Source organism: Streptomyces sp. NPDC002788 (assembly GCF_053592115.1).
On the sequence record NZ_JBSFVB010000005.1, the window covers coordinates 56,743 to 112,855 of the forward strand.

Annotated in this window: 52 protein-coding genes and 3 pseudogenes; 34 read left to right on the forward strand and 21 right to left on the reverse strand. The window is 71.3% G+C overall.

The annotated features are described in order from the left end of the window. Positions 1–5: 5 nt before the first annotated feature. Positions 6–296 carry a hypothetical protein gene (locus ACWD1U_RS11270; RefSeq protein WP_451106525.1) on the reverse strand — a complete coding sequence of 97 codons (291 nt, stop codon included), beginning with the start codon at positions 294–296 and terminating at the stop codon, positions 6–8. A 288-nt stretch (positions 297–584) separates the two neighbouring features. Between ACWD1U_RS11270 and ACWD1U_RS11275 the strand changes: the two genes are divergently transcribed. The 9 genes and pseudogenes from ACWD1U_RS11275 to ACWD1U_RS11315 all read left to right on the forward strand — a co-directional run. Further along, the gene (locus tag ACWD1U_RS11275; RefSeq protein WP_451106527.1) at positions 585–2,768 is read left to right on the forward strand and encodes an ABC transporter family substrate-binding protein; all 2,184 of its coding nucleotides are present in this window, start codon (positions 585–587) and stop codon (positions 2,766–2,768) included. Between the two features lie 113 nt (positions 2,769–2,881). Further along, the gene (locus tag ACWD1U_RS11280) at positions 2,882–3,508 is read left to right on the forward strand and encodes a hypothetical protein (RefSeq protein ID WP_451106529.1); all 627 of its coding nucleotides are present in this window, start codon (positions 2,882–2,884) and stop codon (positions 3,506–3,508) included. 208 nt (positions 3,509–3,716) lie between these two features. Further along, positions 3,717–5,624 (forward strand): translational GTPase TypA, encoded by a 1,908-nt coding sequence (gene typA, locus ACWD1U_RS11285; protein WP_451106531.1) that lies wholly within the window; start codon positions 3,717–3,719, stop codon positions 5,622–5,624. Positions 5,625–6,238: 614 nt separating this feature from the next. After that, positions 6,239–7,852 carry a peptide ABC transporter substrate-binding protein gene (locus ACWD1U_RS11290; protein ID WP_451106532.1) on the forward strand — a complete coding sequence of 538 codons (1,614 nt, stop codon included), beginning with the start codon at positions 6,239–6,241 and terminating at the stop codon, positions 7,850–7,852. Between the two features lie 133 nt (positions 7,853–7,985). Continuing rightward, a complete protein-coding gene (locus ACWD1U_RS11295; RefSeq protein ID WP_451106534.1) occupies positions 7,986–8,915 on the forward strand; it encodes an ABC transporter permease in 930 nt (309 codons plus the stop codon). Then, positions 8,908–9,870, forward strand: coding sequence for an ABC transporter permease (locus ACWD1U_RS11300; protein WP_451106535.1), 963 nt, complete (start codon positions 8,908–8,910; stop codon positions 9,868–9,870). The genes ACWD1U_RS11295 and ACWD1U_RS11300 overlap by 8 nt, the downstream gene beginning before the upstream one ends. Before the next feature lie 11 nt (positions 9,871–9,881). Next, entirely contained in the window at positions 9,882–10,940 is a 1,059-nt protein-coding gene (locus ACWD1U_RS11305) for an ABC transporter ATP-binding protein (protein ID WP_451106537.1), read from the forward strand. Next, positions 10,933–12,081: an ABC transporter ATP-binding protein gene (locus tag ACWD1U_RS11310; RefSeq protein ID WP_451106539.1), complete on the forward strand. Its 1,149-nt coding sequence runs from the start codon at positions 10,933–10,935 to the stop codon at positions 12,079–12,081. Before ACWD1U_RS11305 ends, ACWD1U_RS11310 begins: the two co-directional genes overlap by 8 nt. 60 nt (positions 12,082–12,141) lie before the next feature. Then, positions 12,142–12,264, forward strand: a pseudogene (locus tag ACWD1U_RS11315) (VOC family protein); the annotation flags it as partial. 124 nt (positions 12,265–12,388) lie between these two features. Here ACWD1U_RS11315 and ACWD1U_RS11320 read toward each other — a convergent pair. Beyond that, positions 12,389–14,512, reverse strand: a complete 2,124-nt coding sequence (locus tag ACWD1U_RS11320) for a prolyl oligopeptidase family serine peptidase (protein WP_451106541.1) — start codon at positions 14,510–14,512, stop codon at positions 12,389–12,391. A gap of 177 nt (positions 14,513–14,689) precedes the next feature. On the opposite strand from ACWD1U_RS11320, the gene ACWD1U_RS11325 reads away from it, so the two are divergent. The 6 genes and pseudogenes from ACWD1U_RS11325 to ACWD1U_RS11350 all read left to right on the forward strand — a co-directional run. Then, positions 14,690–14,884: a hypothetical protein gene (locus ACWD1U_RS11325; RefSeq protein ID WP_425946547.1), complete on the forward strand. Its 195-nt coding sequence runs from the start codon at positions 14,690–14,692 to the stop codon at positions 14,882–14,884. A 61-nt stretch (positions 14,885–14,945) separates the two neighbouring features. Further along, positions 14,946–15,806 (forward strand): N-acetyl-1-D-myo-inositol-2-amino-2-deoxy-alpha-D-glucopyranoside deacetylase, encoded by an 861-nt coding sequence (gene mshB, locus ACWD1U_RS11330; RefSeq protein WP_451106542.1) that lies wholly within the window; start codon positions 14,946–14,948, stop codon positions 15,804–15,806. After that, a complete protein-coding gene (locus tag ACWD1U_RS11335) occupies positions 15,803–16,213 on the forward strand; it encodes a DUF6113 family protein (protein ID WP_451106544.1) in 411 nt (136 codons plus the stop codon). The genes mshB and ACWD1U_RS11335 overlap by 4 nt, the downstream gene beginning before the upstream one ends. A 156-nt stretch (positions 16,214–16,369) precedes the next feature. Further along, positions 16,370–18,925: a hypothetical protein gene (locus ACWD1U_RS11340; RefSeq protein WP_451106545.1), complete on the forward strand. Its 2,556-nt coding sequence runs from the start codon at positions 16,370–16,372 to the stop codon at positions 18,923–18,925. Between the two features lie 143 nt (positions 18,926–19,068). After that, on the forward strand, positions 19,069–19,980 hold the full coding sequence (locus ACWD1U_RS11345) for an ABC transporter ATP-binding protein (protein WP_451106546.1): 912 nt from the start codon (positions 19,069–19,071) through the stop codon (positions 19,978–19,980). After that, positions 19,977–20,360: pseudogene (locus ACWD1U_RS11350) on the forward strand (ABC transporter permease); the annotation flags it as partial. The gene ACWD1U_RS11345 and the pseudogene ACWD1U_RS11350, both read left to right, overlap by 4 nt. Before the next feature lie 122 nt (positions 20,361–20,482). Here the strand turns inward: ACWD1U_RS11350 and ACWD1U_RS11355 are convergent. Together ACWD1U_RS11355 and ACWD1U_RS11360 are read right to left on the reverse strand one after the other, a co-directional pair. Then, entirely contained in the window at positions 20,483–21,334 is an 852-nt protein-coding gene (locus tag ACWD1U_RS11355; protein WP_451106548.1) for a transglutaminase family protein, read from the reverse strand. Between the two features lie 17 nt (positions 21,335–21,351). Continuing rightward, positions 21,352–22,395 (reverse strand): GNAT family N-acetyltransferase, encoded by a 1,044-nt coding sequence (locus tag ACWD1U_RS11360; RefSeq protein WP_451106550.1) that lies wholly within the window; start codon positions 22,393–22,395, stop codon positions 21,352–21,354. Between the two features lie 140 nt (positions 22,396–22,535). Between ACWD1U_RS11360 and fdxA the strand changes: the two genes are divergently transcribed. Both fdxA and ACWD1U_RS11370 read left to right on the forward strand, forming a co-directional pair. Then, positions 22,536–22,856, forward strand: coding sequence for a ferredoxin (gene fdxA / locus ACWD1U_RS11365; protein WP_030929316.1), 321 nt, complete (start codon positions 22,536–22,538; stop codon positions 22,854–22,856). Between the two features lie 127 nt (positions 22,857–22,983). After that, positions 22,984–24,075, forward strand: a complete 1,092-nt coding sequence (locus ACWD1U_RS11370) for a bifunctional succinyldiaminopimelate transaminase/glutamate-prephenate aminotransferase (RefSeq protein WP_451106552.1) — start codon at positions 22,984–22,986, stop codon at positions 24,073–24,075. Positions 24,076–24,146: 71 nt separating this feature from the next. On the opposite strand, the gene ACWD1U_RS11375 is transcribed toward ACWD1U_RS11370, so the two are convergent. After that, positions 24,147–24,593, reverse strand: coding sequence for an ATP-binding protein (locus tag ACWD1U_RS11375; RefSeq protein ID WP_451106553.1), 447 nt, complete (start codon positions 24,591–24,593; stop codon positions 24,147–24,149). Positions 24,594–24,939: 346 nt separating this feature from the next. Then, on the reverse strand, positions 24,940–25,920 hold the full coding sequence (locus tag ACWD1U_RS11380; RefSeq protein ID WP_451106554.1) for a heavy metal transporter: 981 nt from the start codon (positions 25,918–25,920) through the stop codon (positions 24,940–24,942). A gap of 85 nt (positions 25,921–26,005) precedes the next feature. Here ACWD1U_RS11380 and dapE point away from each other — a divergent pair, with 85 nt between their 5' ends. Further along, positions 26,006–27,085: a succinyl-diaminopimelate desuccinylase gene (gene dapE / locus ACWD1U_RS11385; protein WP_451106556.1), complete on the forward strand. Its 1,080-nt coding sequence runs from the start codon at positions 26,006–26,008 to the stop codon at positions 27,083–27,085. Between the two features lie 119 nt (positions 27,086–27,204). Beyond that, complete coding sequence (locus ACWD1U_RS11390; RefSeq protein WP_451106557.1) at positions 27,205–27,963, forward strand: LOG family protein; 759 nt, start codon at positions 27,205–27,207, stop codon at positions 27,961–27,963. Between the two features lie 99 nt (positions 27,964–28,062). Here ACWD1U_RS11390 and folP read toward each other — a convergent pair whose 3' ends face one another. After that, complete coding sequence (gene folP / locus ACWD1U_RS11395) at positions 28,063–28,923, reverse strand: dihydropteroate synthase (protein WP_451106559.1); 861 nt, start codon at positions 28,921–28,923, stop codon at positions 28,063–28,065. A 134-nt stretch (positions 28,924–29,057) separates the two neighbouring features. On the opposite strand from folP, the gene ACWD1U_RS11400 reads away from it, so the two are divergent. Both ACWD1U_RS11400 and ACWD1U_RS11405 read left to right on the forward strand, forming a co-directional pair. Next, positions 29,058–29,447 carry a DivIVA domain-containing protein gene (locus ACWD1U_RS11400; RefSeq protein ID WP_451106561.1) on the forward strand — a complete coding sequence of 130 codons (390 nt, stop codon included), beginning with the start codon at positions 29,058–29,060 and terminating at the stop codon, positions 29,445–29,447. After that, positions 29,444–30,031 (forward strand): DNA-3-methyladenine glycosylase I, encoded by a 588-nt coding sequence (locus ACWD1U_RS11405; RefSeq protein WP_451106563.1) that lies wholly within the window; start codon positions 29,444–29,446, stop codon positions 30,029–30,031. The genes ACWD1U_RS11400 and ACWD1U_RS11405 overlap by 4 nt, the downstream gene beginning before the upstream one ends. 93 nt (positions 30,032–30,124) lie before the next feature. On the opposite strand, the gene chcB is transcribed toward ACWD1U_RS11405, so the two are convergent. Then, positions 30,125–30,928 carry a 2-cyclohexenylcarbonyl CoA isomerase gene (chcB, locus tag ACWD1U_RS11410; RefSeq protein ID WP_451106564.1) on the reverse strand — a complete coding sequence of 268 codons (804 nt, stop codon included), beginning with the start codon at positions 30,926–30,928 and terminating at the stop codon, positions 30,125–30,127. Positions 30,929–31,306: 378 nt separating this feature from the next. Here chcB and ACWD1U_RS11415 point away from each other — a divergent pair, with 378 nt between their 5' ends. After that, the gene (locus tag ACWD1U_RS11415; protein ID WP_003966491.1) at positions 31,307–31,474 is read left to right on the forward strand and encodes a DUF3117 domain-containing protein; all 168 of its coding nucleotides are present in this window, start codon (positions 31,307–31,309) and stop codon (positions 31,472–31,474) included. A 145-nt stretch (positions 31,475–31,619) separates the two neighbouring features. Here ACWD1U_RS11415 and ACWD1U_RS11420 read toward each other — a convergent pair whose 3' ends face one another. Then, a complete protein-coding gene (locus ACWD1U_RS11420) occupies positions 31,620–32,318 on the reverse strand; it encodes an O-methyltransferase (RefSeq protein ID WP_451106996.1) in 699 nt (232 codons plus the stop codon). A gap of 162 nt (positions 32,319–32,480) precedes the next feature. Here ACWD1U_RS11420 and sigE point away from each other — a divergent pair, with 162 nt between their 5' ends. From sigE to ACWD1U_RS11445, 5 genes are all read left to right on the forward strand, one after another. Further along, the gene (sigE, locus tag ACWD1U_RS11425; RefSeq protein ID WP_451106565.1) at positions 32,481–33,254 is read left to right on the forward strand and encodes an RNA polymerase sigma factor SigE; all 774 of its coding nucleotides are present in this window, start codon (positions 32,481–32,483) and stop codon (positions 33,252–33,254) included. 71 nt (positions 33,255–33,325) lie between these two features. Continuing rightward, a complete protein-coding gene (locus ACWD1U_RS11430) occupies positions 33,326–34,300 on the forward strand; it encodes a zf-HC2 domain-containing protein (protein WP_451106998.1) in 975 nt (324 codons plus the stop codon). Positions 34,301–34,541: 241 nt separating this feature from the next. Next, positions 34,542–36,551 carry a trypsin-like peptidase domain-containing protein gene (locus tag ACWD1U_RS11435; protein WP_451106566.1) on the forward strand — a complete coding sequence of 670 codons (2,010 nt, stop codon included), beginning with the start codon at positions 34,542–34,544 and terminating at the stop codon, positions 36,549–36,551. A 215-nt stretch (positions 36,552–36,766) separates the two neighbouring features. Then, positions 36,767–37,210, forward strand: coding sequence for a sec-independent translocase (locus ACWD1U_RS11440; protein ID WP_451106568.1), 444 nt, complete (start codon positions 36,767–36,769; stop codon positions 37,208–37,210). Positions 37,211–37,444: 234 nt separating this feature from the next. Continuing rightward, complete coding sequence (locus ACWD1U_RS11445) at positions 37,445–38,116, forward strand: hypothetical protein (RefSeq protein ID WP_451106570.1); 672 nt, start codon at positions 37,445–37,447, stop codon at positions 38,114–38,116. 156 nt (positions 38,117–38,272) lie between these two features. Here the strand turns inward: ACWD1U_RS11445 and ACWD1U_RS11450 are convergent, their stop codons facing one another. From ACWD1U_RS11450 to ACWD1U_RS11460, 3 genes are read right to left on the reverse strand one after another with little or no spacing between them, the layout of a single operon-like run. After that, positions 38,273–39,406 carry an Mrp/NBP35 family ATP-binding protein gene (locus tag ACWD1U_RS11450; protein ID WP_451106572.1) on the reverse strand — a complete coding sequence of 378 codons (1,134 nt, stop codon included), beginning with the start codon at positions 39,404–39,406 and terminating at the stop codon, positions 38,273–38,275. Between the two features lie 43 nt (positions 39,407–39,449). Then, the gene (locus tag ACWD1U_RS11455; protein WP_451106574.1) at positions 39,450–40,049 is read right to left on the reverse strand and encodes a DUF1003 domain-containing protein; all 600 of its coding nucleotides are present in this window, start codon (positions 40,047–40,049) and stop codon (positions 39,450–39,452) included. After that, complete coding sequence (locus ACWD1U_RS11460) at positions 40,039–41,325, reverse strand: magnesium transporter MgtE N-terminal domain-containing protein (RefSeq protein WP_451106576.1); 1,287 nt, start codon at positions 41,323–41,325, stop codon at positions 40,039–40,041. Before ACWD1U_RS11460 ends, ACWD1U_RS11455 begins: the two co-directional genes overlap by 11 nt. A gap of 225 nt (positions 41,326–41,550) precedes the next feature. Here ACWD1U_RS11460 and ACWD1U_RS11465 point away from each other — a divergent pair, with 225 nt between their 5' ends. Beyond that, positions 41,551–42,306: a hypothetical protein gene (locus ACWD1U_RS11465; protein WP_451106577.1), complete on the forward strand. Its 756-nt coding sequence runs from the start codon at positions 41,551–41,553 to the stop codon at positions 42,304–42,306. 4 nt (positions 42,307–42,310) lie between these two features. Here the strand turns inward: ACWD1U_RS11465 and ACWD1U_RS11470 are convergent, their stop codons facing one another. Together ACWD1U_RS11470 and ACWD1U_RS11475 are read right to left on the reverse strand one after the other, a co-directional pair. Beyond that, complete coding sequence (locus ACWD1U_RS11470) at positions 42,311–42,823, reverse strand: hypothetical protein (RefSeq protein ID WP_451106579.1); 513 nt, start codon at positions 42,821–42,823, stop codon at positions 42,311–42,313. Between the two features lie 22 nt (positions 42,824–42,845). Next, entirely contained in the window at positions 42,846–43,964 is a 1,119-nt protein-coding gene (locus ACWD1U_RS11475) for a magnesium and cobalt transport protein CorA (RefSeq protein ID WP_451106581.1), read from the reverse strand. Between the two features lie 459 nt (positions 43,965–44,423). Here ACWD1U_RS11475 and ACWD1U_RS11480 point away from each other — a divergent pair, with 459 nt between their 5' ends. After that, complete coding sequence (locus ACWD1U_RS11480) at positions 44,424–45,008, forward strand: suppressor of fused domain protein (protein ID WP_451106583.1); 585 nt, start codon at positions 44,424–44,426, stop codon at positions 45,006–45,008. A gap of 30 nt (positions 45,009–45,038) precedes the next feature. On the opposite strand, the pseudogene ACWD1U_RS11485 reads toward ACWD1U_RS11480, so the two are convergent. Further along, positions 45,039–45,303 (reverse strand): annotated as a pseudogene (locus ACWD1U_RS11485) (MFS transporter); the annotation flags it as partial. Positions 45,304–45,577: 274 nt separating this feature from the next. On the opposite strand from ACWD1U_RS11485, the gene ACWD1U_RS11490 reads away from it, so the two are divergent. The 3 genes from ACWD1U_RS11490 to ACWD1U_RS11500 all read left to right on the forward strand — a co-directional run bounded on the left by ACWD1U_RS11490 (position 45,578) and on the right by ACWD1U_RS11500 (position 48,027). Further along, positions 45,578–46,219 (forward strand): DUF6758 family protein, encoded by a 642-nt coding sequence (locus ACWD1U_RS11490; protein WP_451106585.1) that lies wholly within the window; start codon positions 45,578–45,580, stop codon positions 46,217–46,219. 164 nt (positions 46,220–46,383) lie between these two features. Next, complete coding sequence (locus ACWD1U_RS11495) at positions 46,384–47,244, forward strand: PHP domain-containing protein (protein WP_451106586.1); 861 nt, start codon at positions 46,384–46,386, stop codon at positions 47,242–47,244. A 177-nt stretch (positions 47,245–47,421) separates the two neighbouring features. Next, entirely contained in the window at positions 47,422–48,027 is a 606-nt protein-coding gene (locus ACWD1U_RS11500) for a MarC family protein (RefSeq protein ID WP_451106587.1), read from the forward strand. 187 nt (positions 48,028–48,214) lie between these two features. Here ACWD1U_RS11500 and ACWD1U_RS11505 read toward each other — a convergent pair whose 3' ends face one another. Continuing rightward, the gene (locus ACWD1U_RS11505; RefSeq protein WP_451107025.1) at positions 48,215–48,391 is read right to left on the reverse strand and encodes a hypothetical protein; all 177 of its coding nucleotides are present in this window, start codon (positions 48,389–48,391) and stop codon (positions 48,215–48,217) included. A 204-nt stretch (positions 48,392–48,595) separates the two neighbouring features. Here ACWD1U_RS11505 and ACWD1U_RS11510 point away from each other — a divergent pair, with 204 nt between their 5' ends. Beyond that, positions 48,596–49,489: an NYN domain-containing protein gene (locus tag ACWD1U_RS11510; RefSeq protein WP_451107000.1), complete on the forward strand. Its 894-nt coding sequence runs from the start codon at positions 48,596–48,598 to the stop codon at positions 49,487–49,489. Positions 49,490–49,587: 98 nt separating this feature from the next. On the opposite strand, the gene ACWD1U_RS11515 is transcribed toward ACWD1U_RS11510, so the two are convergent. Both ACWD1U_RS11515 and ACWD1U_RS11520 read right to left on the reverse strand, forming a co-directional pair. Beyond that, positions 49,588–50,460 carry an alpha/beta fold hydrolase gene (locus ACWD1U_RS11515; protein WP_451106589.1) on the reverse strand — a complete coding sequence of 291 codons (873 nt, stop codon included), beginning with the start codon at positions 50,458–50,460 and terminating at the stop codon, positions 49,588–49,590. A 99-nt stretch (positions 50,461–50,559) separates the two neighbouring features. Next, a complete protein-coding gene (locus ACWD1U_RS11520) occupies positions 50,560–53,292 on the reverse strand; it encodes a DEAD/DEAH box helicase (protein WP_451106591.1) in 2,733 nt (910 codons plus the stop codon). A gap of 477 nt (positions 53,293–53,769) precedes the next feature. Here ACWD1U_RS11520 and ACWD1U_RS11525 point away from each other — a divergent pair, with 477 nt between their 5' ends. Beyond that, on the forward strand, positions 53,770–54,516 hold the full coding sequence (locus tag ACWD1U_RS11525; RefSeq protein WP_451106592.1) for a ferritin-like fold-containing protein: 747 nt from the start codon (positions 53,770–53,772) through the stop codon (positions 54,514–54,516). An 84-nt stretch (positions 54,517–54,600) separates the two neighbouring features. Here the strand turns inward: ACWD1U_RS11525 and ACWD1U_RS11530 are convergent, their stop codons facing one another. The 3 genes from ACWD1U_RS11530 to ACWD1U_RS11540 all read right to left on the reverse strand — a co-directional run bounded on the left by ACWD1U_RS11530 (position 54,601) and on the right by ACWD1U_RS11540 (position 56,087). Beyond that, positions 54,601–54,870 (reverse strand): hypothetical protein, encoded by a 270-nt coding sequence (locus tag ACWD1U_RS11530; protein WP_451106594.1) that lies wholly within the window; start codon positions 54,868–54,870, stop codon positions 54,601–54,603. Between the two features lie 206 nt (positions 54,871–55,076). Continuing rightward, the gene (locus tag ACWD1U_RS11535) at positions 55,077–55,304 is read right to left on the reverse strand and encodes a DUF3107 domain-containing protein (protein WP_086844348.1); all 228 of its coding nucleotides are present in this window, start codon (positions 55,302–55,304) and stop codon (positions 55,077–55,079) included. A gap of 135 nt (positions 55,305–55,439) precedes the next feature. After that, positions 55,440–56,087, reverse strand: a complete 648-nt coding sequence (locus ACWD1U_RS11540; RefSeq protein ID WP_190049469.1) for a TetR/AcrR family transcriptional regulator — start codon at positions 56,085–56,087, stop codon at positions 55,440–55,442. Positions 56,088–56,113: the final 26 nt, after the last annotated feature.

Sequence of the window (56,113 nt, forward strand, 5' to 3'; positions counted from 1 at the left end):
CCCGGTCAGGGAGCGCGCCGGTCCCGGGCGCCGAGCCCCTCGTCGTCCGAGTCGACCCACAGCGACGGGTCGTACGGCGCGTCCGAGATGGTGACGAGCTCCGGGCGCTTCGGTGCGGCCGACGAGGCGGCGGCGTCGCGCAGCAGGGCGACGCTCTCGCGCAGGTGGTTGGCGTCGGCCCGGACGCGGCGCATCTCCAGGCCGCCGGTGCCGAGCTGCTTCTCCAGGCGTCCCAGCGATCGGAACACTTCGTCGAGACTGCGCTGGACTGACGTCAGTTCGTCGTGAACGGACATGACTTGCCCTCACTTCCACGGGTCCTTCGCGGCCCAAGGCGGCAACGTTCATGCGCCTGCGAGTGTTGCGCGTCACACCTTGTGCTGTGAAGGGATGTGCATCGATTGGCCGAGGCGTGTGGGTGCACCGTGCGGTGCGCTGCTCCGCGCGGGTGACTTCCCGCCTGTGGCCGCCGTGTCGCCCTGTGTTGCTGAACCCTTTCCTCTTCAGTGGCCGCATACATCAGACAAGCTCCAAATACCGCCAAAAGTGATCGTAACGCCCGCGGCTTCCCGGAGGTAGCACAGATGTCCCAGCACGGCGTCGGCCCGCGCGCGGTCGCGCGCTCGGTCGCTTTCCTCACCGCGGGCGTCCTCGCGGTACCCGCGCTCGCCGGATGCGGCGCCGAGGACCCGGCCGGCAAGCCGCTCGCGGGGCAGGACATCCAGCCCGCGGCCCGTGACCGGATCGCCGACGGCGGCACCCTGCGCTGGGCCGTGGACTCCGTGCCCGACACCCTGAACACCTTCCAGTCGGACGCAGACGCCACCACCGCCCGCGTCGCCCAGGCCGTCCTGCCCTCGATGTTCCGGATGAACGCCTCCGGCCGCCCCGAGCGCAACCCGGACCACCTGGAGTCCGCCAAGGTCGTCGAGACCGAGCCCAAGCAGGTCGTCCTGTACAAGCTCAACCAGCAGGCCGTCTGGAGCGACGGCCGGGAGATCGGCGCCGCCGACTTCGCCGCCCAGTGGCGCGCCCTGTCCGGCAAGGACACCGCCTACTGGACCGCCCGCAACGCCGGCTACGAGCGCATCCAGAAGGTCGAGCGCGGGGACAGCGCCCTGGAGGTCCGGGTCACCTTCGACCGCCCCTACGCCGACTGGCGCTCGCTGTTCTCGCCGCTGTACCCGAAGGACGTCATGGGCTCCCCGGACTCCTTCAACGACGGCGCCCGCAAGAAGCTCAAGGTCAGTGCCGGTCCCTTCACCGTGAAGAAGGTCGACGGCAAGGACGAGGAGATCACCCTCGCCCGCAACCCGCGCTGGTGGGGCGAGCCGGCCAAGCTCTCCGAGATCGTGCTGCGCACCGTCCCGCACGACAAGAGGGCCTCCGAGCTGGCCGCCGGCACCCTCGACCTGGCCGAGATCGACCCCACCGCGGCCCGCCGCATCACCGTCGCCGCCCGCCCGCACAGCTCCAGCAGCCCGCTGATGGGCCCGGGCGCCGACCGGTCCGCCGCGGACGCCCTGCAGTCCTGGGCCGTCGTGAACGGCTCCGACGAGGACGCCGCCGACGAGGAGACCGTCGCCCGCAAGAAGCTGCGCAAGGCCGCCGCCAAGTACGCTCGGCAGCAGCGATCCCTCAGCGGCTTCGAGGTGCGCAAGTCACTGGAGCCGGCCTTCACCCAGCTCGCCCTGAACGGAGCCGAGGGCCCGCTCGCCGACGAGCGCGTCCGCAGGGCCGTCGCCCGCGCCCTGAACCGCAGCGAACTGGCCGAGGCCGTCCTGAAGCCCCTCGGCCTGCCCGCCGTACCGGTCGGCAGCCACCTGGCCCTGTCCGGCCAGGCCCACTACGCCGACAACAGCGGCGCCCTCGGCGGCCAGGACACCAAGGAGGCCCAGGCGCTGCTCGCCGACGCCGGCTGGGTGCGCGGCGGTCCGGTCAAGGAGCAGAAGAAGGAGAAGGCGGCCGGCTCCGAGGGCGAGAATGCCTCGGGCTCCTCCGGGAGCGAGTCGGACGACGACGGCACGTACATCGTCGGCGAGGACGACAAGGCCCACCGCGGGCCGGACCCCGCCGGCCACCTCGCCCAGGACAGCCATCGGTACAAGCACCCTCAGCAGGGCGGCGCTCCCGGCGCCTACGCCCCCAAGGGCACCGCGGCCCCCGCCAACCAGGAGGCCGCCCGGCTCGCCAAGAACGGCAAGCCGCTCACCCTGCGCTTCGTGCTCCCCTCCGGGCCCGGCTCCCAGACGCTGCGCACCGTCGCCGACCGCGTCTCCCGCATGCTGGAGCGCGTCGGCATCGGCACGGAGATCTCCAAGGTCTCCGACGAGTCCTACTTCAAGGACCACATCGCCTCCGGCCAGTACGACCTCGCTCTCTACTCCTGGCCCGCCACCGCCTACCCCGCCACCGACGCCCGCCCCGTCTACGCCAAGCCCGTCCCGGCCGCCGACGGCTCCTTGAACGTCGAGCAGAACTACACCCGCGTCGGCACCGACCAGGTCGACCAGCTCTTCGACCAGGCCGTCGCCACCCTCGACGAGGGCGAGTCCCGCTCCCTGATCCGCAAGGCCGACTCCCGCATCTGGGCGGCGGCCGGCTCCATCCCCCTCTTCCAGCGCCCCCAGCTCATCGCGGCCCGCAAGAACCTCGTCAACACCGGAGCCTTCGGCTTCGGCACGCCGGTCTACGAGGACATGGGCTTCCTGAAGAAGGGCGCGAAGCCGGCGTCGGGCCCGTCGGCGAAGGGCTCGGCCGCCCCGTAGCTCTGGGAAGGCTCAAACGCCTTGCCGCCCCCGCCCGGTGCCCGCACCATGAGATCTGCAGTGATCACGGTGCGGACGGGGGCGTTCGTACACGGGGGACGAGGAGCCGGCGTATGCACGGCATGGCACGGCGTTACCGCGCAGCGGGACTGATCACCGCGGCCCTGGTGACGGGGCTGACGGCTTGCACGGGGGACTCGGACGAGCGCGGCGCCGGCAAGGCCGCGGCGTGCACGAACGGCACCTACGCCTGGTCCGGCGTCCAGCGGACGCACAAGCTGACCGCGATGAGCGACCCGATCACGTTCGAAAAGCGGACCGCCTCCTACTCGGCCAAGCTCAAGCCCGTGGGTGATTGGAGCTACCGGCCCTCGGTGACCGGCGCGCCCCGGGGTGTCGGCGCGGCCGCCGTGATCACGGCACTGGGCACGCATCTGGCGGTCGAGGAACCGCTCGCGGATCCATCCGAGCCGGAGGTGCCGGAGGACGACCACTACTTCGAGGTGGCGACCGGTGACCTCGAGGGTGCGTACTACGCCTGGGGTTACGTCAGGCTGGTCGAGGCCGGTTTCACCTACACCTGCGGAAGCGGCGAGCCCGTCAAGGGACAGGTACGGACGTGGGAGGGCACCGGCAGCGGCTTCATGCCCTGTTCCGAGCCGCCCGCCGACATCGCCGGCCGTGCGGCGGCAGGCGAACTGTGCCCGGCGGACTCCCGGGCCGCGAGGGCAGCGGTCTGAGCCGAGCCGTCCCCCAGCGGCCCGGCGAGGCCCGCCCCAGGTGAAGGGTGCCGTGGACCCCCCGCCACCTGCGTTGACGTATCCATGCGCAGCCAGCGGCAGGGCACCCGTACCATGGGGTGAGGCCGTGGCATGTTCAGCCCGGCAGGGCCCGCGCACCGCAGACGTCCGCGCAGGGCAATCCTCAACTCCGGGAGTACGCCAAACCATGGCCACGCGCCACGACATCCGCAACGTCGCCATCGTCGCCCACGTCGACCACGGCAAGACCACCATCGTCGACGGCATGCTGAAGCAGGCCGGTGCCTTCGCCGCCCACCAGCTCGACTCGGTCGACGACCGCATGATGGACTCGAACGACCTGGAGCGTGAGAAGGGCATCACGATCCTCGCCAAGAACACGGCGGTGAAGTATCACCCCAAGGACGGCGGGGACCCGATCACGATCAACATCATCGACACCCCGGGCCACGCCGACTTCGGTGGTGAGGTCGAACGCGGTCTGTCGATGGTCGACGGTGTCGTCCTGCTCGTCGACGCCTCCGAGGGCCCGCTGCCGCAGACCCGCTTCGTGCTGCGCAAGGCGCTCCAGGCCCGGCTGCCCGTCATCCTGTGCATCAACAAGACGGACCGCCCCGACGCCCGGATCGACGAGGTCGTCAACGAGACCTACGACCTCTTCCTCGACCTGGACGCCGACGAGGAGCAGATCGAGTTCCCGATCGTCTACGCCTGCGGCCGCGACGGCATCGCTTCGCTGACCAAGCCGGACAACGGCACGGTCCCGGCCGACTCCACCAGCCTGGAGCCGTTCTTCTCCACGATCCTGGAGCACATCCCGGCCCCGGTCTACGACGAGGCCGCCCCGCTCCAGGCGCACGTCACCAACCTGGACGCCGACAACTTCCTCGGCCGTATCGCGCTGCTCCGCGTCGAGCAGGGCGAGCTGCGCAAGGGCCAGACGGTCGCGTGGATGAAGCGCGACGGGTCCGTCAGCAACGTGCGGATCTCCGAGCTGATGATGACCGAGGCGCTCACCCGCAAGCCGGCGGAGATGGCCGGCCCGGGTGACATCTGCGCCGTGGCCGGTATCCCGGACATCATGATCGGCGAGACCCTGGCCGACCCGGAGAACCCGGTCGCGCTGCCGCTGATCACGGTCGACGAGCCGGCGATCTCCATGGTCATCGGCACCAACACCTCCCCGCTGGTCGGCCGTGGCGCCACCGGCAAGGGCGCCGACAACAAGGCGGCCGTCAAGGACCGCAAGGTCACTGCCCGCCAGGTCAAGGACCGCCTCGACCGCGAGCTGATCGGTAACGTCAGCCTCCGCGTGCTGGACACCGAGCGGCCGGACGCCTGGGAGGTGCAGGGCCGCGGTGAGCTGGCGCTGGCCATCCTGGTCGAGACGATGCGCCGCGAGGGCTTCGAGCTGACCATCGGCAAGCCGCAGGTCGTCACCAAGGAGGTCGACGGCAAGGTCTACGAGCCGGTCGAGCGCATGACGATCGACGTGCCCGAGGAGCACATGGGCGCCGTCACGCAGCTCATGGGCGTGCGCAAGGGCCGCATGGACAACATGTCCAACCACGGTTCCGGCTGGGTCCGCATGGAGTTCGTCGTGCCCTCGCGCGGCCTCATCGGCTTCCGGACCGAGTTCCTGACCCAGACCCGCGGCACCGGTATCGGCCACTCCATCCACGAGGGCTTCGAGCCCTGGTTCGGCACGCTCCAGACCCGTAACAACGGCTCCCTGGTCGCCGACCGTGCCGGTGCGGTCACCGCGTTCGCGATGACCAACCTGCAGGAGCGCGGCGTGCTGTTCGTGGAGCCGGGCACCGAGGTGTACGAGGGCATGATCGTCGGCGAGAACTCCCGCGCCGACGACATGGACGTCAACATCACCAAGGAGAAGAAGCTCACCAACATGCGCTCCTCGACGGCCGACGTGACCGAGTCGATCGTCCCGCCGCGCAAGCTGTCGCTGGAGCAGTCCCTGGAGTTCTGCCGTGACGACGAGTGCGTCGAGGTCACCCCGGAGGCCGTGCGCATCCGCAAGGTGAACCTGGACGCCCGCGAGCGTGCCCGCGCCGCGAGCCGCGCCAAGCACGGCTGACCGTCCCACCACAGCGCCGGGCACCCCGCGTGGGCGGGGTGCCCGGCGCTGTTCGTTGAACGCGCTTCGTTAAAGGGGAGGGAACGCAAAGGAAAGGGGTAGGGAAAACCCTTGATTTGCGGGCGACAGCCGTCAGGGGCGGTCCGCTCCCACTACCCTGCTGCGGAAGTGCCGTGCCCCCGACTGCGGGGATCGCGCAACGGCCGTGCCGCACACGTTTCTTGAGCGGCGACACCCACGGGTGGCTCCTTGCACGGGGGCCACGGTAGTCGCAAGCGGTTTTTCTCACCCTCGCGTCCGGAATGCGGACAGCTGCCACCGATAGATGTGTAACAAGTCCGTTTCGCAGGGATCTCTCACCAAACCCTTTGTCCGGATTTTGGAAGATGTATACGCGAGCTGTGATCGAACCGAGACCTCGAGACTGTGGTTCGGTCCTGGCGTTTGGCAGATAGTTAGGCGCGTAGAGCTCGGATGAACGGGTCACTCGCCGACAGCGGCGCCGACTCACGAGCGCGGGGGCACCTGACGATTTCCGGCACCGGCGACGGGCGGTGGCGGTGGTCTGTCTGTGCTCCCTTTGCGGTGAACCAATGACTTCATAGGAGGAACCCATGCGCGGTGCCAAGAGCGCCAAGTGGGTCGCGGGGGCGATAGTCGTCGCCCTGGCCGCCACCGCCTGCGGCGGTGACAGTGACGGCGAGGGGAACAACAAGGGTTCCGGACCGGCCGGATACGTCTCGATCGACGTCGGCGAGCCGCAGAAGCCGCTGATCCCGGCGGACACCAACGAGACCAACGGTTCGTACGTCATCCAGTCCCTGTTCACGCAGTTGCTGGACTTCGACGCCAAGGGCGACATCGTCTACACGAACGCCGAGTCGGTCTCCTCGGACGACTCCAAGACGTGGACGGTCAAGCTCAAGAAGGGCTGGAAGTTCCACAACGGCGAAGAAGTCACCTCCAAGTCGTACATCGACGCTTGGAACTGGTACGCCAACATCAAGAACAACCAGCAGAACTCCTTCTGGTTCCAGGACATCAAGGGCTACGACGATGTCCACCCGGAGAAGGGCGAGCCGAAGGCCGAGACCATGTCCGGCCTGAAGGCCGTGGACGACCACACCTTCACCATCGAGCTGAAGTACACGATGCCGTACTTCAACTACAAGCTGGGCTACACCACGTGGGCCCCGCTGCCCAAGGTCTTCTACGACGACCCGAAGGCCTTCGGCCAGAAGCCGGTCGGCAACGGTCCCTACACGTTCGAGAAGTGGGACCACAAGAAGCTCATCCAGGTCAAGGCCTGGGATGACTACAAGGGCCCGAACAAGGCGAAGAACAAGGGCGTCCAGTTCAAGAACTACACGACGGTCGAAGCCGCGTACAAGGACGTCGTCTCCGGCAACCTGGACATGATCCGCCAGGTCGGCCCGACGGACCTGCCGAAGTACAAGCAGGACCTGGGCGCAGGCGCCATCGAGCAGCCGTACGCGGCCCTGCAGACGCTGACCCCGGCGTTCTACTCCAAGACCTTCAAGGACATCGACCCGAAGGTCCTGCAGGGTCTGTCGATGGCGATCGACCGTGACACGATCACCGAGACGGTTCTGAACAAGACCCGTACGCCGGCAAAGGGCTTCACGCCGCCGGGCGTCAAGGGCTACCAGGACCTGGACACCGACGTGTTCACGTACAACCCGGCGAAGGCCAAGAAGCTCGTCCAGGAGGGCGGCGGCGTTCCGGGTAACAAGTTCACCATCCAGTACAACGCCGACGGTGGACACAAGGAGTGGGTGACCGCGGTCTGCGAGTCCATCCGCAAGGCCACCGGCGTCGACTGCGCCGGCGACCCCAAGCCGGACTTCGCCACGGACCTCGAGGCCCGTGACAACGACCAGGTGAAGGGCATGTACCGCGGTGGCTGGGTCGCCGACTACCCGGTCAACGCCAACTTCATGAAGGAGCTGTACCACACCACCGCCGAGGCCAACAACGGCCGCTTCTCCAACAAGGAGATCGACGGGCTGATGAACAAGGCGGACAACGCCAAGTCCCTCGAAGAGTCGGTGAAGGCCTTCCAGGAGGTCGAGAAGAAGCTGGTCGAGCACATGCCGGCCATCCCGCTCTGGTACTACCGCATCAACGGCGGCCACGGTAAGAACGTCGACAACGTCAACGTCGACTTCCACGGTGACCTCGAAGTGTGGGCCGTCACCACCAAGTAAGAGGAGCCTCGCGGGCTCTTCCCACTCGGCCGTAAGCCCACCGCCGATTCAGGCGGCGGTGGGAGGTGCGTGGGGCCGTCTCGTCACCAGGAGGCGGCCCCCGCGCCTGCGTTAACCCCTCACGGAGGCACCTATGGGGCGCTATGTCGCACGACGACTGCTCCAGATGATCCCGGTGTTCATCGGGTCGACCTTGCTCATCTTCTGCATGATGTACGCCCTGCCCGGCGATCCCGTCCGGGCGATGATGGGGGATCAGGCGTACGACCCGGCGGTGGTCGCGAGCATCAAGAAGGAACTCGGCCTCGATCAGCCGCTCCTTCACCAGTATGTGAACTACATGACCGGGCTGTTGCAGGGCGACTTCGGTACCCAGATCGCCAGTCAGCGGCCCATCAAGGACATCATCCTCGACGCGTTCCCGGTGACGATCAGGCTGACGCTCTTCGCCTTCGCCTTCGTCTCGCTCGTGGGCATCGGCCTCGGTGTCGTCGCCGGCCTGCGCCCCGACACGCTGCGGGACCGCGGACTGCTGACGCTGACGCTGTTCCTCGTCTCGATGCCGTCCTTCGTACTGGGCTTCCTGCTGCAGTACCAGTTCGCGTTCAAGTGGCAGGTCACCACGCCCACGGTGACCGACTCGACGAACTTCTCACAACTCCTGCTTCCCGCGATCGTGCTGGCGTCGCTCTCACTGGCCTACGTCGCCCGGCTGACCCGCACCTCGATCGCGGAGAACCTGCGGTCCGACTACATGCGCACCGCCGTGGCGAAGGGGCTGCCGCGCCGCCGCGTCATCGGCGTCCACCTGATGCGCAACTCGCTGATTCCCGTGGTCACCTTCCTCGGCATCGAGGTCGGCAACCTGATGACCGGTGCCATCGTGACCGAGGGCATCTTCAACGTGCGGGGTGTCGGCTTCGAGGTCTACGAGGCGCTCATCCGGCGCGAGGGCGCCACGGTCGTGGGCATCGCCTCGCTGATGGTGCTCATCTACCTCGCCGCCAGCCTGATCGTCGACCTGCTTTACGCGGTCCTGGACCCGAGGATCCGGTATGCCTGACAAAACCGTTGAGAAGAAGGTCGAAGCCCTTCCCGGTGACACCGTGAGCACCGCGGGCGTCGTCGTGGCCGACGCGGGCCCGGCTCCCGAGAAGGGGCGCAGCCTGTGGTCCGACGCCTGGCACGACCTGCGGCGCAACCCGCTGTTCCTCATCTCGTCCGTGCTGATCGTCTTCCTCCTGGTGATGTCGGTCTGGCCGGGACTGTTCACCAGCGCCTCGCCGCGCGACGCCGATCTGGCCAAGCACTATCTGGGGAAGCCGAACTGGGGCCACGTCTTCGCCGCGGACTGGCTCGGCTATGACGTCCAGGGCCGTTCGATCTACGCGCGTGTCGTCTACGGTGCCCGCGCCTCGATCAGCGTCGGTGTGGGCGTCACCGTCGCCGTCACCGTCATCGGCACGGTCGTCGGCATGCTCGCCGGCTACTTCGGCGGATGGACCGACACCCTGCTCTCGCGGATGACCGACATCTTCCTCGGCATCCCGTTCCTGCTCGGCGCCCTGGTGGTGCTCAACTCCTTCGACGAGCGCACCGTCTGGGTCGTCATCATGGCCCTGGCCTTCCTGGGCTGGACCCAGATCGCCCGTGTCGCCCGCGGCGCCGTGATCACCATCAAGCAGGCGGACTACGTGGTGGCCGCCAGAGCCCTCGGTGCCTCGACGTCCCGGATCCTGTTCCGGCACATCCTGCCCAACGCGCTCGCGCCCATCATCGTCGTGGCGACCATCGCGCTCGGCGGCTACATCGCCGTCGAAGCCACCCTGTCCTTCCTGGGCGTGGGTCTCGGTGACGCGGCGGTATCCTGGGGCGGCGACGTGGCGCGAGGACGTGAGCAGCTCCGTATCGCCCCCCACACCCTGATCATCCCGTCGGTGATGGTCTCGATCACGGTGCTCTCGTTCCTTATGTTCGGCGATGCGGTACGCAACGCCCTCGACCCCAAGCTGCGCTGAGGGAGGCGTACGTGACCATCATCGATGAAGTGGCCGGGAGTCCCGCGCCGGACGGCTCAAAGGACACAGGCCGCCCGTTGCTCGAAGTTCGCGACCTGCACGTGGAGTTCCACACCCGCGACGGGGTCGCCAAGGCCGTCAACGGCGTCAACTACTCCGTCGCCGCGGGCGAGACGCTGGCGGTGCTCGGCGAGTCCGGCTCCGGCAAGTCCGTCACCGCGCAGGCGATCATGGGCATTCTCGACATGCCGCCCGGCCGCATCTCCAAGGGGGAGATCCTCTTCCGCGGCCAGGACATGCTGAGGATGTCCAACGATGAGCGCCGGAAGATCCGCGGCAACAAGATTGCGATGATCTTCCAGGACGCGCTGTCCTCGCTGAACCCTGTGCTCTCCGTGGGCTACCAGCTCGGCGAGATGTTCCGCGTGCACCAGGGCATGTCCAAGAAGGACGCCAAGGCCAAGGCGATCGAGCTGATGGACCGGGTGAAGATCCCGGCCGCCAAGGAGCGCGTCAACGACTACCCGCACCAGTTCTCCGGCGGTATGCGCCAGCGCATCATGATCGCGATGGCGCTCGCCCTGGAGCCGGACCTGATCATCGCCGACGAGCCCACCACGGCCCTCGACGTGACCGTCCAGGCCCAGGTCATGGACCTGCTCGCGGAGTTGCAGCGCGAGTACAACATGGGTCTCATCCTGATCACCCACGACCTCGGCGTGGTCGCCGACGTCGCGGACAAGATCGCGGTGATGTACGCGGGACGCATCGTGGAGCGCGCCCCGGTCCACGAGCTGTACAAGCGCCCGGCGCACCCGTACACCAAGGGCCTGTTGCACTCGATCCCACGCCTGGACCAGAAGGGCCAGGAGCTGTACGCGATCAAGGGCCTGCCGCCCAACCTGACGCGTATCCCGTCCGGCTGCGCCTTCAACCCGCGGTGCACGCAGGCGCAGGACATCTGCCGTACGGACATCCCGCCGCTGCACCCCGTCACCGAGCGGGACGGTGGCGAGCTGGTCGGCCGCAGCAGCGCGTGCCACTTCTGGAAGGAGACGATCCATGGCTGAGCTCAGCAAGACCGACGAGCCGCAGGACGCCACGCCGAACGTCTCCGAGGTCGAGGTCGTCGACGCCCACTCCGAGTCTGAGGCGGTCGCCGCGATCGAGGCGCCGATCGAGCGGGGCGAGCCGATCCTGCAGGTGCGCAACCTGGTGAAGCACTTCCCGCTCACCCAGGGCGTCCTCTTCAAGAAGCAGGTCGGGGCGGTCAAGGCGGTCGACGGTATCTCCTTCGACCTCTACCAGGGCGAGACGCTCGGCATCGTGGGCGAGTCCGGCTGTGGCAAGTCCACGGTCGCCAAGCTGCTGATGATGCTCGAGAAGGCGACCGCGGGCGAAGTCTTCTACAAGGGCCAGGACATCACCAAGCTGTCCGGGCGCGCGCTGAAGGCGGTCCGCCGCAACATCCAGATGGTGTTCCAGGACCCGTACACCTCGCTCAACCCGCGTATGACGGTGGGCGACATCATCGGGGAGCCCTTCGACATCCACCCCGAGGTGGCCCCGAAGGGCGACCGGCGCCGCAAGGTGCAGGAACTGCTGGACGTGGTCGGCCTCAACCCCGAATACATCAACCGCTATCCGCATCAGTTCTCGGGCGGTCAGCGCCAGCGCATCGGCATCGCCCGCGGCCTCGCGCTCAACCCTGAGATCATCATCTGCGACGAGCCGGTCTCCGCGCTGGACGTGTCCGTCCAGGCGCAGGTCATCAACTTGATGGAGAAGCTGCAGGACGAGTTCAACCTCTCCTACCTCTTCATCGCGCACGACCTGTCGATCGTCCGGCACATCTCCGACCGCGTGGGTGTGATGTACCTCGGCAAGATGGCCGAGATCGGCACGGACACGGAGATCTACGACCACCCGACGCACCCCTACACCCAGGCGCTGCTGTCGGCCGTCCCGGTCCCCGACCCGGAGTCGCGCGAGGGCCGCGAGCGGATCATCCTCACCGGTGACGTCCCCTCCCCGGCCAATCCGCCCTCGGGCTGCCGCTTCCGCACCCGCTGCTGGAAGGCCCAGGACAAGTGCGCCGAGGAGATCCCTCTTCTGGCCATCCCGGAGCGCTTCCAGGGCTCCGACTCCCCGGCGGCCCACGAGTCGGCCTGCCACTTCGCTGAGGAGAAGGACGTGGTCCACGCGGCCTGACCTCGCCGTCCCGGTTCCCGGCATCCCGCAGGGGTGCCGGGAACCGGTGTTCGAGGTTCTCGGTACCCGCACGCCGGCGGTCCGGGGCACTACGCCGCCTACCTCGCGAGCACCGACGGCTTCGAGGTGGAACTCGTGGCGTCCGAGCCGCACAGCCCGGCAAAACCCCGCGAACTTCGTTAACACACAGGCAACTTCGCGGACCCGATTCCGATATACGGACGCGTCAGGCTGTACAGCGTACGGCCGTGCGGGTGCCGTAAACGGGCCGGGGCAGGCCATGTCGCCCCGGCCCGTTGCCGCGCGCTCAGGCGGCGGTGATGCCCAGCGAGCGCTTCAGGAAGTCCACCTGGAGGAGCAGCAGGTTCTCCGCCACCTGTTCCTGTGGGGTCATGTGTGTGACGCCCGAGAGCGGCAGCACCTCGTGGGGGCGGCCGGCGGCCAGGAGGGCCGAGGAGAGGCGCAGGGCGTGCGCGACCACGACGTTGTCGTCGGCCAGGCCGTGCACGATCATCAGGGGGCGGTGCCGTTCGGCGGGGGCGGAGAGGCCGTCGGCGGTGATCAGGGAGCTCTTCGCGTACGACTCCGGGTGCTCCGCCGGCGTGCCCAGGTAGCGCTCGGTGTAGTGAGTGTCGTACAGGGCCCAGTCCGTCACCGGGGCGCCCGCGATGCCCGCGCGGAAGACATCCGGGCGGCGCAGGACCGCCAGGCCCGCCAGCCAGCCGCCGTAGGACCAGCCGCGGATCGCCACCCGGGACAGGTCCAGGGGGTGGCGCTCGGCGAGGTCCTCCAGCGCCTCCACCTGGTCGTCCAGCGACAGCGTGAAGTCGTGGTGGATCGCCTTCTCCCAGGCGGGCGAGCGTCCCGGGGTGCCGCGTCCGTCCGCGACCACGACCGCGAAGCCCTGGTCCGCGAACCACTGCGAGGTGAGGTGCGCGTTGTGCGCGGCGACCACCCGCTGGCCGTGCGGGCCGCCGTACGGGTCCATGAGCACCGGCAGGGGGGTGTCACCGTCGTAGTCCCGAGGCATAAGCACGGCGCACGGGACACGGCGTGCGCCCCCCTCGGTGAGCGTCACGCGGGGGGACATACCGGGATCTTCGGCATGTGAGGGGACAGCTGTGGTCGGTTTTCCGTCGCGTAGTACCCGCACCCGTGAACCCGGCCGATCCAGCGTCGCCGAGACCAGGACCGTCACACCCCCGGCCCGCACCGCCGAGTGCACGCCCGGCTCTTGCGACAGGCGCTCCACGCCCAGCTCGTTCACCCGGTACACGTGCACCTGGCCCGTCTCCGCCTCGGCGGCCTCCTCGCCGGCCGACGCCGAGACCAGCACGTCGTCGTCGGAGACGTCCAGCACGGCGCGCACATGCAACTGCGCTCCCGTGAGCGGCCGGTCCCCGACCGCAAGCACCCGCGCACCGCCCTCGTCCGCGATCCGGACCAGCTGCCCGGACGGGCTCCAGCAGGGCACCCCAGGGAAAAGATCAAGCCATGTTGCGTCTTCGTCGGCGTGCACCATCCGCGTCGCGCCCGAATCCTGGTCCACCGCCAGGATCAGCTGGCTGCGCTGGTCGCGCGCCTGTACGAGCAGCAGCGGCGCGCCCGCCTCTGACCAGTGGACATGCGCCAGATACGGGTACCGCGCCCGGTCCCAGGAGACCTCCGTGCGCACCCCGTCCAGGTCGATCACGAACAGCCGCACGTCCGCGTTCCCGGTGCCGGCCGCCGGATACGCCACCCGCTGCGGCTCCCGTTCCGGATGCGCCGGATCGGAGATCCACCACCGCCGCACCGGCGTGTCGTCCACGCGCGCCACGAGCAGCCGGTCCGACTCCGGAGCCCACCAGAAGCCCCGCGAACGCCCCATCTCCTCGGCCGCGATGAACTCGGCGAGCCCATAGGAGACATTCTCCGACTCCGGCTCGGCGAGCGCCCGGTCGCCCGCCCCCTCCGCGTCGACCACGCGAAGGGAGCCCCGGGCGGCGTAGGCGACGAACCGCCCGTCGGGTGACGGGCGCGGGTCGATCACCGGCCCGGGCGTGGGCATTTCACGCGCCGTCCCGGCCCGCAGCTCGGCCGTGAAGAGCCGCCCTGACAAGGCGAAGGAGGCCAGCTCGACGGCTGCGTCGGTGGCGTACCCGACGATGCCGGCCCCGCCCTCACGACTGCGTTCCCGCCGGGCCCGCTCCTCCGGGGAGAGATCCTCCGCACCACCGCCCAGCAGGGCGCGCGGGTCGGCGGCCACGCGCTCCCCGCCGGCCTCCGGGTCGAGGACCCACAGCGCATTCGCCCGGTCCGTACCGGAACTCGAGCGCAGGAACACGACACGTGAACCATCGGGCGCCACGGTGAACGAACGCGGCGCGCCGAGCGTGAACCGCTGGGTACGGGCGTGCCGTCGGGGAAAGGAGTCAGGCTCGGTCGTCATGCCCTGACCATATTGGCCATGCGCCCCCTTGTGCGGCCGTGCGCCGATCGATGCGCACGGAGGGATAGTTATGATCAATGGCGCATAGTGGGTATCAACCTGCTGGCTGCTGTACGGATTTACTGCCCCCATAGTCCGACCCCCCGCGCCCTCGTGGATCTTTGGAGGTGAACCGCCGTGGCACTCTCGATTTCGGCGGTGGTGCTGCTGGCGATCATCGTCTTCTTGTTGATCAAGAAGTCGGGACTGAAGGCGGGGCATGCGATCGTCTGCATGCTGCTCGGCTTCTACCTCGCCTCCTCGACCATCGCTCCCACGATCAGCGAGCTGACGACGAACATCGCGGGCATGATCGGCAGCATCAAGTTCTGACCGCCCGGGCCCCGTGTACGGCCGCGCGGGGCGGGGTCCCGGGACCTCGTAGGGTGGTCCCATGACGGAACTGCCCGACCGGCGTCTGCTACTGGTGCACGCGCACCCGGACGACGAGTCGATCAACAACGGCGCGACCATGGCCAGGTACGCGGCCGAGGGTGCCCACGTCACCCTGGTCACCTGCACCCTGGGCGAGCGCGGCGAGGTCATCCCGCCCGAGCTCGCGCACCTGACCGGTGCCGCCCTGGGCCAGCACCGCCGCCGCGAGCTCACCGCCGCCATGGCCGAGCTCGGCGTGACGGACTTCCGCCTGCTCGGCGGCGCCGGACGCTACAGCGACTCCGGGATGATGGGCCTGCCCGACAACGACGACCCCGCCTGCTTCTGGCAGGCCGACGTCGACGAGGCCGCCGCGCACCTCGTCGAGGTGATCCGCGAGGTAAGGCCCCAGGTCCTCGTCACCTACGACGACAACGGCGGTTACGGCCACCCCGACCACATCCAGGCCCACCGCGCCGCCATGCGCGCCGCCGAACTGTCCGCCGACGCCGGCCGGCCGATCCCCAAGATCTACTGGAACCGGGTCCCCCGGCCCGTGGTGGAGGAGTCCTTCGCGCGGCTCCGGGAGGAACTGCCCGGCACCCCCTTCACCAAGACGGCCGAGGTCGACGACGTGCCGGGTGTCGTGGCCGAGGAGCGGATCACCGCCGTGATCGACGGCACCGCGCACGCCGCCGCCAAGGCCGCCGCGATGCGCGCCCACGCCACGCAGATCACCGTGGCCGAGCCGTACTTCGTGCTGTCCAACGAACTCGCCCAGCCGATCCTCACGACCGAGTACTACGAGCTGGTGCGCGGCGGGCAGGGGCCCGGCGGTCGGGAGACGGACCTGTTCGCCGGTGTCGAGGAGGGCTCATGAGCGACCGGACGCCGATGCTCGCCCAGCCGATGCGGCCGCCCTCCGCCGGACGGATCGGCGCCTGCCTGGGGTTCTTCGTGCTGGGAGCCGTCGTCGGCGTGGCCGGGGCGCTGGTGCAGCCCGGGTGGTTCCCGGGCGGGCTGCTCCTCGCCCTCGCCGGTGAGGCCGGTGCCGTCCTGGGCGGCGCGCGCGTCACCCGGGGCCGGGCCGGGGGCGTCGCGGCCGCGGCCGGCTGGATGCTCGCCGTCGTCCTGCTCACCGCCAGCCGCCCCGAGGGCGACTTCCTCTTCGCCGCGGGAAGCGGCTCCTATCTCTTCCTGCTCGGGGGCATCGGTGTGGCTGTGATGTGCGCCACCCTCGCCCCGGGGCGGCAACCGGACGGCGACCCCGTCCGACTTGGCAAGTGACGTACCACTTCGCCAGGACGCGCCCGTGGGGGTCCGGTGTGAGTTTCCCCAGCGGTCCTGGGATACGGGCGAGAAGTGGCCAGTATGGTGGTGCGCGCCGCCGAGCTGCCCGCGTGAGGTTGTGTCGGGCGGCGGAGCCAACCGGGAGAACCTGCCTTGAGTCGTGAAACTGACACTCCGTCCTCCGGGCCCAACGGGCGCGGCGGAGCCGCCTACCCGTCGGGTACGCCGCCGTACGGGACCCCGACGGTGTCCGACGGCGGTACGGACGCGGGCCGTTCGGCCACGCGGCCGGAGGAACGCAAGACCGAGACCACGCTGACGACCCGGATCCGGATCAACATCCCAGGGTCGCGGCCCATTCCGCCGGTGGTGGTGCGCAAGCCCGTCGCCGAGGCGGAGGGCCCGGACGACACCGACACGCGCGGTGACGCGTCGACGGCGCCGGGTGCGGCCACGTCCCGCGAGACGGGCACGGCCGAGCCTCCCGCCGACCCCGCACAGCCGCCGGCCGACGGCAAGCCGGCCAGTGACTGGTTCGCGCCCCGCAAGTCCGGCCCCGCCAAGGGCGGTCAGGGCAGCGGCTCGACGAACGGGGCCGGGCTGCCGGGCGGTTCGGCTCCGCTGGTGGGCGGTTCCGGTACGGGCGCTCCGGGTTCGGGTGCCGGTGTGGCCGGCGGGGTACGACCGGGTGCCGGGCGGCCCGGAGGCGTGGTCGGCTCCATGAGCGCGCCGGGCGGCTCCCGGTCCGGCGGTACGAACGGTGCCGGGCTCCCGGGCGGCGCGACCGGCGGCCCGGTCGCACCCGGGCACGGCGGCGGCACGGGCTCCTTCGACGTCACGGAGGCACTGGCGGCGGGCCCGCTGGGCAACGGCTCGCGTCCCGCCCCGGGCACCGGCGGCGAGCAGCACCGCGACGACCTCCCGTACTTCTCGGACAATGGCAACGGCAACGGCGGCCCGAGCGCGTCCAACGGCTTCGGCGAGCCGGGCGGGCCCGGCGGTACCGGAACCCGGGGCCCGGCCGGGCCGACGGGTGGTCCGGTCACCGGGGACGGCCCGCTGCTGCCGCCGGCCGGTGCGCCTGGCGGTTTCGCCGGGCAGGGCGGTCCCGGGCGACCGGTCGGCGCGGGTGCGTTCCACGAGCCCGGCGGCCCAGGTAGGCATGGCGGCTTCGACGTGCCCGGTGGCCCCGGCGCCTCCGGTGGCCCGGGCGGCTTCGGCGAGCCGGGCAGGCCCGGCGGGCCCGAGGACTTCAACGAGCCCGGCACCCCCGGCCGCCCCGGTGGCCCCGGCGCCTTCAACGCCCCCGGCCGACCGGGAGCCCCTGCCGGTCCCGGCGCCCCCGTCGGCCCCGGAGCCATAGGCGGCGGCCCCGGTGGCCCGAGCGGCCCCGGCGCCCCCGCCGGTCCGGCCGGCCCCGGATCCCCCGGCACCCCCGGCCCCCTGGTGGGCGCCCCCGGCAGCACCGCGACTCCCACCGGTCCCGGCGCCGCAGGCCCCGGCCCCGGCGGCGGCATGAGCGACGACACAGCGATCCTCACCCCGCAGAAGCCGGCCCCCGAACCACCGGACGGCCAGGGCTACGGCCACCGGCACGACAACGTCTCCGGGCACACCGTCACCAGCGGCATCCCGGTCGTCCCGCCCGGCGCGGCCTCCCCGTTCGGCCCGGGCACGCCCGGTGACGGCCCGGTGCCGCACACGGCGCCGAAGCTGCCCGAGCCGGTCTCCCCGCCCCCGGCGAGCTCCTCGAAGGCGCCCAAGAAGAAGGGGCGCAGCAAGCTCGTGCTGCTCGCCGCCGGCGTGATCGTCCTGGCCGGTGGCGTCTACGGCGCCGGCCTGCTGATGAACCGCACGGACGTGCCGAAGGGCACCACCGTGCTCGGCGTCGACATCGGCGGCACCACCCGCGACGGCGCGGTCAAGAAGCTCGACGCCGCCTTCGACGACCGGGTCGGCAAGGAGCTGAAGCTGTCGGTGGGCGGCAAGACCGTCGCCCTCGACCCGGACAACGCCGGCCTCCAGTTCGACATGGACGCCACGGCCGACGCGGCGGCGAAGAGCGACTACAACCCGGTCTCCGTGATCGGCTCGCTGTTCGGCAAGCACCGTGTCGTCACACCCGTCATGCCCGTCGACGAGGAGAAACTGCACGCCGCCCTGGAGAACGCCGCGGGCGGCTCCGCCTCGGCGACCGACGGCACGATCGAGTTCAAGGGCGGCAAGGCCGTCCCCGTGTACGGCAAGCCGGGCAAGGGCGTCGACCTCGCCAAGTCGACGACGGCGGTGGAGGAGGCGTACCGCGCCCAGGTGGAGACCGGCTCGGCCGGCACGGTGAACCTCCCGACCACCACCCGGCAGCCGACGGTCTCGAACGCCGAGGTCGACCGGGTGCTGAAGGACTTCGCCCAGCCCGCGATGTCGGCCAAGGCCATCGTGCAGACCGACGCGGCGCACAGCATCCCGTTCGGCGCCTTGTCGCTGCCGAAGATCCTCAGCTTCAAGGCCGTCGACGGCAAGCTCGTGGACACCTACAACCTCAAGGCGCTCCAGGAGGCCTACGGCACGACCTTCGACGGCGTGCAGATCGAGGGTGCGAGCGGCAAGCGCGATGTCACACCGCAGGACGTCGTCACGGCGCTGCGCAAGGCCCTGCGCGGCAAGACGCCCGCCGAGCGCGTCGGAGTCATCGACACCAAGCCGAACTGACCTCCGGTAACCCGCCGTACGAGAGCCCCTGCCCGGTGAGGGCGGGGGCTCTCGTCGTCACCCCGCAGGCATGACACCTGTCATGCGGTACCCCGGACGCCCGGCACTGCCCCCGCCCGCACCCCCGAAGCCACGATGGCCGTATGACAACGACGGCCTCGGTGGTCGCGTTCGACCAGGTGAGCAAGGCATACGGCGCCGTCCGGGCCGTGGACGGGCTGACCCTCGACCTCAGCCCGGGTCAGACCGTGGCGCTGCTCGGCCCCAACGGCGCCGGCAAGTCGACCACCCTCGACCTGCTCCTCGGCCTCAAGAAGCCCGACAGCGGCACGGTCCGCCTCTTCGGCACCAGCCCCCGGGAGGCCATCGTCGCCGGACGCGTGGGCGCCATGCTGCAGAGCGGCGGCCTCATGGACGAGGTCACGGTCGCCGAACTCGTCCGGCTCGCCTGCGACCTGCACCCGAAGCCGTACCGGCCCTCCGAGGTCCTGGCCGGTGCGGGCATCGCGCAGATCGCCGACCGCAAGGTCGACAAGCTTTCCGGCGGCCAGGCCCAGCGCGTCCGCTTCGCCCTGGCCACCGCCGGCGACAGTGACCTCATCGTCCTGGACGAGCCGACCACCGGCATGGACGTCACCACCCGCCAGGCCTTCTGGGCCACCATGCGCGGGCAGGCCGACCGGGGCCGGACCGTCCTCTTCGCCACCCACTACCTCGAAGAGGCCGACGCCGTCGCCGACCGGGTCCTGGTCCTGCACCGCGGCCGGCTCCTCGCCGACGGCACGGCCGCCGAGATCAAGGCCAAGGCGGGCGCCCGCCGGGTCTCCTTCGACCTGGAGGGCGTCATCGACGAACGCGCCCTGCGCGGCCTGCCGTTCCTGACCGCGCTCGACGTCTCCGGCCGAACCGTGCGCATCCAGTCCTCCGACGCCGACGCCACCGTCCACGCCCCGTACGGCCTCGGCGTCCTCCCACGCAACCTCGAAGTCGCCGGGCTCGGCCTGGAGCAGGCCTTCGTCGCCATCACCACCGCCGAGGAGGCGAAGTCGAAGTGAACAGCCTGATCAAGCTGGAACTGGCCCGCGCCCTGCGCAACCGCAAGTTCCTGTTCTTCTCCGTGATCTACCCGTCGGTGCTGTTCCTGATCATCGCGGGCAACACCGACAGCACCACGAAGGTCCCCGGCAGCGGCCTGACCCTCCCGACCTTCATGATGGTCTCCATGGCGTCCTTCGGCGCCCTCACGGCCGTCCTCATGGGCAACAGCGAGCGCATCGCCAAGGAACGCGAGGGTGGCTGGGTGCGGCAACTGCGCCTGACCACGCTGCCGGGCCGCGGCTACGTCCTCGCCAAGACGGCGAGCGCCGCCGTCGTCAGCCTGCCGTCCATCGTCATCGTCTTCGCCGTCGCCGCGGCCGTGAAAGGCGTTCGCGTGGCTGTGAAACCGACCCGTCCGGCGGCGCGGGGCTGTGCCGGCATGTGACTCCGCCGCGTGAGCGCGACCGGCCACAGACGACCCGCACACGCCCGCCACACGACCTCGAGGGCGAGAAGGCGTCAGTTGAGCATCGCCCGAGCCGCCAGAGCCTCCGCCCGCACCCGCTCCGCGGCCCCCTCGTCCACCGCCCCCACCACCTCCGCATACGCCTCCAACTCCAAGGCACCACCGAGGAACTCGCCCCGCTGGACGAGCAACCGGGCCCGCTCGTACCGCAACCGCGCCGGATGAGACGGCAGCAGCAGCGACAACTCGACGGCCCACAACGCCACATCCGACCGCTCGGGGCGAGCCGCGGCCCACGCCCGCACGTTGTTCAGAATCCGCAGCACCACATCCAGCGGATCCGCGGGCCGCAGCATCGCCGCGTCCAGCCGCGCCCCCGCCGCCCCGGCCACCAGCAGCTCCGCATCCGCCCCGCTCAGCACCCGCCCCCCGTCGAACGGATCGGCGAGCACCTGCCCCTCCTCGGGCCCGAACCCGACCACGAAGTGCCCCGGCAGGGCCACCCCGTACACCGGCGCCCCGGCCCGCCGCGCCACCTCCATCCACACCACGGACAGCAGGATCGGCAGCCCCCTGTGCCGCACCAGCACCGCATGCAACAGTGAGGACTCCAGCCGCCGGTAGTCGGCCGGTGTGCCGTGGAACCCCAGCCGCTCACCGAGCAGCTCCCGCAGGGCGACCGCCCACGCCCGCGGCCCGCCGGGCCGGTACGGCAGCAGCCCGGCGAGCCGGTCCAGCTCGACCTGCGCGGCGTCCAGGCCCGCCTCGTCCAGCTCCCCGTCCGCCTCCGCGCCCACCAGCAGGCACAGCGTCGAGAGATCGGGCCGCTCGGAGCGGGCCTCTTGGGCGAACCGCCGCCGCAGCTCGGCGGAACGCTCCGGGGGCGGGGGATACGGGGGACGCATGACTGGTTCGTGCCCTCTCACGACGATGGGTCACCGGCCGCCTGGCCGGCCGCTGCGCCGTCGGCGTCCGGCGCCCGGTAGTGGTGGTAGGCGTGGTGCGCGACGAACCCCATCCCGGCGTACAGCGCCCGCGCTCCCGCGTTCTCGGCCTCGACCTGGAGCCACGCGGCCGACGCGCCCTCGTCGAGCGCCTGCCGGGCCAGCGCGGCCATCACGGCCGTACCGAGGCCCTGGCGCCGCAGCGCCGGATCGACCTCGACGGCGGCGAACCCGGCCCACCGCCCGTCGACCACACACCGCCCGATGGCGGCCGGAGGCGCCCCCTCGGCCGAACCCGGCACGGTCGCGAACCACACGGACGGCCCGCTCCGGAGCACCCGCAGCGCCACCTCGCTCATGCCCTTGCGCTGATACCGGGCCAGCCACCCCTCGTCGGCCTCCCGGGACAGCGCGACCCCCACCGGGTCGCCCCCGTCGGCGATCGGCGCCAGCGGCCCGACCCACAGCTCGGCGGTCACCTCCCGCGCCCAGCCCCGTTCCTCCAGCTGGGCGCAGAGCAGCTCCTGCGTGCCCTCGGCGCCGGTCGCGGTCTGCACGTACGCCGGCAGTCCGCGCTCGCCGTACCACCGCCGTACGACGCCGAGCGCCGCGTCGAGCGGCAGGCCCGGGTCACCCAGCGGCAGCACCGAATTGGCCCGCCGTGTGAACCCGGAGGCGGACCGCAGCTCCCACTCCCCGAGCCACTCGCTCTCCACGGGCCGCCATGCCCCTGCGGCGACCCGGGCCAGCTCCGCGTAGGAGGCGGCCGGAGCGCGCCGACGCGCCGGAGCGGCCGGCACGACCTTGCCCGCGACCAGCATGGACTCCGCGATACGGACGCTCTCTCCGCCCTTCCGTGTGATCAGCAGCACACCGTTGTCCCATGATGTGAGAACACCGACCGTGTCGGTGAACTTCTCACCCGGAGCCGGATATTCCCTCAAGCTCCGCACCGAGACCCGTTTGCCCACGTCAGCAGCGGTGATACGGACCTCGAGTCGCCCGGCGGCAGAGATTTCCACAGGTCAGTTCACCCCTCCTGTTCGGATCATGCCCAGGAACGGAGATACTAGGGGCGGGCATCGACGACGCCGCGCTCCCGCGCGCCAGGCGGCGGAGCCTGAGGAGGCCCGCCAGCGCCCTATCGAGGAGGAACGACAGCGTGACCTACGTCATCGCGCAGCCTTGTGTCGACGTCAAGGACAAGGCGTGCATCGAGGAGTGCCCGGTCGACTGCATCTACGAGGGCCAGCGGTCCTTGTACATCCACCCGGACGAATGCGTCGACTGTGGGGCCTGCGAGCCGGTCTGCCCGGTGGAGGCCATCTTCTACGAGGACGACACTCCCGAGGAGTGGAAGGACTACTACAAGGCGAACGTCGAGTTCTTCGACGAGCTCGGCTCGCCCGGCGGGGCCAGCAAGCTGGGGCTGATCGAGCGCGACCACCCGTTCATCGCCGCGCTGCCGCCGCAGGCCGAATAATCCCGTAAGCGGCCCGCACTCGTGCCGCCTCGGTCCCGTACGGCCCGATCACCGCGCTGATCGCCGTACGGGGCCGAGGCGTTTGCCGTGACCCGGCTCGTACGTACCAGAAAGTGAGCCAGATCCCGTGTCCGCAGTCTCCGACCGTCTCCCCACTTTCCCCTGGGACAAGCTGACGCCGTACAAGGCCACGGCCGCCGCCCATCCGGACGGCATCGTCGACCTGTCCGTCGGCACCCCGGTGGACCCGGTGCCCGAGCTGATCCAGAAAGCGCTGGTGGCGGCGGCGGACTCGCCGGGCTATCCGACCGTCTGGGGCACGCCCGAACTGCGCGACGCGATCACCGGCTGGGTCGAGCGCCGCCTCGGCGCCCGGGGGGTCACCCACCGCCACGTGCTGCCGATCGTCGGCTCCAAGGAACTCGTCGCCTGGCTCCCGACGCAGCTGGGCCTCGGCCCCGGCGACCGGGTGGCGTTCCCGCGCCTGGCCTACCCGACGTACGAGGTGGGCGCCCGCCTGGCCCGCGCCGGGTACGAGGCCTACGACGACCCGACGGAGCTGGACCCCGAGGGCCTGAAGCTCCTCTGGCTGAACTCCCCGTCCAACCCCACGGGCAAGGTCCTCTCCAAGGAGGAGCTGACCCGGATCGTCGCCTGGGCCCGCTCGCACGGCATCCTGGTCTTCTCGGACGAGTGCTACCTGGAGCTGGGCTGGGAGGCCGACCCGGTCTCGGTGCTGCACCCGGAGGTCAACGGCGGCTCGTACGACGGCATCGTCTCCGTCCACTCCCTCTCCAAGCGCTCGAACCTCGCGGGTTACCGCGCCGCCTTCCTGGCCGGCGACCCGGCGGTCCTCGGCCCGCTCCTGGAGATCCGCAAGCACGGCGGCATGATGACGTCGGCACCGACCCAGGCGGCCGTGGTGGCGGCCCTGGGGGACGACGAGCACGTCCGCGTCCAGCGCGAGCGCTACGCCGCCCGCCGCGCGCTCCTGCGCGAAGCGCTCCTCGGCCACGGCTTCCGCATCGAGCACAGCGAGGCGAGCCTCTATCTGTGGGCGACGAGGGGAGAGTCCTGCTGGGACACCGTGGCCCACCTGGCGGAACGGGGCATCCTGGTGGCTCCGGGCGACTTCTACGGCCCCGCGGGCGCGGAGTTCGTCCGCGTGGCGCTGACGGCGACGGACGAGCGGGTGGCGGCGGCCGTACGGCGTCTGTGACCGCTACCGCGCCCAGCACATGCCGAAGGGGTCCGGGGAATCCCTGGACCCCTTCGGCTGGAGACCCGGCGTCAGCCGACCGGCAGGCCCTTCGCAGGCAGCGAGTCCGCGGACGGCACCCCGCCCTTCGTCAGGGAGTCCGTGGGCACACCGCCCTGGGGCGAGCCGGCCGCGTCACCGGCGAGCTGCCCGGCGGAACCCGCCGCGTCACCGGCCGCCTCCTGTGCGACGGGCGTGGTCTTCTTGACCACCTTGCCACCGGTCTTGCCCGCGGCCGGCACCTCCTTCTTGACGGTCTTGCTGCCGCTGTCACCCGCGGACTTGGTGACGTTCTGCGCCGCACCGTCGACCGTGTGGCCGGCGTTCGCCCCGTCCAGGGCGGTCAGCCCGCCGAGGTTCGGGGTGGCCGGCAGCTCGGGGGCTGCGCTGGCGGAGCCGGCCGCACCGACCCCGGCAGCCGCTCCCGCAGCGACGATCAGCGCGGCACGGGCGATCCGGCGGGTCAGGGGGAGGGACATGGTGCTCCTTCGACGGGAGAGAACAGTGAGGTTCGTGAAGTGTCCGACCGGGTCCGGGAGTTGACCGACTGGCTGTCGATCGCCCCGGCTCGGACGCAGTGACTACCGCTCGAAGCCCGCGAAGGTTGCGGCGCCGCAACGTAAAGAGTTGGTAATGCGTCGCATAATCGGCTTCGCATAAAACCGGGCAAAAAGGCTCCTGCGGGAAAGCGTGCCGAATCCTTCCAGCCCGGTGCTCCCAAGGGTCCTGACGGTTTTCCGGATGAGGGTGCGAAACCTGCGCACACCGCCGCCGGCAATCCCCCGGGGTAATCCCCAGGGGTGATTTCCCGCACCCCTGCGCGATCTACCGCATCGTGACGATACGGACCGCGTCCGCGTCCCGCTCCGCCCCCGCGGTGCCCTTCGGCGAGGCGTCCCGCCACTCACTGGCGGTGTTCCCCGCGACCCACTCCCGCCCCGCGTAGGTGACCCGCGCGATGTGCAGCTCGGAGGAATTGGCCACGGCCCAGTGCGCCAGTTGCCAGCCGCGTTGGTCCAGGCTCCGTCCGCCCGCCGCACTCGTGTCGGCGGTCACCGGCAGCGTCACGGTCCGCCCACCGGATGCCCCCGTACCGCTCGGGGACGGTGCCGGCGTGACCGCAGAGGAGCGGCCCACCTGCGCACCGGCCGGCTCCAGCACATCCCGTCCGAAGTCCCGGACGAGCGCGGCACGCACCCCGTCCGGGCCCGACGCCCGGGTCGCGGCCGGGCGGCCCTCGCAGGTCAGCGTGGCCGCGGACTGCCCCGTCAGGGCCGCGGCGAGCAGCGCGGCGTCCGGCTCGTGCTTGGCGTAGGCCTGCGGGAAGCCGCTGCGCTGCACGCGCTGGGCGGCGACGGTGAGCGGCAGCCGCGTGTAGCCGGGCACCTTGACCAGGTGGTCATAGAACTCGCCCGCCGCGTACGACGGGTCCATGATCTCCTTCGGAGCGCCCCAGCCCTGCGAGGGCCGCTGCTGGAACAGGCCGAGGGAGTCCCGGTCACCGTGGCTGATGTTGCGCAGGGCCGACTCCTGCAGCGCGGTCGCCAGCGCGATGGTCACGGCCCGCTCCGGCAGGCCGCGCGCGGTGCCCACGGCGGTGATCGTCGCAGCGTTCACCGCCTGCTCGGGCGTGAACTCGTACGACGCCCCGTCGCCCTTGCCGGAGACGACCTTGCAGCCCGGTCCGCCCGAGCCGCCGGTGACGTACTGCACGACGAGGTAACCGGCGACCGCGAGCAGGATCACGAAGGCGGACCCGCATCGGAAGAGGCGGCCACGACGCTTGGGAGTAGACGGCTCTGGCACGCCGTACAAGGTACTGGAGAGTACGGAGTGCCATGAGCCGGGTGTGGACAGTGGGGACACGACCTGGCGCGTTAGGGTCGACGACATGGCCGACACCTCGCTTGACCTCACGCTGGACGCCGCGGAGCTCACCGCCCGGCTCGTCGACTTCCGCTCCGAGAGCGGCACCGAGAAGCCCCTCGCGGACGCGATCGAGACCGCGCTGCGCGCGCTGCCCCACTTGACGGTCGACCGGTACGGCAACAACGTCGTGGCCCGCACGAACCTGGGCCGCTCGGAGCGGGTGATCCTGGCCGGCCACATCGACACCGTCCCGATCGCGGACAACGTCCCCTCCCGGCTCGACGAGGACGGCGTGCTGTGGGGCTGCGGCACCTGCGACATGAAGTCGGGCGTCGCCGTGCAGCTGCGCATCGCGGCCACGGCCCCGTCCCCGAACCGCGACCTGACCTTCGTCTTCTACGACAACGAGGAGGTCGCCGCCGAGCTCAACGGCCTCAAGCACGTCGCCGAGACGCACCCCGAGTGGCTGGAGGGCGACTTCGCGGTCCTTCTGGAGCCGTCGGACGGCCAGGTCGAGGGCGGCTGCCAGGGCACGCTGCGGGTGCTGCTGAAAACCACGGGCGAGCGGGCCCACTCGGCGCGCGGCTGGATGGGCTCCAACGCGATCCACGCGGCGGCCCCGATCCTCGCCCGCCTGGCCTCGTACGAGCCGCGGTGGCCGGTCATCGACGGCCTGGAGTACCGCGAGGGCCTGAACGCGGTCGGCATCACCGGGGGAGTGGCCGGCAACGTCATCCCCGACGCGTGCGTCGTCACGGTCAACTTCCGCTACGCGCCCGACCGCACCCCCGAGGAGGCCGTCGCGCACGTCCGGGAGGTCTTCGCGGACTGCTCAGTGGCGGAGTTCGAGGTCGTCGACCACAGCCCGGCGGCGATGCCCGGCCTGTCCCACCCGGCGGCGAAGGCGTTCATCGAGGCGGTGGGCGGCACCCCGATGCCGAAGTACGGCTGGACCGACGTCTCCCGCTTCTCCGCCCTGGGCGTACCGGCGGTCAACTACGGCCCGGGCAACCCCCACCTGGCGCACAAGCGGGACGAGCGCGTGGAGATCGCGAAGATCCTCGCGGGCGAGGAGCGCCTGCGGAACTGGCTGACCGCCTGACCCGTCAGGGACGCCATCGTGTTTACGCCGCTCCATCGCGGACATGCTCACGTCCCTCGTTCGTAACCCGCGTAGATCTACGCTGAGGTGGAAAGACAGGCACGACGGAGGGAGCGCACATGGCGACCGGCAACCCCGAGGGGAAGAAGCAGCCGCCGGAGGAAAAGCGCCTGGGCCCGGTCCTCCGGCGGCGGGATCAGGTGCAGGCCAGCACGACCGACCAGCGGCTGCTGGACGCCGGCGGTCCCTCCGACTGGGTGCACACCGACCCCTGGCGCGTGCTGCGCATCCAGTCGGAGTTCATCGAGGGCTTCGGCACGCTCGCCGAGCTCCCTCCGGCGATCAGCGTGTTCGGCTCCGCCCGGACTCCGGCGGACTCACCCGAGTACGAGGCGGGTGTCCGGCTGGGCCGGGGCCTGGTGGAGGCGGGTTTCGCGGTCATCACGGGCGGCGGCCCGGGCGCGATGGAGGCGGCCAACCAGGGCGCCCTGGAGGCCAAGGGCCTCTCGGTCGGCCTCGGCATCGAGCTGCCGTTCGAGCAGGGGCTGAACCCGTACGTCGACATCGGGCTCAACTTCCGCTACTTCTTCGTCCGGAAGATGATGTTCGTCAAGTACGCCCAGGGCTTCGTCGTCCTGCCCGGCGGCCTCGGCACCCTCGACGAACTCTTCGAGGCCCTCACTCTCGTCCAGACCCAGAAGGTCACTCGCTTCCCGATCGTCCTCTTCGGCACCGAGTACTGGGGCGGCCTGGTGAACTGGCTCCGCGACACGGTGATCGCGCAGGGCAAGGCGGCGGAGAAGGACCTGCTGCTGTTCCACGTGACGGACGACGTGGACGAGGCGGTGGCCCTGGTGTCGAAGGAAGCGGGCCGGTAGGGGGCTTGCCGAGCCGGGCTTCCTGTCCGAGCGAGTCGGGTGGCGGGTGGCACAGGCCGGGGATCCAGGGGGCGGAGCCCCCTGGGGCTCTGCCTCGGCTCAGGCCAGCCCCCGCCGGGCAACGGACGGCACCCGGTGCCCCGCGATCGCCGCCACCATGTCCAGGACCTGCCGCGTCTCGCCGACCTCGTGCACCCGGTACACCTGCGCCCCCAGCCACGCGGACACGGCCGTAGTCGCCAACGTACCGATCACCCGCTCCTTCACGGGACGATCCAACGACTCCCCGACGAAGTCCTTGTTGGACAGAGACACCAGCACGGGCCACCCCGTGGCGACCATCTCGTCGAGCCTGCGGGTCGCCTCCAGACTGTGCCGCGTGTTCTTCCCGAAGTCGTGCCCGGGGTCGATCAGAATCGACTCCCTCGGCACTCCCAGCGCTGCCGCCCGCTCGGCCAGCCCGAGGGTCACCTCCAGAATGTCGGCCATGACATCGCCGTACTCGACCCGATGCGGCCGAGTCCGCGGCTCCGCACCCCCGGCGTGCGTACACACCAGCCCCACCCCGTACCGCGCGGCCACCTCCGCGAGCCCCGGGTCGACCCCGCCCCACGCGTCGTTCAGCAGATCGGCCCCGGCCTCGCACACGGCCTGGCCGACCTCGGCCCGCCACGTGTCCACGCTGATGATCACGTCCGGGAACCGCCGCCGCACCTCCGCCACGAACCCGACCGTCCGCCGGACCTCCTCCTCGGCCGTGACCTCCTCGCCCGGCCCGGCCTTGACCCCGCCGATGTCGACGATCGCGGCCCCCTCGGCCACGGCCTGCTCCACACGCGCGAGGGCAGGCTCGTCGCGGAAGGTGGCGCCCTGGTCGTAGAAGGAGTCCGGGGTCCGGTTCACGATCGCCATGATCACCGGCTCGTGCGGTCCGAAATCCCGCCTGCCCAGCCTGAGCATCCCCTGTGACCTTTCCTGGTACGTCCCCGTCTTCCGCCGCCTGCGACCCTAACCGTCGGACTCGCATGGCACGATCGGACCCTGACAACATGCGTTTCCGAAGACTTTGATCCATGCGACCGTGGGGGCCCGCGATGGTTATGTTCCTGTTCCTGGTCGTCGCGCTCGCCGTGGTGGTCGCCGCGGTGACCCTCGCCGTGGTGGGCGGCGGCGAGAACGGCCCGCTGCCCGACGCCGCTCCCGAGCGGCTGCGGGACCCGCTGCCCCCGGACCGCCCGGTCGACCGCGCGGACGTGGAGGGCCTCCGCTTCCCGCTCGCCGCCCGTGGCTACCGGATGGCCGACGTGGACGACGCCCTCAGCCGCCTGGGCGCGGAGCTCGCCGAGCGCGACGCCCGGATCGCCGACCTGGAGTCGGCCCTGGCGGGCGCCCGGTCGGCCTCCGCCCACGGCCCGGCGCACGCGTCCGGGGAGCGCCACGTGCCCATGGACAAGCCCGCCCCCGGGCAGGAGGACCGGCCGTGAGCGACGGCGCCGCCCTGGCCGGCCCGGACGGCGCGCTGCGCTGCCCCTGGGCCCTGTCCGCCCCGGAGTACGTGACGTACCACGACGAGGAGTGGGGTCGCCCGGTCCGCGGCGACGACGCGCTCTTCGAGCGTCTGAGCCTGGAGGCCTTCCAGTCCGGCCTGTCCTGGATCACCATCCTGCGCCGCCGCCCCGGCTTCCGCGCCGCCTTCGCCGACTTCGAGATCGCCTCGGTGGCCGTCTTCACCGATGAGGACCGCGAGCGCCTGCTGGCCGACGCCGGCATCATCCGCAACCGCGCCAAGATCGACGCGACCATCGCCAACGCGCGCGTGCTGGCCGAGTGGTCCCCGGGCGAACTGGACGAACTGATCTGGTCCCACGCACCCGACCCCACCACCCGCCCGGTCCCGAGGACCCTCTCGGACGTCCCTCCGGTCACTCCCGAGTCGACGGCCCTGTCCAAGGCGTTGAAGAAGCGGGGCCTGCGCTTCGTCGGCCCGACGACGGCGTACGCGCTGATGCAGGCGTGTGGCCTCGTCGACGATCATCTGCAGGCGTGCGTCGCCAGGAGCACTCCCTGAGGGGAGCGGGGCGCCGACGATCTGCAGTGTCGCCGCGTGGGCTCGCTCAGCCCCCGCGCACCCGCAGCCCCCGACGGCGCGACCGCCCCGAGGTCACCGGCCCAGATACTTCGGCTTCTCCTTGTTGACGAAGGCCTGGACCGCGATCGCATGGTCCTCGGAGGACCCCGCCCGCGTCTGCATCTCGTCCTCCTTCTCCAGGGCCTCCTCCAAGGAGTGCGTCAGCCCATAGGCCACCGACTCCTTCAGCGCCGCGTACGCCACCGTCGGCCCCTCGGCCAGCGCCCGCGCCACCTTCTCGGCCTCCGCCCGCAGCTCACCGGCCGGCACGAGCCGGTTGGCGATGCCGAGCTCGTACGCCTCCTGCGCGCTGATGCTCCGCGGGAAGAGCAGCAGGTCGGCGGCCCGCCCGGGGCCGATCACCCGCGGCAGTGTCCAGGAGATCCCCGAGTCGGCGGTCAGCGCCACCCCGGCGAACGAGGTGTTGAAGGCGGCCGTGTCCGCCACGATCCGGTAGTCCGCCGCGAGTGCGAAACCGAAGCCCGCCCCGGCCGCCACCCCGTTCACGGCGGCGACGACCGGCTTCGGCGCCCCGGCCAGTGCCCGCACGATCGGGTTGTAGTGCTCGCGCACGGTGCTCATCGTCTGCCCCGACCCGGCCGCCCGGTCCGCGGCCAGCAGACCGATGTGCTCCTTGAGGTCCTGCCCGACGCAGAAGGCCCGGTCACCGGCGGCGGTCAGCAGCACCGCCCGCACGGCGGTGTCCTCGGCCGCCGACCGGACCACCTCCCGCAGGGCGACCTTCGTCTCCACGTTCAGCGCGTTCATCGCCTCGGGGCGGTTCAGCGTGATCGTCGCGAGTCCGTCGCTCACCTCGTAGAGCACGGCGTCGGCCATGGGTGTCCCCTCCGTGTCGCTCAGGGACGTACCGGCCGGTACGTCCCGGGTCTGCAGGACAGCATGACGGAGATCACCGACGGAAGACCGGCCCGGACGTGTGACCTGCGTCAAAGAATTCCCGCCCGGATCCGTACGGTGGATGTGTGTGCGGTGGCGGAGTATCGCAGTCTCATCGCCGAATTGAGTGGTTTTGCTCGTGGGCGTTGCCCAAGCGATGCCGACTGATGTTGGTCATCGGGTCCTGGGATGCGGGATAATGGCTGGGAAGCAATGTGTTCGATGCCGGTGTCGCGTGTCCTGCCAGGGCCGCAGGTGTGCCCTTTCTCAGGGCCGTCGGCTTTGACGATGAGCTGGGTTTCAGGAAGGGGAACGAGCATGGCGGCCATGAAGCCGCGGACGGGTGATGGCCCGCTCGAGGTGACCAAGGAGGGGCGGGGCATCGTCATGCGCGTTCCGCTCGAAGGCGGCGGTCGGCTCGTCGTCGAGCTGACCCCGGACGAGGCCGACGCCCTCGGCGACGCCCTCAAGAAGGTCGTCGGCTGACGCGCAAGCGACCATACCCTTTCAGCTGCCCCGGCATCACATGAGGTGCCGGGGCGGCTGTTTTCTCACCGTGGCGTTCGCCTGCCCCGGCTTTCGCCGCACTAACCTGCCATCCGGCGACCACTGCACCGCCACCGCCGCACTGCTACCGCTTCACCGCGCACAGCAGTCCGTCGCCCACGGGCAGCAGCGACGGCACCAGCTCCTGGCTCTCGCGCACCGCGCGCAGCAGTTCCCGCAGCCGCAGCACCTCCGTGGGCTGTGGGCCGGAGTCCACCGTCCGGCCGTTCGCGAAGGCGCCCTCGAAGACGACGAGCCCGCCGGGGCGCAGCAGCCGCAACGATTCAGCGAGGTAGTCCATGACCTCCAGGCGGTCACCGTCGCAGAAGACCAGGTCATAGCCGGAGTCCGCGAGGCGGGGCAGCACGTCCAGGGCGCGGCCCGGGATGAAACGGGCCCGGTTGCTGGCGAAACCGCAGGCGCGGAAGGCCTGGCGGGCGAACTGCTGGTGCTCCGGCTCGGAATCCACGGTCGTCAGGACGCCGTCGGGCCGCATACCGTGCAGCAGGTGGATCCCGGAGACACCGCAGCCGGTGCCGATCTCGGCGACGGCTTTCGCGTCGACGGAGGCGGCCAGCAACCGCAGCGCGGCGCCCGTGCCGGGCGACACCGAGCGCAGCCCAGCCTCACGGGCCCGGTCACGGGCCCAGTGCAGCGCTTCGTCCTCGGCGACATAGGCGTCGGCGAACGCCCAGCTCGTCTGCCGGTTGCCGGTAATGACCCTCTCCTGTCCCCGTGAATGCCTGGGCGTGACTGTATCCGTTGGGCCCGGGAACCCGCAGATGGGACCGGCCGTTTATAGGGGTGAGCGAGCGGCTGGGCCGTGGACGGGGGGCAGGCGGTGGAGCAGGGCGGCGAGCCAGGGCCGACGCAGCAGTACGAGGCGTATCAGCACAGATCAAATTCTCGTAAAACCGCTTATCCGGTCCTAACGGGCGAGGTGGCTATGGTAGGGGCTCCACTGGACACCACCAGAGCTGACAGGGGAGGTGCGGCTGCGTCTGTGGATCGCGGAGGAGCGCTTCGGCGCTTCCTCGGATCGGCGGGCAGGCCGACATCCGTGAACGACACCGCTGCTGACCACAGTCACGCCGCTGACTTCGCCCAGACCGCGACCTTCTCCACCGACGCGGACGGGCAGGCGTGGACTCCGCCCACCTGGGAGGAGATCGTCAGCACGCACAGCGGCCGGGTCTACCGGCTCGCCTACCGTCTGACCGGCAACCAGCACGACGCGGAGGACCTCACGCAGGAGGTCTTCGTCCGCGTCTTCCGCTCCCTGTCCACCTACACGCCGGGGACCTTCGAAGGCTGGCTGCACCGCATCACGACGAACCTGTTCCTGGACATGGTCCGCCGCAAGCAGCGCATCCGCTTCGACGCCCTCGGCGAGGACGCGGCCGAGCGGCTGCCCAGCAGAGAGCCCTCGCCCCAGCAGGTCTTCAACGACGCGCACTTCGACGCGGACGTCCAGCAGGCCCTCGACACCCTGGCCCCCGAGTTCCGCGCCGCGGTCGTCCTGTGCGACATCGAAGGACTGTCGTACGAGGAGATCGCCGCGACCCTCGGCGTCAAGCTCGGCACGGTCCGCTCGCGGATCCACCGCGGCCGCTCCCAACTGCGCAAGGCCCTCGCGCATCGCTCCCCGGAGGCGCGTGCCGAGCGCCGCTCCTTCGTGCCCCGTGTTCCCGCATGGGGAGGAGGGGGCGCGAGCGCGTGAGCGGATCACGGCCGAAAGCTTCCGAGGGACACCTCGCAGAGCAGCACCTGGGAGACCGGCTTTCCGCCCTGGTGGACGGAGAGCTCGGTCATGACGCGCGCGAGCGCGTACTGGCGCACGTGGCCACCTGCCCGAAGTGCAAGGCGGAGGTGGACGCCCAGCGCCGGCTGAAGAACGTCTTCGCGGCGGCCGCCCCGCCGCCCCCTTCCGAGAGCTTCCTGGCCCGCCTGCAGGGACTACCCGCGGGCGGCGGCCCGGACGGTGATGCGACGCCGCTGGGCGGAGGAGGGCTGCCCGACGGGCTGTCCGGGCGGTTCGGACCGTCCGGGGCCTTCGGCGTGAAGCGTGGCGAGCGGTTCGAGTTCGGGTACGCCCCGTCCCGTCCGCACCTCCCCGTGCTGCCGTCCTCCTCGGGCAACGGGCGTCTTCCGGCCGGCGACAGCGGCCTGCCCTCCGCCCACCGCGGCCTTCCGCCCGCAGGCCGGGGCTTCCGTATCCACGAGGTGGGCCGGCCCGACACCGACAGATCCTCCTCGCGGCTGCGGTTCGCCTTCGTGGCCGCCGGGGCCGTGTCCCTGGCCGCGATCGCCCTCGGCGGTGTCACCACCGGCACCCCGACCGACTCGGAGGCTCGCGGCGGCTCGGGGGCTGGGAGCAACGTGACGCCGATGCGCACACAGGGCACGGGAGCCGCGATGACGCCCGAGTCCCAGCGGCGCCGCGGCACCGGACCGCTGCTCGGGCAGGCGTACGGCCAGAACCTGCTCGGCCACACCCCGCTCGCCCCGACCGAGGTGTCCGCGCCGCTGCTGCCCGGAGTGCCGCCCCCCGCCGTCCGGCACCAGGCCATGCACGCCCTGACCGCTCCGGTGGTGGCCGGTGCCGCCGTCATGTCCCCGCTGATACGTCCGCTCGAGGCGGCCACGCCGGCCGCTCTGACCTCGTGGTCCGCGGTCCCCGAGATCACGGCGCCCCTGCTCGCCGTGCCTCGCCCGGATCCGGCCTCGTCCCCCTCCGCGTCCTCCTCCTCGCGCACGGCCCGCTGACCGGCCTCTGCGCACCGGCCCGGGAACCTGATTGAATCCGGGGGTTGTCGCCCGGGGCCGAGGTGTGGCCGGGCGCCGATTCGACGAACTGCGGCCACCGCGACGAGCCGTGCCGCGGCTGTGGGGAGAGCATGAACGAGGGGAAGCCCACGAAAGCGAGAAGTGGTGGAGCCGTCCACGGCCGCAGGGCCCTTCGGATGGGCCGGAGGACACAGGGCAGGCGCAGGGGCCGGGGGCGGGGATGACGGGGCAGGAGAGGCACGAGAGCACGGCCCGGACCCCGGGGGCGGAGCCGGCCGAGGCCTGTGGGCCGGAGGCGAGTTCGGCGGCTGCCGTCGGCACCGACGGGGACTTCGAACTGGCACGGCCCGCGGTGCGGCAGGAGCACGACGGGGGCGACTACGAATTGAAGCGTCCTGAGGTGCGGGCCGCCGAGGACGAGCCGGTCGGGGCGCCTGCCGGGAGTGCCGTTGAGGCTGCCGCGTTTGGCCCTGCCGTCGGCGACGCCGGGGAAGGCGTTGCCGCCACGGCCGCCGTGCCCACCGGGACCACCCCGGGTGAGGCCCCTGCCGAGCCTGTCATGGAGGCCGCCGCGGCGGTCGCCGCTGCACGCGACGCCGGACAGGGCGTCCCTGTCGGGGCCGACCCGTCCGCCGTTCCGCCCGAGGGTGGGCGCAAGCCGCTGCATGACCCCGATCCGTACAGCACGCCGCCCTACGGCGAACCGGGCCCCTGGGCACCCGCGCCGCCCGTCCAGCACCCTGCGGCGACACCGGCGCAGGGCGTGGTCGTACCGGGGCAGCCGACCATGCCGGGCACGCCCGTCCCTCCGGCGCACGGCACCCCGCCCCCGCCGGCTCCGAGCGGCCCTGCGCCCGCCGCGCCCGCTCCGTCGGTACACGGCACCCCGCCCCCGCACGGCACCCCGCCCCCGCACGGCCCCGGGCCGGTCGCGCCGGTGCCGGCCCAGGTGCCGCCCCCCGGCGCGGCTGCGCCCCTGTCGGCTGCTCCCGGTTACGCCGACGCCCCGGCCCCCGCCCCGGCCCCTGACCCCTGGCAGCGCTATGACCCCTGGGCAGCTACCGGCGGCCACGGCCCGCTCCAGCAGAACGGCGCCGCCGTACTGAGCACGGAGCAGCGGCGTAGCCGGGGCAGGAAGTCGCTGACGATCGGGGCCTTGGTGCTCGCGCTCGTGTCCGGGGGCATCGGCGGTGCCGTGGGGACGTATCTGGAGCGGAACGGCGGCGTCGGGGCCGTGGAGTTGCCGCAGGCGCGGAAGGAGGCCGCCGGGCGGGACGCCGACAGCGTGGCCGGGATCGCCGGACGGGCCCTGCCCAGCGTGGTCACCCTGCATGTGAGCGGCGCCGGCGAGCAGGGCACCGGCACCGGCTTCGTGCTCGACACCCGCGGCCACATCCTCACCAACAACCACGTCGTGCAGCCCGGCGGATCCGATGGCGAGATCACCGTGACCTTCGACGGTGGGGAGACCGCCCGGGCCGAGGTCATCGGCCGGGACAGCGGCTACGACCTCGCCGTCGTGAAGGTGAAGGGCGTGCGCGGGCTCACCCCCCTGCCCCTCGGCAACTCGGACAACGTGCAGGTCGGCGACCCGGTCGTGGCCATCGGCGCGCCCTTCGACCTGGCCGGCACGGTCACCTCCGGCATCATCAGCGCCAAGCAGCGGCCCATCACGGCCGGTGGCGAGAAGGGCGACGGCAGCGACGTTTCGTACGTCGACGCGCTGCAGACCGACGCGCCCATCAACCCCGGCAACTCCGGCGGGCCCCTGCTCGACACCAAGGCCCAGGTCATCGGCATCAACTCGGCCATCCGCTCGGCGGAGAGCGGCTCCGCCCCGGAGAGCGGGCGGGCCGGCTCGATAGGCCTCGGGTTCGCCATCCCCATCAACCAGGGCAAGCGCGTCGCCGAGGAGCTGATCAACACCGGGAAGGCGACCCACCCCGTCATCGGTATCACCCTCGACATGGACTACACGGGCAACGGCGCCCGGGTCGCCACCGAGGGAAGCGAGGGCGGACCGCCGGTCACCCAGGGCGGCCCGGGAGCCAAGGCCGGCCTCAAGGCGGGCGACGTCATCACCGAGGTCGACGGCCGACGCGTCCACTCCGGGGAGGAACTGATCGTCAAGACCCGGGCGCACCGCCCCGGCGACCGTCTGGAGCTGACCCTGGAGCGCGGCGGCAAGGAGCGGACGGTCTCGCTCGTCCTCGGATCGTCCGGTGGCTGAGGCGTGATGTCCGGAACTCGCAGACCTCTCATCGGGCCCCATAAGGGACCGACAAGGCAAACAATCGGGAAAGCGCTCCCACTCCCCGCACGCGGAGGTCCCGGGACGGTACCGGTCGGACAGGATCGCCGGGTACCGTGGATCCGGCCCGGACCACGGCAAGACCCGCACCGACCACGAGGGCCGAGGACCGAGGACATCGCAAGGAGCTTCAGGTGTTCAATGACATAGGACCACTCGAGCTGGTGACGCTCATCGTCCTCGCCGTGCTCGTCTTCGGTCCGGACAAGCTCCCCAAGGTCATCCAGGACGTGACACGCACGATCCGGAAGATCCGTGAGTTCTCGGAGAGCGCCAAGAACGACATCCGGGAGGAACTCGGCCCGGAGTTCAAGGACTTCGAGTTCGAGGATCTCAACCCCAAGACGTTCATCCGCAAGCAGCTGGACAACGAGGACCTGGGGCTCAAGGAGATCCGCAACGGCTTCGACCTGAAGAAGGAGATGGCCGAGGTCACCGACGCCGTCCACAGCCGTGACTCCGACACGTCCTCCTCGTCGTCGTCCGCCGGCTCCTCCGGCGGACGGATCGACATGACCAAGAAGCCCGAGACGCCCGACCGGGACGACCGTCCGCCTTTCGACGCGGACGCCACCTGAGCGACCCGTCCCCGGGTGTGAGCCCCGGGGCGCGTGACGCGTCTCATACTCCGGTCGGGCTGTGTGCGGCCTGATCCAGGCGCCCGTGCGGCCCTCGAACCGGGCGGTTTCCCTGCCGCTCGCAGCCGTGTGGCTATGCTGCCGAGTTGATGGGCGGCCGTAGGTGGACCACGACGCCGCCCGAAGGGGGGCGGGCCGTACCGGCCCGACGAGAGCGAGGAGGCGTCCGGGCACATGGAGACGACGAGTCGGGCAGTCGCACAGACGCCGGCCGGGGAGGGCGGGCAACAAGCCCCCTCCGCCCGCCGTACGATCGACGGCTACCTGCGTGCGCCCTTCCCGTGGTACGGCCTCGACGAGGCCTTCACGGGACCGCGCTGGCTGATGCAGGTCGGTACGACGGCCGACGGAGCCGTGGAACACGGGTCGATCGGGCACGGCGACGAGCCCACGGTGCGCAACGAGCATGCCGCCGCGGGTGATCAGGAGGCCAAGGAGAAGTTCGCGGTCGTGGTGACCGTCGCGGCGAACCCCTCACGGCGCACCGCGGACGGTACGGGGCTGCTGGAGGCCACGTCGGTGTCCTCCGCGGCGTGGCTCGCGGGTGTGGGTCTGCTGTCCTTCACGTGGCCCGGGCAGATGGACCACTCCCTGCGGGACGACTGGCTGGAGCAGCAGACCGAGACGGCGTGGGTGCTGGCGGACGACCTCGACGGGCCGGACTGGTCGACGCTGTCGCTTCCCGTGGACGGGGTGCTGACGGCGTTCCACTACCGGGAGTCGGAGTTCGGGTGGGTGCTCGCCGGGTCCACGTCCGCAGGTGTGCATGTGGGCGCGTACGGGCGGGGGATGAGTGCGTACGGGCTCGGGTTCGCCGCGGTGAAGGACATCGCCGCGTACGCGTGAACTCCGGGGCGCCGGCTGGTTCGGCGCCCCTTCGCCGTGGGGCCTCCGCATCGAGGCCGGCCGCGGGTGCGATGTGGTTGCTCGCGCCCACGCGGCGCAGCCGCAGACCGACACGGCTCCGCGCCGCTGAGGGCGTTGCCCTCAGCGGCGCAGCGATCAGAACTTGTTCTTCGGAGTGATACCGAGGGACAGGCCCGACAGGCCCCGCTGCCTGCCGCCCAGCTTGCCCGCGATCGCTCGCAGGGCCGAGCCCGCCGGGGAGTCCGGGTCCGTCAGGACCACCGGCTTGCCCTCGTCGCCGCCCTCGCGGAGGCGGACGTCGATGGGGATGCTGCCGAGGACCGGGACGTTCGTGCCGGTCGTGCGGGTCAGGCCGTCGGCGACCGCCTGACCGCCGCCCGTGCCGAAGACGTCGACCATCTCGCCGCAGTGCGGGCAGGGCAGGCCGGACATGTTCTCGACCACGCCGACGATCTTCTGGTGCGTCTGGACGGCGATGGAGCCCGCGCGCTCGGCGACCTCGGCCGCCGCCTGCTGGGGCGTGGTGACGACCAGGATCTCGGCGTTCGGGACCAGCTGGGCGACGGAGATCGCGATGTCGCCGGTGCCCGGCGGCAGGTCCAGCAGGAGGACGTCCAGGTCGCCCCAGTACACGTCCGCGAGGAACTGCTGCAGGGCGCGGTGGAGCATCGGGCCGCGCCAGACGACCGGGGCGTTGCCCGGGGTGAACATGCCGATGGAGATGACCTTCACGCCGTTCGCCGACGGTGGCATGATCATGTTCTCGACCTGGGTGGGACGGCCGTCCGCGCCCAGCATGCGCGGCACGGAGTGGCCGTAGATGTCGGCGTCGACGACACCGACCTTGAGGCCGTCGGCCGCCATCGCCGCGGCCAGGTTCACCGTGACCGAGGACTTGCCGACGCCGCCCTTGCCGGAGGCGACCGCGTAGACGCGGGTGAGGCTGCCCGGCTTGGCGAAGGGGACCTCCCGCTCGGTCTGGCCGCCGCGCAGGGCGGAGGCCAGCTCGCGGCGCTGCTCGTCACTCATCACGTCGAGCGTGACGTCGACGTGTGAGACGCCCTCGACGCGGGAGACCGCCTCGGTCACGCGCTGCGTGATCGTGTCCCGCATCGGGCAGCCCGAGACCGTGAGGTACACGGTGACCGCGACCGCCCCGTCCGCGCCGATCTCCACGGATTTGACCATCCCGAGTTCGGTGATGGGCTTGTGGATCTCGGGGTCGTTCACCGTCGCCAGTGCCTCGCGCACCGCGTCTTCCGTAGCCATAAGGACGATGGTACGGCGCCGTACCGGGGCGTAGGAAAGCGTCTCAGCGGTCGTCTGCGTCACGCCCCCGTGACCGCTCCGCCGGGAAGACGACGGGGTCGTGACGGTGGCCGTCGTGCCGTTCCTCCATCTCCTTGATCACGTCCTGGAGCTCCGAGCGGATCCAGTCGCGGGTGGCGACCTCGCCCAGGCCGATGCGCAGGGCGGCGATCTCGCGGGTCAGGTACTCGGTGTCCGCGATCGACCGCTCGTTCTGCTTGCGGTCCTGCTCCAGGTTGACCCGGTCCCGGTCGTCCTGCCGGTTCTGCGCGAGCAGGATCAGCGGGGCGGCGTAGGAGGCCTGGAGCGACAGCATCAGGGTCAGGAAGATGAAGGGGTACTCGTCGAACCGCAGCGGCCGGGGCGCGAGGCTGTTCCACGCCACCCACAGGATGATGGCGGCCGTCATCCAGACCAGGAACCGTCCGGTGCCGAGGAAGCGCGCGATGCGTTCCGAGAACCGTCCGAAGGCCTCCGGGTCGTACTCGGGCAGGATCCGGTGCCTGGGCATGCCCGGCTGGTCGAGGCGGGCGGCGCGCGGCCGGGAGGCGGCCGTGGCGCCCGCCGGCGTGCGCTCGCGCAGGGTGTCGCGCTCAGGAACCATCGGTCGCCACCTCCTCCTCGTCCAGGTGGAACTCGGTCTCCCGCCAGTCCTCGGGGAGCATGTGGTCGAGTACGTCGTCCACGGTCACCGCGCCCAGCAGCGAGCCGGCCTCGTCGACGACGGGGGCCGCCACCATGTCGTACGTGGCGAAGAAGCCCGCGATGGCCGGCAGCTCCGCCTCCGGGTCCAGGGGCTGCAGGTCGCTGTCGAGGATCGAGCTGACCAGGGACGGCGGTGGCTCCCGCAGCAGGCGCTGGAAGTGGACGGTGCCCAGGTACTTGCCGGTCGGGGTGTCGTCGGGTGGCCGGCAGACGTAGACCTGGGCCGCCAGGGCGGGGGAGAGGTCGGCGTTGCGGACGCGGGCGAGGGCGTCGGCGACGGTGGCGTCCGGGCGCAGCACGATCGGCTCCGTGGTCATCAGACCGCCCGCCGTGCGGTCCTCGTAGGACATCAGGCGCCGCATGTCGGCCGCGTCGCCGGGCTGCATCAGGCGCAGCAGCCGTTCCTGATCGTCCGTGGGCAGCTCGCCCAGCAGGTCGGCCGCGTCGTCCGGGTCCATGGCCTCCAGGACGTCGGCGGCGCGCTCCTCCTTGAGCTTGCCCAGGATCTCGATCTGGTCGTCCTCCGGGAGCTCCTCCAGCACGTCGGCCAGGCGGTCGTCGTCCAGGGCGGCGGCGACCTCGGCCCGGCGCTTGGGGGAGAGGTGGTGCAGGACGTTGGCCAGGTCGGCCGGGCGCAGCTGCTCGAACGTGGCGAGGAGGCTCTCCGCGCCCTGCCCCTGCTCCTCCAGGGAGAAGCCGGTCACGGCGGTCCACTCGACGGTCAGCGCCTCGCCCTTGGCCCGCCGGAAGGCACTTCCCTTCCTGCCCTTGCGGACGAAGACCCGGTCGATCTCCCACTCCCGGCGGGCGGGAAGCTGATGCACCGACAGGTCGAGGACGGTGACCTCCTCGCCGGTCTCGGTGAGCGTCACGCGCCGGTCCAGGAGCTCTCCGAAGACCAGCCGCTCGGTGGGCCGCTGCTCGAAGCGCCGGACGTTGAGCACGCCGGTGGTGATGACCTGGCCGGACTGGATGGCCGTGACCCGGGTCATGGGCAGGAAGATACGGCGGCGGGTGGCGAGTTCGACGACGAGGCCGAGCAGCCTCGGCGGCCGCTGCCCCACCCGCAGCATGACGACCAGATCGCGCACTCGTCCCACCTGGTCGCCGGCGGGATCGAAGACGGCGATACCGGAGAGGTGCGATACGAAGATCCGGGGGGCGCCCGCTGCCATGGCCGCGGCTCCTTTTCGTGCGGGGTGGTTCGTGGTGCCTGTCTCTGGGGCTTTCTCTGTGCCTGTCTCTTCCGAATTGCCCGCTCGGGTGGGCTTCAGGCTAGCCCGTCCCGATCGGCGGTGCGTCGGCGGACGGTCCGGACGGACTGGCTCCGACCTGCCCACACGACCCCGGTACCCTGCGGTACGCCGTTCAGGTCTCCCGTCAGAGAGGCAGCCCCACCTGTGACTCCGATTCGCCACGGCCGCAACCGCGGTGCCGCACTCGCGAGCGCGACGTGCGCGCTGCTCGTGACGGGAACGGTGCTCACGGGCTGCGCGGAGGATCCGAACGAGGGCACCAACGGCGTCGGCAGACTCCCCGCCGGCAAGATCCAGGCCAAGACCCGCGCGGCGGCCGAGTCCGCCGGGGCGGTCCGGGTGCACGGCAACGTCGTCAGCGGCGGGCGGACGTACGCGCTCGACATGCGGCTGAAGGACGACGGCGGCACCGGGTCGGTCACCACGAAGGGCGCGACCTTCAAGCTGCTGCGCGTCGGTGAGCAGCTCTTCGTCATGGCCGACGCGGAGTTCTGGGGTCACGGCAGCGGCCAGGGCGAGGGCGGCACGTCGGACGCGGCGGCGGCCGCCAAGCTCGGCGGGAAGTTCGTGAAGGTGCCGCAGGGCGACCCTTCGTACAAGAAGTTCAGCGGTTTCACGGACAAGGGAGTCCTCCTCGACGGTCTGCTGACCCTGCACGGCGCACTCGCGACGGACGGCCACGACGAGCAGGGGGGCGTCCGCACCATCCGCGTCACCGGCGACAAGGGCTCCGGCGGCACCCTGGAGGTCTCCCTCGAGGGCAAGCCGTACCCGCTGCGCCTGGAGCGGGCCGGCGGGGCGGGCATCCTGACGTTCTCCGCCTGGGGGCAGGACTTCGCCCTGAAGGAGCCGGAGAAGAGCGAGACGGTGGACTACGGCAAGCAGCTGCCGGCGTCGTAGGCCGTCAGGTCCGTTTGCGCTTCTTCAGCAGCAGACGGGGCAGCCCCGCCGGGACCGGCCGGCGGGTGATCGCCGGGGAGGGCCGGGGCGGTTCGGACAGGGAGCCGTCGGGCAGCGGCGCCGTCGCCCCGGTCGGCTCCAGCCGCAGCACACGGCACTCACGGGCCCAGCGCTCGGTCATGGCCTCGCCGTCGGGCGCGTTCAGCCGTTTGCCCTTGAGCTCGGCGACCGCCGCGTCCCACGCCTCGGAGCCCGGTGCGAGGTGCGTGACGCGCGCCGTCCAGGAGACCAGCCGGCCCCCCTTGTCCTTGCTGCGCACCGTCACCCGGGCCTCGGCCCCGTCGGCCAGCCTCGGCAGCGGCTGCTCGCCGGGCCCGTCGCCGACCAGGCACGCGGCGCCCTCGTGCCACACGTGCCACAGGGCACGCGCCGGGCCGTCGGGGCCCTGGACCCAGACGAGGCCGGACTTCTTCGTGGCCTCCTCGACGAGGGCCTGGCCGAGCAGCTCGCTTGTCATGGCACCAGCCTATCCACGCGGCTCACAGCCAGCCGTTCCGCTTCAGCGTGCGGTGGATGCCGAGGCAGATGACCACCGTGATGCCCATGATCACCGGGTAGCCGTACCGCCAGTGCAGCTCCGGCATGTGGTCGAAGTTCATGCCGTACACCCCGCAGACCATCGTCGGCACGGCGATGATGGCGGCCCATGAGGTGATCTTCCGCATGTCCTCGTTCTGCGCCACGGACGCCTGCGCCAGGTTGGCCTGGAGGATGGAGTTCAGCAGCTCGTCGAAGCCGAGGACCTGCTCCTGGACCCGGGCCAGGTGGTCGGCGACGTCCCGGAAGTACTTCTGGATGTCCGGGTCGATCAGCCGCATCGGCCGCTCGCTCAGCAGCTGCATGGGCCGCAGCAGCGGCGACACCGCCCGCTTGAACTCCAGCACCTCGCGCTTGAGTTGGTAGATCCGGCCGGCGTCCGTGCCCCGCGCGGCGCCGCCCTTGCGCCCCGGCGAGAACACCTCGGTCTCGACCTCGTCGATGTCGTCCTGCACCGCGTCGGCGACGGCGATGTACCCGTCGACGACGTGGTCGGCGATGGCGTGCAGCACGGCCGAGGGGCCCTTGGCCAGCAGCTCGGGGTCGTCCTGGAGGCGGTGCCTGAGCGCCCGCAGGGAGCCCTGCCCGCCGTGCCGGACGGTGATGAAGAAGTCCCGGCCGGTGAAGCACATGACCTCGCCGGACTCGACGACCTCGCTGTTGGCGTCGAGCTGGTCGTGCTCCACGTAGTGGATGGTCTTGAAGACGGTGAAGAGGGAGTCGTCGTAGCGCTCCAGCTTGGGCCGCTGGTGGGCCTGGACGGCGTCCTCCACGGCCAGCGGGTGCAGGCCGAACTCACGGGCGATGCCGGAGAATTCGGCCTCCGTCGGCTCGTGCAGGCCGATCCACACGAACCCGCCGTCACGGCGCACCAGGCGCACCGCCTCGTGTGGGGTCAGCGGGGTCCCGGTCTCGATGCGACGGCCGTCGCGGTAGACGGCGCAGTCGACGACGGCGGAGGCCGCCGCAGGGCCGCGGGTGGCGTCGTACGCCCCGCCGTCCTTGCGCAGCGACACACGGGACGGACGGACAACGGCGCGCAGGTCGCGGATCATCGACATGGCGGGCTCCTTCGCGGGCGGGCAACGAAAGGCGCCGGCGACGGTTGGAACTACCCGGAATGAGGACGTAGTGACTGCTGATGTTTGGCACGTCCACAAAGCGGGGAGCACCGCACCGTCGCGGTGGCGAGTCTCGTTACTGATTCAGCTACTGAGGCAGATCAGGCAAAGCGAAACGAAGCGCTCTTCCGCGGTGAAGGCGAGTGCGAGAGGTGGCGGCCGGCCAGAAGACGGAGCAGCTACATCAGCGGCGGGAGAGCGTGGTGCTACTGCACGGTCGACTTCGATCCATTGCAGCCCCACCTCCTCCGGCCGGTCCCTCGTAAGGGAGTTCCTTCGGCGTCGGGGCTTGATCGCGACGCTTCTGCGTGCTGCCCCGAACCACCGGGCAAGAGTAGCAGCCGACACAACTGTCAAGGCGCTGCTTTGCCCGCTACTGACGAGTCCTATGCTCGCGGCATGGCTGACGTTCTTCCTCTGGTCGAGGCCCGTTTGCGTACCGCGCTGGGCGAGCCGGACGCGCGCGCGGCGGTCACCTTCCTCGGCACGGACCGCATCGAGGTGCTCCGCTTCCAGGAGGGCGACATCGTCCGCTACGCCACGCTCGGCATGTCCGCGCACCCCATGACCGACCCCACGGCCGTCGTCGCCGACCCGGTCAAGGGCCCGCGCTCCGAGCTGGTGCTGTCCGTCCGCTCCGGTCTCGCCGCCACCGACCAGGTGCTCCGCCCGCTCGCCGCGCTCGCCGCCTCTCCGCAGGTGGAGGGCCTCGTCGTGGCTCCCGGCGCGTCCCTCGACGTCGGCGACCCGCTGTGGCCCGGCGCCCCCTTCACCTCGGTCCTGGTCGCCGAGCCGGGCGGCCTGGTCGAGGACCTGGAGCTCGAAGAGCCCCTCGACCCCGTACGGTTCCTGCCGCTGCTGCCGATGACCCCGAACGAGGCCGCGTGGAAGCGGGTGCACGGCGCCCAAGCGCTCCAGGAGCGGTGGCTGAACCAGGGGACGGACCTCCGGGATCCGTCCCGGAAGTCCGTTCCGCTGGAGTGAGCAACCTCACCAACCCGCAGCTGAAAAGCATCAGTTGACGAAGAAGGTGACACCGTCCTCGGTGGCGTGCTTCGGCTCCGGCTCCTCGGCTTCGCGGGTGAGGGCCTTCCGGCGTACGACGACCCCGATCGCGCCCCATGACCGCGGTGACCGCCGTCACCGCGAACGGGATGTGGAGGTCGGTCCACCCCTCGGCCCTCGGCGCGAAGTACGGTGCGGCGGCCGCCGCGAACCAGCGGACGAAGTTGAAGCCCGCGCTCGCCACCGGCCGGGGCGCGTCCGACACTCCGAGGGCCGGCCCGGCAGGATCGGGTCGACGAGTCCGATGCCCGTGAAGGTGACGACCGACGCCCCGGCGGTCGCCCACACGGACTTGGGCCGCTTCAGGAGACCGCCCGCTCCGGCGTCGGAGGGGCCCATGCTTGCTCCCTTTCCCGAGACCGAGGTACGCACATGCTGAGTTGGCAGTGCTAAATAATGTCATTACATCTAATGTCTGGGTGAAGGGTTCCGTCCGGTTGGGTGATCGTCCTTGACGCGGCGGGGCGGGGGTAGGACCGTGGGGCCCTATGAGGGGCGAACCCAGTTGCCCGAAGTGCGGTGGCCGGGTCAGGGCTCCCGGCCTCTTCTCCGACTCGTGGCAGTGCGCTGTGCACGGCACCGTCCATCCGGTGCAGCCCGTGATACCGCCCAGCGTCGACGCCCTCAACGTCGTGGTGCACCGCACGCAGGTGCCGGTGTGGATGCCCTGGCCGCTGCCGGTGGGGTGGCTGTTCACGGGTGTGGCCTGTGCGGGGGACGACCGCACCGGCGGCCGCGCGACGGCCGTGGCCTGTACCGGGCCGGGGCCGCTCGGGGGGATGGGCGAGCTGATCCTGGTGGCCGAGGAGCTCGGCGTCGGGCTCGGGGCGCGCTACGCGGGCATGGACGGGCCGGATCCGGGGCCGTACATGGATGTCGGGAAGCCGGCTCAGGCGAAGGTGCTGGCCGCGGGACGGCCCACGCCGCTGTGGCATGTCTCCGGGGCGCCGGACGATCGGGCGGTGTTCGCCGGTGAGGCGCTGGGGTTGTGGTTGTGGGCTGTGGTGTGGCCTGAGCAGTCCGGGCTGCTGATGTACGACGAACTGGTGCTGACGGATCTGCGGGACGCCGGAGCCGAGGTCGAGTTGGTGCCCTGCGGCGCCTTGTCGCCGCGCTTGCTCGGGGCCTGAGGGCGGGTGCGGGTTGCCTCCGGGCCGGCCGCGCAGCCCCCACGCCTGGTGCGGGCGGTGGTGTAGGGGGCGTCTGCCGGGTTCGGGTGTGACATGGGGCGTCGGAAAACCTGGTTATCCTTGAGCAGCCCTTGTTCGTCCCGTCCGTGTCTGGAGTCCGTGTCGTGCGTATCGATCTGCACACCCACTCCACCGCTTCCGACGGTACGGACACGCCGGCCGAGCTGGTGCGCAAGGCCGCTGCTGCCGGACTGGATGTCGTGGCGCTCACCGACCACGACACGACCCGCGGACATGCCGAGGCGGTCGCCGCGCTGCCCGAGGCCCTCACGCTGGTCACCGGGGCCGAGCTCTCCTGCCGGATCGACGGGGTCAGCATGCACATGCTGGCCTACCTCTTCGACGCCGAGGAGCCCGCGCTGCTCGCCGAGCGGGAACTCGTGCGGGACGACCGGGTGCCGCGCGCCCAGGGCATGATCGCCAAGCTTCAGGAGCTGGGCGTGCCCGTGACCTGGGAGCAGGTGGCGCGGATCGCCGGTGACGGGTCCGTCGGGCGGCCGCATGTGGCGAGCGCGCTGGTGGAACTGGGCGTCGTGCCGACGGTGAACGACGCCTTCACCGAGGACTGGCTGGCCGACGGCGGCCGGGTCTTCGTGGAGAAGCACGAGACCGACCCCTTCGAGGCGATCCGGCTGATCAAGGGCGCGGGCGGGGTGGCGGTGTTCGCGCATCCCGCGGCGAGCAAGCGGGGGCGTACGGTCCCGGAGGCCGCCATCGCCGAGATGGCCGCGGCCGGGCTGGACGGCATCGAGGTCGATCACATGGACCACGATGCGCAGACGCGTGCGCGGCTGCGGGGACTGGCCAAGGAACTCGGGCTCCTGGTGACCGGCTCCTCGGACTACCACGGCAGCCGGAAGACATGTGTGCTCGGGGAGTACACGACGGATCCCGAGGTGTACGGGGAGATCACGCGGCGGGCGTTCGGGGCGTTTCCGGTGCCCGGGGCCGGCGGAGCCGTCTGAGGGTCTCTCTCCCGCAAGTCCGTTGTCCGGGCACTCGGCGCTGCCGCTGTGCCCCGAAGCTCTCCACTGCGTTCGAGCAGGGCGGTGTCCCCATCGCCGTGCGGAACGCCTGCCCACAGCAGCGGCGGCCGTCGGCCCGCCGCACGCTCCCTCACCACGCGCAAGGCCATCACGCTCATGTTCGACCTCGCCGTCTTCGGCTCTCTCTTTCTCACTCTCTTCGTCATCATGGACCCGCCGGGGATCACCCCGATCTTCCTCGCGCTCACCGCCGGGCGGCCCGGCAAGGTGCAGAAGCGGATGGCCTTCCAGGCCGTCTGCGTCGCCGGTGGAGTGATCACCGTCTTCGGGTTGCTCGGGCACCAGATCCTGAACTATCTCCACGTGTCCGTGCCCGCGCTGATGATCGCGGGCGGACTGCTGCTTCTGCTCATCGCGCTGGATCTGCTCACCGGGAAGACCGACGAGCCCAAGCAGACCAAGGACGTCAACGTCGCCCTCGTGCCGCTGGGCATGCCGCTGCTGGCCGGGCCGGGCGCGATCGTGTCGGTCATCCTCGCGGTGCAGAAGGCCCACACCGTGGCCACGCAGGTGTCGGTGTGGACGGCGATCCTGGCCATCCACGTCGTGCTGTGGCTGGTGATGCGGTACTCGCTGGTGATCATCCGGATCATCAAGGACGGCGGTGTGGTCCTGGTGACACGGCTCGCGGGCATGATGCTCTCCGCCATCGCCGTGCAGCAGATCATCAACGGTGTCACGCAGGTGATCCGGGGGAGCTGACGGCTCGGCGGGATGCCCGCGGTGACCGGCAGGGCCGGGTGAGGCCGTCGGGCAGGCGGGGCAGGAGGTGCATGCCCACGACGTGCCCAGGTTGTGTACGCCCCCGGTCGCAGCGGTCCGCAGCAGCGCAGCCCCCGCTCCGTCGATGCCGGGGCGGGGGCTGCGAAGTGTGTGAGCGCTGCGCGCGTTATGAGGCCGTGGTCTCGGCCGGGCGGATCCACAGGCGCTGCCCGATGGCGGCGGCCTGCTGAACGATGTGGTTGACGGAGGCGGCGTCCACAACGGTCGAGTCCACAGGTGTGCCGTCGACGTCGTCGAGTCGCATGATTTCGAAGCGCAAGGGCTTCTCCCTTCGTCTGGTCATCCTCCTGAGGAGAACTACTTGGGTGTGCGGCCACCGGGCTGCGGCGCGCGGTGTTCCGTATGAGTCAACAGGGATGCATGGGTCAAACATTCCCTACGCTAAGGAAATTTTTCGAACGGCTAATTACCGAGCCGTAAGAGTGTCGTTACAGGACCGACCGGGACCGGTTGTGTTCATAGCGTGACCACCTGGACAATGGAGACGATGAACGACGACCTCGCGGCCCTCAGCACCCGCATCGACCGCACCAACGAGCTGCTGCAGCGCATGCTCGCCGAGGTGGCGAAGACGCCCTCCACTCACGCGATCTTCGTCGATGCCGGGTACCTGTACGCGGCCGCGGGACGCCTGGTATCCGGAATGGAGGACCGCCGCGCCTTCGATCTGGACGCCGAGGGCCTGATCGACGCGCTCATCGACAAGGCCCGCACGATCTTCGCCGACAGCAGACTGCTGCGGGTCTACTGGTACGACGGCGCCCGGCGCCGCATCCACACGGCCGAGCAACAGACCATCGCGGAGTTGCCGGACGTCAAGGTGCGGCTGGGCAACCTGAACGCCAACAACCAACAGAAGGGCGTCGACTCCCTCATCCGCTCCGACCTGGAGTCCCTCGCCCGGCACCGCGCCATCAGCGACGCGGCCCTGCTCGGCGGCGACGAGGACCTGGTGTCGGCGGTGGAGGCGGCGCAGGGTTACGGCGCCCGCGTCCACCTCTGGGGCATCGAGGCGCCGGAGGGCCGCAACCAGGCGGAACCCCTCCTGTGGGAGGTCGACAGCCAGCGCACCTTCGACCTCGACTTCTTCAAGCCCTACGTGTCCCGCCGCACGGCCCCCGCCTACGAGGCGACCACGGCCCGGCCCGCCCGCGAGGACGTACGGTTCGTGGGCGCGCAGATCGCGGAGAAGTGGCTGGCCGCCCGCGGCCGGGACTCGCTGGTGGAGCTGCTGCCCGGCCATCCGTACCTGCCCGGCTCGGTGGACCAGGACCTGCTCGTGGACGCGGAGGGTCTCCTCCAGTACTCGCTGCGCGGCCAGGCGGACCTCCGGAGGGCACTGCGCGACGGCTTCTGGGAGCACCTGCAGACGCGGGTCTGAGGAGCGTCCGGTCAGGGCGCGTTTTTGGCAACGCGGCGAGGCGCTGTGCCAGGCCGCGCGACCCGGGCGGGCACAGTGCAAGGACCCCTTAGCCAGGTCTAAGCCCGCTGCACGCTGTCCCAGAAGTCGGCGAGGGCGTGGGCCGTGGGCAGCGGACTGTCTGCGTTGGGGGAGTGCTCGGCCCCAGCGATGACCGTACGGTGCGCCTTCAGCCGGAGGGCCATGTCGTCGAGGACCGCCACCGGCCAGGTGTCGTCACGCGCGCCCGACAGGACGTGCAACGGCAGCGGCACGGCGGCGAGTTCGGCGACGCGGTCCGGCTCGGTGCACAGCTGACGGCCGGTCGCGAGCAGTTGGGCGGGCCGGTTGCCCAGCCAGCGGCGGCGCAACTGCTCCTGGTCGCCGAGGCCGCGGGCGGGCCCGCCGACCTCTTCCGGCGGCCCCATCGCCCGCATGGCCTCCCAGACCTCCTCCATCGACATCACCGCGAGCGCGTCCCGCAGCAGCTTCACGCGCTGCTGCTGCGAGACGGAGATCTCCGCCGGCCCGGACGAGACCAGGGTGAAGGAGCGGAAGGGGGAGTGGTCGAGGAGCACGGCCGCACGGGCGATCTGCCCGCCGAGCGAGTGCCCGACGAGGTGCACGGGCCCGCCGAGCGCCTCGGCCTGCGCGAGCACGTCCCGGGCCAGTTCCCCCTGCGCGTACGCGAATTCGTCGTGCGCGGGCCCGTCCGACTCGTGCTGCCCCCGCCCGTCCACGGCGACGACCCGGTACCCGCGCTCTGCGAGCGGCTCATGCAGCAGCCGGAAGTCCTCCTTGCTCCCGGTGAACCCGGGCAGCATCAGGGCGACTCCCCTGACTTCCGCACCCACCTTCGGCGACGAGTCGACGACGGCGAACTCACCGCGCGCTGTGCGCAGACGGTATGCGCGGGCGCCCGGAGGCGGGGGGAAGGCGGGGTGGCTGGTCACGGGGGTGAGGGTAGCGGGTGGGGGCGGGGCCGGCCGGGTGCCCCCGGGAACGCCGGCGGCCCGGCCCCTGTGCGGGGGCCGGGCCGTCGAAGAGGGGCGTCAGCCCTCCGTGGGCTCCGCGGTGGCCGCGGCCTTGCGGGTGCGACGCACCTTGGGCTTCGCCTCCGTCGCTTCCTCGGAGGCAGCGGCCGTGGCGGCCGTGGTCGCCTTCCGCGTACGGCGCGGCTTGACCGCTTCCGGCTCCTGATCGGCCTGGGCCGGGATCTCGGCGGTGGCCGTTTCGGTGGCCTTGCGGGTGCGGCGGCGCGGCTTGGCCTCCGTGCCCTCGGCCGTGTCGACGGCGGCCTCGGCCGCGGCGGCGGTCTTCCGTGTACGGCGCGGCTTGGTCTCGGCGGCTTCGGGAGCCTCCGTGTCCGGAGTCGCGGCAGCCGTCTTCCGCGCACGGCGCGGCTTCGCCTCGGTGGTCTCGGCCGTGTCGACCGCTTCCACCGCCTTGGCGGCCGCCGCCTTGCGGGTACGCCGCGGCTTGGCCTCGGCTGCCTCCGGCTCCTGGACCGTCTGGGCCGGGATCTCGGCGGTGGCCGTTTCGGTGGCCTTGCGGGTGCGGCGGCGCGGCTTGGCCTCCGTGCCCTCGGCCGTGTCGATTGCGGCCTCGGCCGCGGCGGCGGTCTTCCGTGTACGGCGCGGCTTGGTCTCAGCGGCGTCGGCCGTGTCGACGGCGGCCTCGGCCGTTGCCACGGCCTTGCGCGTACGGCGCGGCTTGGTGTCCGCGGCCTCGGCCGTGTCGACGGCCGACTCGGCCCCGGACGCCGCTGTCTTGCGGGTGCGGCGGCGCGGCTTGGCGGCGGCCTCGGGCTCGGCGGTCACACCTTCAGTGACCGACTCGGCCTCCGCGACCGGCGGTGTCACCGCGGCCTCGGCCGTTGCCACGGCCTTGCGCGTACGGCGCGGCTTGGTCTCCGCGGCCTCGGCCGTGTCGACGGCCTCCTCCGCTGCGGCGGCCGTCTTGCGGGTGCGGCGGCGCGGCTTCGTCTCGGTCGGCTCCGGCGCGGACTCGGTGCTGCCCTCGGCCGTGTCGACGGCCGACTCGGCCCCGGACGCCGCTGTCTTGCGGGTGCGGCGGCGCGGCTTGGCGGCGGCCTCGGGCTCGGCGGTCACACCTTCAGTGACCGACTCGGCCTCCGCGACCAGCGGTGTCACCGCGGCCTCGGTCTCCATCACCGGCGTCTCCACCGGCGTCTCCGACCTGCGCGTGCGGCGCCGGCGGGGCTTCGCAGCCGCCTCGGGGGACTCCGCGGCCGTGCCCTCGGCCGTGGCCACGGAGGTCTCCGCCTGCTCCGACGCGGGTGCCTCGACCGCTGCGGCCGGAGCCGTCCCGGCCGGGGCTCCGCCGCGGGTGCGGCGACGGCGACGCGGGGTGCGAGGCGCAGTGACGGCCTCCGCCTCGGCCGTACCGCCGGGCGCCGTGGCCTCCGGTGCCGTGGTGCCTGCGGTCTCCGGTGCCCCGTCCTGCGGCGTCCCGCCGCGGGTACGGCGGCGGCGTCGCGGCGTACGGGACGGACGCTCGTGGTCGGCCGAACGGGACTCCTCCCGGCCGCCGCGACCACCCCGGTCGCCACGCCCGCGCGGTCCGCGGCCGCCCGGCTCGCCCAGGTCCTCGAGCTCCTCCGCGTCCAGCCCGGCGCGCGTGCGCTCCGAGCGCGGCAGGATGCCCTTCGTGCCCTCGGGGATGCCGAGGTCGGTGAAGAGGTGCGGGGACGTGGAGTACGTCTCGGGCGGGTCGTTGAAGCCCAGGTCCAGCGCCTTGTTGATCAGCTGCCAGCGCGGGATGTCGTCCCAGTCGACGAGCGTGATCGCCGTACCCTTCGCGCCCGCGCGGCCCGTACGGCCGATGCGGTGCAGGTACGTCTTCTCTTCTTCCGGCGACTGGTAGTTGATGACGTGCGTCACGCCCTCGACGTCGATGCCGCGGGCGGCGACGTCGGTGCAGACGAGCACGTCCACCTTGCCGTTGCGGAACGCCCTCAGCGCCTGCTCACGGGCGCCCTGGCCCAGATCGCCGTGGACCGCGCCGGAGGCGAAGCCGCGCTGCTTGAGCTGGTCGGCGAGGTCGGCCGCCGTGCGCTTGGTGCGGCAGAAGACCATGACCAGTCCCCGGCCCTCGGCCTGGAGGATGCGCGCGACCATCTCGGGCTTGTCCATGTTGTGCGCGCGGTAGATGTACTGCTTGGTGTTCGCGACCGTCGCGCCCGCGTCGTCCGGGGAGGTGGCGCTGATGTGCGTGGGCTGCGACATGTAGCGGCGGGCCAGGCCGATGACCGCGCCCGGCATGGTGGCCGAGAACAGCATGGTCTGGCGCCGGACCGGCAGCATGTTGATGATCTTCTCGACGTCGGGCAGGAAGCCCAGGTCGAGCATCTCGTCGGCCTCGTCGAGGACCAGGCACCTGATGTGCTTCAGGTTCAGCTTCTTCTGCCCGGCAAGGTCGAGCAGCCGCCCCGGGGTGCCGACGACCACGTCGACGCCCTTCTTGAGGGCCTCGACCTGGGGCTCGTAGGCCCGGCCGCCGTAGATCGCGAGGACGCGCACGTTACGCGCCTTGCCGGCGGTCAGCAGGTCGTTGGTGACCTGCGTGCACAGCTCGCGCGTGGGGACGACGATCAGGGCCTGCGGGGCGTCGGTGAGGTCCTCGGGCTCGGCGCGTCCGGCCTCGACGTCGGCGGGGACGGTGACGCGCTCGAGGAGCGGGAGGCCGAAGCCCAGCGTCTTGCCGGTGCCGGTCTTGGCCTGGCCGATGACGTCCTTGCCCGACAGGGCCACGGGGAGCGTCATCTCCTGGATGGGGAAGGGGGTGATGATGCCGACGGCCTCCAGGGCCTCGGCGGTCTCGGGGAGGATTCCGAGCTCTCGGAACGTCGTAGTCAGGGTGCTGCCTCTTCTGTGTGGGCGGCGCGAGGCGAGCGCGGGGGTCGTGTCAAGGACCGTGCGGGGACGTCGGCTGCCTACGGGCGGGCCGTAGAGCACGGGACCGCGCCGACGCTCTAGCGCTCATGCCGCTGAGGGTGTCCCTCCGGCATCCGTACGCACTGTGCCGTACGGACGGGAGGTCTGTCGGGTCGGAGCCGATCGGGCCACCGACCGGGCATCCTCATACGTGCGGCCTGTCGAGGTACGACGACGTACCAGCAGGCGCATTACCACCATACCCCGGATCGGCGCACACGCGATGGCCGATTCGGTCACGTAGTCGTCGTCACAGTGATTGACCAGGGATTCGCGCCTCCCGGTGAGCGGGCTATTGTGCGCTTCATGACGAGCTCTGACAAGCCTGAGAACGCCTCGGACACCGCCGCCGAACCCACCTCGGTCGCCGCCCGGGACTGGGCGACGGCCTCCGTCGACCCGCAGTACCGTGCCGCGGTCGTGGACCTGCTCGGCGCGCTCGCGTACGGGGAGCTGGCGGCGTTCGAGCGGCTGGCGGAGGACGCCAAGCTGGCGCCGACGCTGGAGGACAAGGCGGAGCTGGCCAAGATGGCGTCGGCCGAGTTCCACCACTTCGAGAGGCTGCGTGACCGGCTCGCCGAGATCGGGGAGGAGCCGACGCGGGCGATGGAGCCGTTCGTCGCCGCGTACGACGGCTTCCACAAGCAGACGGCCCCCTCGGACTGGCTGGAGGGCCTCGTCAAGGCCTACGTCGGCGACTCCATCGCCAGCGACTTCTACCGGGAGGTCGCAGCCCGGCTCGACTCCGACTCCCGCAACCTGGTGCTGGCCGTGCTCGACGACACGGGGCACGGCGGTTTCGCCGTGGAGAAGGTGCGGGCGGCGATCGACGCGGACCCGCGCGTCGGCGGGCGGCTCGCGCTGTGGGCGCGGCGGCTGATGGGTGAGGCGCTGTCGCAGTCCCAGCGGGTGGTCGCCGACCGGGACGCGCTGTCGACCATGCTGGTGGGCGGCGTCGCGGACGGCTTCGACCTCGCCGAGGTCGGCAAGATGTTCTCCCGGATCACCGAGGCGCACACCAAGCGGATGGCTGCGCTGGGTCTGGCCGCGTAGGTCTGCGCGAAGGCCGGTTCCGGCCGGGTGGCGGCCGCGGGCCGTCGCCGTCCGGGCGGCCACCCGCGCTCCGGACCGCTTCGGCTACGCCGTCGCGGATCGTCGGCGCAGGCGCCTCGCGGGGCGCAGCAGCAGCGACAGCGAGGCCACCGAGACGATCACCGCGCCGAGCAGGACCAGCAGCAGATGCCCGGCGTCCAGCGCGCTGTGCATGACGAAGGCCCCGGACAGGGCACCGGCGACACCCGTCGACAGGACCAGGGGGCGGGGTGGGAGACGGTGCGACAGCCGGTGCGTGGCCGCCCAGGCCAGAGCCAGGCCGAGCATCGTGGAACTCAGCGCTTCCAGAAGCATGTCGAGGGTCCCTCCCACATGGCCGGCCTGCCCATATCGGTCGTAGCCCGTCTTACCCCTGACCTGCGGAATCCAATCCACCCCTGAGGGCGACCCGTGCTACATCCGTGGAGGAACCGGTGCGCCGCAAGGGCTGATCGCGAGGGGGGGGGACGCGAACGGGGCGGGTCGGCCGACAGCCGTCCCGCCCCGCTGAACGCATGCGCCTACAGCGCGCCGAAGCCCACCTTGCGCGGAGCCGGCTCGCCGATCTCCACGTAGGCGAGTCGGTCGGCCGGGACCAGGACCTTGCGGCCGTGCTCGTCCACGAGGCTCAGCAGTGGCGACTTCCCTGCCAGCGCCTCGGACACGGCCCGCTCGACCTCCTCGGCACTCTGACCGCTCTCCAGAACGATCTCGCGGGGCGCGTGCTGCACGCCGATCTTGACCTCCACGGCTATGTCCCTCCGACGGTCAGTGATGTGCGCGACCTTCCGCGCCGTACGCAGCACACATTAGCCCGGTGAGGGGACGTACACGCTCCGCCCGAGAACGCCACGAGCGAACACCGGGCGGGAACAACGCGCCCGTCAGTGGTGCTGCTGGTCCGTCCCGTGCAGCGGGAAGCCCGCGATGCCCCGCCACGCCAGCGAGGTGAGCAGTTGCACCGCCTGGTCGCGGGGCACGCTGCGGTCGCTGTGCAGCCAGGACCGGGCCACCACCTGGGCGAGTCCGCCCAGACCCGAGGCGAGCAGCATCGACTCCGCGCGCGACAGGCCGGTGTCCTCGGCGATCACGTCGCAGATCGCCTCGGCGCACTCGTTGGTGACCTTGTCGACGCGCTCGCGTACGGCGGGCTCGTTCGTGAGGTCCGACTCGAAGACCAGACGGAAGGCGCCGCCGTCGTCCTCGACGTACGCGAAGTAGGCGTCCATCGTCGCCCGCACGCGCTGCTTGTTGTCGGTCGTCGATGCGAGCGCGTTCCGGACGGCCTGGATGAGCGACTCGCAGTGCTGGTCCAGCAGGGCGAGATAGAGGTCGAGCTTGCCCGGGAAGTGCTGGTAGAGCACCGGCTTGCTGACGCCGGCGCGCTCGGCGATGTCATCCATCGCGGCTGCGTGATACCCCTGCGCGACGAAGACTTCCTGGGCGGCGCCCAGGAGCTGGTTCCGTCGGGCACGGCGTGGCAGGCGTGTGCCCCGCGGGCGAACCGCCTCTGTCTGCTCGATGGCTGTCACGCCGCCTCCCAAAGTCGTCCACGTGC

Bases quoted from the DNA above. Each gene is read 5' to 3' on its own strand.
- ACWD1U_RS11375 (WP_451106553.1), bottom strand. From the start codon at position 24,593: ATGTCCCTCCCCCTGACCCGCCGGATCGCCCGTGCCGCGCTGATCGTC.
- dapE (WP_451106556.1), top strand. From the start codon at position 26,006: ATGGCCGACACCTCGCTTGACCTCACGCTGGACGCCGCGGAGCTCACC.
- chcB (WP_451106564.1), bottom strand. From the start codon at position 30,928: ATGGCCGACGCCGTGCTCTACGAGGTGAGCGACGGACTCGCGACGATC.
- ACWD1U_RS11460 (WP_451106576.1), bottom strand. From the start codon at position 41,325: ATGGCAGCGGGCGCCCCCCGGATCTTCGTATCGCACCTCTCCGGTATC.
- ACWD1U_RS11520 (WP_451106591.1), bottom strand. From the start codon at position 53,292: ATGACGCTCCCCGTGGCCCTGTCGGGCAAGGACGTCATCGGCCAGGCC.
- ACWD1U_RS11480 (WP_451106583.1), top strand. From the start codon at position 44,424: ATGGCTGACGTTCTTCCTCTGGTCGAGGCCCGTTTGCGTACCGCGCTG.
- folP (WP_451106559.1), bottom strand. From the start codon at position 28,923: ATGCTCAGGCTGGGCAGGCGGGATTTCGGACCGCACGAGCCGGTGATC.
- ACWD1U_RS11505 (WP_451107025.1), bottom strand. From the start codon at position 48,391: ATGACCAGACGAAGGGAGAAGCCCTTGCGCTTCGAAATCATGCGACTC.
- ACWD1U_RS11275 (WP_451106527.1), top strand. From the start codon at position 585: ATGTCCCAGCACGGCGTCGGCCCGCGCGCGGTCGCGCGCTCGGTCGCT.
- ACWD1U_RS11280 (WP_451106529.1), top strand. From the start codon at position 2,882: ATGCACGGCATGGCACGGCGTTACCGCGCAGCGGGACTGATCACCGCG.
- ACWD1U_RS11510 (WP_451107000.1), top strand. From the start codon at position 48,596: ATGAACGACGACCTCGCGGCCCTCAGCACCCGCATCGACCGCACCAAC.
- ACWD1U_RS11445 (WP_451106570.1), top strand. From the start codon at position 37,445: ATGGAGACGACGAGTCGGGCAGTCGCACAGACGCCGGCCGGGGAGGGC.
- ACWD1U_RS11270 (WP_451106525.1), bottom strand. From the start codon at position 296: ATGTCCGTTCACGACGAACTGACGTCAGTCCAGCGCAGTCTCGACGAA.
- ACWD1U_RS11435 (WP_451106566.1), top strand. From the start codon at position 34,542: ATGACGGGGCAGGAGAGGCACGAGAGCACGGCCCGGACCCCGGGGGCG.
- ACWD1U_RS11295 (WP_451106534.1), top strand. From the start codon at position 7,986: ATGGGGCGCTATGTCGCACGACGACTGCTCCAGATGATCCCGGTGTTC.
- ACWD1U_RS11490 (WP_451106585.1), top strand. From the start codon at position 45,578: ATGAGGGGCGAACCCAGTTGCCCGAAGTGCGGTGGCCGGGTCAGGGCT.
- ACWD1U_RS11320 (WP_451106541.1), bottom strand. From the start codon at position 14,512: ATGACGACCGAGCCTGACTCCTTTCCCCGACGGCACGCCCGTACCCAG.
- ACWD1U_RS11300 (WP_451106535.1), top strand. From the start codon at position 8,908: ATGCCTGACAAAACCGTTGAGAAGAAGGTCGAAGCCCTTCCCGGTGAC.
- ACWD1U_RS11400 (WP_451106561.1), top strand. From the start codon at position 29,058: ATGGTTATGTTCCTGTTCCTGGTCGTCGCGCTCGCCGTGGTGGTCGCC.
- ACWD1U_RS11500 (WP_451106587.1), top strand. From the start codon at position 47,422: ATGTTCGACCTCGCCGTCTTCGGCTCTCTCTTTCTCACTCTCTTCGTC.
- ACWD1U_RS11310 (WP_451106539.1), top strand. From the start codon at position 10,933: ATGGCTGAGCTCAGCAAGACCGACGAGCCGCAGGACGCCACGCCGAAC.
- mshB (WP_451106542.1), top strand. From the start codon at position 14,946: ATGACGGAACTGCCCGACCGGCGTCTGCTACTGGTGCACGCGCACCCG.
- ACWD1U_RS11470 (WP_451106579.1), bottom strand. From the start codon at position 42,823: ATGACAAGCGAGCTGCTCGGCCAGGCCCTCGTCGAGGAGGCCACGAAG.
- ACWD1U_RS11290 (WP_451106532.1), top strand. From the start codon at position 6,239: ATGCGCGGTGCCAAGAGCGCCAAGTGGGTCGCGGGGGCGATAGTCGTC.
- ACWD1U_RS11525 (WP_451106592.1), top strand. From the start codon at position 53,770: ATGACGAGCTCTGACAAGCCTGAGAACGCCTCGGACACCGCCGCCGAA.
- ACWD1U_RS11455 (WP_451106574.1), bottom strand. From the start codon at position 40,049: ATGGTTCCTGAGCGCGACACCCTGCGCGAGCGCACGCCGGCGGGCGCC.
- ACWD1U_RS11335 (WP_451106544.1), top strand. From the start codon at position 15,803: ATGAGCGACCGGACGCCGATGCTCGCCCAGCCGATGCGGCCGCCCTCC.
- ACWD1U_RS11530 (WP_451106594.1), bottom strand. From the start codon at position 54,870: ATGCTTCTGGAAGCGCTGAGTTCCACGATGCTCGGCCTGGCTCTGGCC.
- ACWD1U_RS11390 (WP_451106557.1), top strand. From the start codon at position 27,205: ATGGCGACCGGCAACCCCGAGGGGAAGAAGCAGCCGCCGGAGGAAAAG.
- ACWD1U_RS11415 (WP_003966491.1), top strand. From the start codon at position 31,307: ATGGCGGCCATGAAGCCGCGGACGGGTGATGGCCCGCTCGAGGTGACC.
- sigE (WP_451106565.1), top strand. From the start codon at position 32,481: ATGGTAGGGGCTCCACTGGACACCACCAGAGCTGACAGGGGAGGTGCG.
- ACWD1U_RS11355 (WP_451106548.1), bottom strand. From the start codon at position 21,334: ATGCGTCCCCCGTATCCCCCGCCCCCGGAGCGTTCCGCCGAGCTGCGG.
- ACWD1U_RS11345 (WP_451106546.1), top strand. From the start codon at position 19,069: ATGACAACGACGGCCTCGGTGGTCGCGTTCGACCAGGTGAGCAAGGCA.
- ACWD1U_RS11450 (WP_451106572.1), bottom strand. From the start codon at position 39,406: ATGGCTACGGAAGACGCGGTGCGCGAGGCACTGGCGACGGTGAACGAC.
- typA (WP_451106531.1), top strand. From the start codon at position 3,717: ATGGCCACGCGCCACGACATCCGCAACGTCGCCATCGTCGCCCACGTC.
- ACWD1U_RS11475 (WP_451106581.1), bottom strand. From the start codon at position 43,964: ATGTCGATGATCCGCGACCTGCGCGCCGTTGTCCGTCCGTCCCGTGTG.